At 59.5% G+C, this 53,381-nt stretch carries 62 protein-coding genes and 1 tRNA gene (1 of these 63 running past the window's edge); 31 read left to right on the forward strand and 32 right to left on the reverse strand.

Translation table 11 applies throughout. The annotated features are described in order from the left end of the window. Window positions 1–33: 33 nt before the first annotated feature. Window positions 34–195, reverse strand: coding sequence for a hypothetical protein (locus ACR0CG_RS02065; protein WP_480522647.1), 162 nt, complete (start codon window positions 193–195; stop codon window positions 34–36). A 60-nt stretch (window positions 196–255) separates the two neighbouring features. Between ACR0CG_RS02065 and ACR0CG_RS02070 the strand changes: the two genes are divergently transcribed. From ACR0CG_RS02070 to ACR0CG_RS02100, 7 genes are all read left to right on the forward strand, one after another. Continuing rightward, window positions 256–1,437: a phosphoserine transaminase gene (locus tag ACR0CG_RS02070; protein ID WP_480522649.1), complete on the forward strand. Its 1,182-nt coding sequence runs from the start codon at window positions 256–258 to the stop codon at window positions 1,435–1,437. 59 nt (window positions 1,438–1,496) lie between these two features. Continuing rightward, a complete protein-coding gene (gene serA / locus ACR0CG_RS02075; protein ID WP_480522650.1) occupies window positions 1,497–3,092 on the forward strand; it encodes a phosphoglycerate dehydrogenase in 1,596 nt (531 codons plus the stop codon). A gap of 118 nt (window positions 3,093–3,210) precedes the next feature. Next, window positions 3,211–3,948 carry a metallophosphoesterase family protein gene (locus tag ACR0CG_RS02080; protein ID WP_480522651.1) on the forward strand — a complete coding sequence of 246 codons (738 nt, stop codon included), beginning with the start codon at window positions 3,211–3,213 and terminating at the stop codon, window positions 3,946–3,948. A gap of 103 nt (window positions 3,949–4,051) precedes the next feature. Further along, a complete protein-coding gene (serB, locus tag ACR0CG_RS02085) occupies window positions 4,052–4,930 on the forward strand; it encodes a phosphoserine phosphatase SerB (RefSeq protein ID WP_480522652.1) in 879 nt (292 codons plus the stop codon). 43 nt (window positions 4,931–4,973) lie between these two features. Continuing rightward, on the forward strand, window positions 4,974–5,303 hold the full coding sequence (locus tag ACR0CG_RS02090) for an ArsR/SmtB family transcription factor (RefSeq protein ID WP_480522653.1): 330 nt from the start codon (window positions 4,974–4,976) through the stop codon (window positions 5,301–5,303). Further along, the gene (locus ACR0CG_RS02095; RefSeq protein WP_480522655.1) at window positions 5,291–5,719 is read left to right on the forward strand and encodes an SRPBCC family protein; all 429 of its coding nucleotides are present in this window, start codon (window positions 5,291–5,293) and stop codon (window positions 5,717–5,719) included. The genes ACR0CG_RS02090 and ACR0CG_RS02095 overlap by 13 nt, the downstream gene beginning before the upstream one ends. Window positions 5,720–5,742: 23 nt before the next feature. Continuing rightward, the gene (locus ACR0CG_RS02100; RefSeq protein ID WP_480522657.1) at window positions 5,743–6,063 is read left to right on the forward strand and encodes a YciI family protein; all 321 of its coding nucleotides are present in this window, start codon (window positions 5,743–5,745) and stop codon (window positions 6,061–6,063) included. Window positions 6,064–6,068: 5 nt separating this feature from the next. On the opposite strand, the gene ACR0CG_RS02105 is transcribed toward ACR0CG_RS02100, so the two are convergent. Further along, complete coding sequence (locus ACR0CG_RS02105; RefSeq protein WP_480522659.1) at window positions 6,069–7,067, reverse strand: asparaginase; 999 nt, start codon at window positions 7,065–7,067, stop codon at window positions 6,069–6,071. A 180-nt stretch (window positions 7,068–7,247) separates the two neighbouring features. Here ACR0CG_RS02105 and ACR0CG_RS02110 point away from each other — a divergent pair, with 180 nt between their 5' ends. The 5 genes from ACR0CG_RS02110 to ACR0CG_RS02130 all read left to right on the forward strand — a co-directional run bounded on the left by ACR0CG_RS02110 (window position 7,248) and on the right by ACR0CG_RS02130 (window position 10,770). Beyond that, window positions 7,248–7,781, forward strand: coding sequence for an invasion associated locus B family protein (locus tag ACR0CG_RS02110; protein WP_170614143.1), 534 nt, complete (start codon window positions 7,248–7,250; stop codon window positions 7,779–7,781). Between the two features lie 171 nt (window positions 7,782–7,952). Then, the gene (locus ACR0CG_RS02115) at window positions 7,953–8,117 is read left to right on the forward strand and encodes a hypothetical protein (protein WP_170679265.1); all 165 of its coding nucleotides are present in this window, start codon (window positions 7,953–7,955) and stop codon (window positions 8,115–8,117) included. A gap of 143 nt (window positions 8,118–8,260) precedes the next feature. Next, window positions 8,261–8,641: a lysozyme inhibitor LprI family protein gene (locus tag ACR0CG_RS02120; protein ID WP_480522660.1), complete on the forward strand. Its 381-nt coding sequence runs from the start codon at window positions 8,261–8,263 to the stop codon at window positions 8,639–8,641. 79 nt (window positions 8,642–8,720) lie between these two features. Beyond that, a complete protein-coding gene (gene rlmN, locus ACR0CG_RS02125) occupies window positions 8,721–9,908 on the forward strand; it encodes a dual-specificity RNA methyltransferase RlmN (protein ID WP_480522661.1) in 1,188 nt (395 codons plus the stop codon). Window positions 9,909–10,143: 235 nt separating this feature from the next. Next, on the forward strand, window positions 10,144–10,770 hold the full coding sequence (locus ACR0CG_RS02130; RefSeq protein WP_480522663.1) for a cytochrome P460 family protein: 627 nt from the start codon (window positions 10,144–10,146) through the stop codon (window positions 10,768–10,770). A gap of 7 nt (window positions 10,771–10,777) precedes the next feature. On the opposite strand, the gene ACR0CG_RS02135 is transcribed toward ACR0CG_RS02130, so the two are convergent. Continuing rightward, window positions 10,778–11,122, reverse strand: a complete 345-nt coding sequence (locus ACR0CG_RS02135; protein ID WP_480522664.1) for a hypothetical protein — start codon at window positions 11,120–11,122, stop codon at window positions 10,778–10,780. Then, window positions 11,119–12,045, reverse strand: coding sequence for a DnaJ C-terminal domain-containing protein (locus ACR0CG_RS02140; protein WP_480522666.1), 927 nt, complete (start codon window positions 12,043–12,045; stop codon window positions 11,119–11,121). Before ACR0CG_RS02140 ends, ACR0CG_RS02135 begins: the two co-directional genes overlap by 4 nt. 151 nt (window positions 12,046–12,196) lie before the next feature. Here ACR0CG_RS02140 and ACR0CG_RS02145 point away from each other — a divergent pair, with 151 nt between their 5' ends. Next, the gene (locus ACR0CG_RS02145; RefSeq protein WP_170679273.1) at window positions 12,197–12,580 is read left to right on the forward strand and encodes a hypothetical protein; all 384 of its coding nucleotides are present in this window, start codon (window positions 12,197–12,199) and stop codon (window positions 12,578–12,580) included. On the opposite strand, the gene ACR0CG_RS02150 is transcribed toward ACR0CG_RS02145, so the two are convergent. Together ACR0CG_RS02150 and ACR0CG_RS02155 are read right to left on the reverse strand one after the other, a co-directional pair. Continuing rightward, window positions 12,581–13,681: a cystathionine gamma-lyase gene (locus ACR0CG_RS02150; RefSeq protein WP_480522668.1), complete on the reverse strand. Its 1,101-nt coding sequence runs from the start codon at window positions 13,679–13,681 to the stop codon at window positions 12,581–12,583. A gap of 3 nt (window positions 13,682–13,684) precedes the next feature. Next, the gene (locus ACR0CG_RS02155) at window positions 13,685–14,527 is read right to left on the reverse strand and encodes an LOG family protein (protein ID WP_170614151.1); all 843 of its coding nucleotides are present in this window, start codon (window positions 14,525–14,527) and stop codon (window positions 13,685–13,687) included. A gap of 79 nt (window positions 14,528–14,606) precedes the next feature. On the opposite strand from ACR0CG_RS02155, the gene ACR0CG_RS02160 reads away from it, so the two are divergent. From ACR0CG_RS02160 to dapD, 3 genes are all read left to right on the forward strand, one after another. Further along, window positions 14,607–15,518, forward strand: coding sequence for a threonine/serine dehydratase (locus tag ACR0CG_RS02160; protein WP_480522669.1), 912 nt, complete (start codon window positions 14,607–14,609; stop codon window positions 15,516–15,518). 44 nt (window positions 15,519–15,562) lie between these two features. Continuing rightward, complete coding sequence (locus ACR0CG_RS02165) at window positions 15,563–16,162, forward strand: GntR family transcriptional regulator (protein ID WP_480522670.1); 600 nt, start codon at window positions 15,563–15,565, stop codon at window positions 16,160–16,162. Between the two features lie 151 nt (window positions 16,163–16,313). Then, window positions 16,314–17,141: a 2,3,4,5-tetrahydropyridine-2,6-dicarboxylate N-succinyltransferase gene (dapD, locus tag ACR0CG_RS02170; protein WP_480522671.1), complete on the forward strand. Its 828-nt coding sequence runs from the start codon at window positions 16,314–16,316 to the stop codon at window positions 17,139–17,141. 134 nt (window positions 17,142–17,275) lie between these two features. Here dapD and ACR0CG_RS02175 read toward each other — a convergent pair whose 3' ends face one another. After that, a complete protein-coding gene (locus ACR0CG_RS02175) occupies window positions 17,276–17,545 on the reverse strand; it encodes a hypothetical protein (RefSeq protein WP_480522672.1) in 270 nt (89 codons plus the stop codon). Window positions 17,546–18,041: 496 nt separating this feature from the next. Further along, window positions 18,042–18,974 carry an MBL fold metallo-hydrolase gene (locus ACR0CG_RS02180; protein ID WP_480522673.1) on the reverse strand — a complete coding sequence of 311 codons (933 nt, stop codon included), beginning with the start codon at window positions 18,972–18,974 and terminating at the stop codon, window positions 18,042–18,044. A gap of 116 nt (window positions 18,975–19,090) precedes the next feature. On the opposite strand from ACR0CG_RS02180, the gene ACR0CG_RS02185 reads away from it, so the two are divergent. Beyond that, the gene (locus tag ACR0CG_RS02185; protein ID WP_480522675.1) at window positions 19,091–19,525 is read left to right on the forward strand and encodes a DUF1801 domain-containing protein; all 435 of its coding nucleotides are present in this window, start codon (window positions 19,091–19,093) and stop codon (window positions 19,523–19,525) included. A gap of 95 nt (window positions 19,526–19,620) precedes the next feature. After that, window positions 19,621–20,946: a glutamate--tRNA ligase gene (gene gltX / locus ACR0CG_RS02190; RefSeq protein WP_480522676.1), complete on the forward strand. Its 1,326-nt coding sequence runs from the start codon at window positions 19,621–19,623 to the stop codon at window positions 20,944–20,946. An 81-nt stretch (window positions 20,947–21,027) separates the two neighbouring features. Here gltX and ACR0CG_RS02195 read toward each other — a convergent pair whose 3' ends face one another. Beyond that, a complete protein-coding gene (locus tag ACR0CG_RS02195; RefSeq protein WP_480522678.1) occupies window positions 21,028–21,597 on the reverse strand; it encodes a gamma-glutamylcyclotransferase family protein in 570 nt (189 codons plus the stop codon). 95 nt (window positions 21,598–21,692) lie between these two features. Here ACR0CG_RS02195 and ACR0CG_RS02200 point away from each other — a divergent pair, with 95 nt between their 5' ends. Beyond that, entirely contained in the window at window positions 21,693–22,139 is a 447-nt protein-coding gene (locus ACR0CG_RS02200; protein ID WP_170614159.1) for an RrF2 family transcriptional regulator, read from the forward strand. 3 nt (window positions 22,140–22,142) lie between these two features. Here the strand turns inward: ACR0CG_RS02200 and ACR0CG_RS02205 are convergent, their stop codons facing one another. Continuing rightward, entirely contained in the window at window positions 22,143–24,671 is a 2,529-nt protein-coding gene (locus tag ACR0CG_RS02205; protein WP_480522679.1) for an ABC transporter permease, read from the reverse strand. Beyond that, window positions 24,668–25,363, reverse strand: coding sequence for an ABC transporter ATP-binding protein (locus ACR0CG_RS02210; protein ID WP_170619298.1), 696 nt, complete (start codon window positions 25,361–25,363; stop codon window positions 24,668–24,670). The genes ACR0CG_RS02205 and ACR0CG_RS02210 overlap by 4 nt, the downstream gene beginning before the upstream one ends. Between ACR0CG_RS02210 and ACR0CG_RS02215 the strand changes: the two genes are divergently transcribed. After that, window positions 25,357–26,049: an arylesterase gene (locus ACR0CG_RS02215; RefSeq protein WP_480522680.1), complete on the forward strand. Its 693-nt coding sequence runs from the start codon at window positions 25,357–25,359 to the stop codon at window positions 26,047–26,049. The two genes, ACR0CG_RS02210 and ACR0CG_RS02215, sit on opposite strands and share 7 nt — an antisense overlap. A 9-nt stretch (window positions 26,050–26,058) precedes the next feature. Further along, a complete protein-coding gene (locus ACR0CG_RS02220; RefSeq protein WP_480522682.1) occupies window positions 26,059–26,673 on the forward strand; it encodes an SOS response-associated peptidase in 615 nt (204 codons plus the stop codon). Window positions 26,674–26,678: 5 nt separating this feature from the next. Here the strand turns inward: ACR0CG_RS02220 and ACR0CG_RS02225 are convergent, their stop codons facing one another. Next, entirely contained in the window at window positions 26,679–27,239 is a 561-nt protein-coding gene (locus ACR0CG_RS02225) for a L,D-transpeptidase (RefSeq protein ID WP_170679301.1), read from the reverse strand. A gap of 167 nt (window positions 27,240–27,406) precedes the next feature. Next, window positions 27,407–27,613 (reverse strand): cold-shock protein, encoded by a 207-nt coding sequence (locus ACR0CG_RS02230; protein ID WP_170378838.1) that lies wholly within the window; start codon window positions 27,611–27,613, stop codon window positions 27,407–27,409. A 484-nt stretch (window positions 27,614–28,097) separates the two neighbouring features. Between ACR0CG_RS02230 and ACR0CG_RS02235 the strand changes: the two genes are divergently transcribed. Continuing rightward, window positions 28,098–28,544: a hypothetical protein gene (locus ACR0CG_RS02235; RefSeq protein ID WP_480522683.1), complete on the forward strand. Its 447-nt coding sequence runs from the start codon at window positions 28,098–28,100 to the stop codon at window positions 28,542–28,544. A gap of 190 nt (window positions 28,545–28,734) precedes the next feature. Next, window positions 28,735–29,202: an REP-associated tyrosine transposase gene (locus tag ACR0CG_RS02240; protein ID WP_480522684.1), complete on the forward strand. Its 468-nt coding sequence runs from the start codon at window positions 28,735–28,737 to the stop codon at window positions 29,200–29,202. Between the two features lie 413 nt (window positions 29,203–29,615). On the opposite strand, the gene ACR0CG_RS02245 is transcribed toward ACR0CG_RS02240, so the two are convergent. Then, window positions 29,616–30,272: a hypothetical protein gene (locus tag ACR0CG_RS02245; RefSeq protein WP_480522685.1), complete on the reverse strand. Its 657-nt coding sequence runs from the start codon at window positions 30,270–30,272 to the stop codon at window positions 29,616–29,618. Between the two features lie 92 nt (window positions 30,273–30,364). After that, window positions 30,365–32,032, reverse strand: a complete 1,668-nt coding sequence (gene ettA / locus ACR0CG_RS02250; protein WP_480486725.1) for an energy-dependent translational throttle protein EttA — start codon at window positions 32,030–32,032, stop codon at window positions 30,365–30,367. A gap of 116 nt (window positions 32,033–32,148) precedes the next feature. Between ettA and ACR0CG_RS02255 the strand changes: the two genes are divergently transcribed. From ACR0CG_RS02255 to dacB, 3 genes are all read left to right on the forward strand, one after another. Continuing rightward, a complete protein-coding gene (locus ACR0CG_RS02255; RefSeq protein ID WP_480522686.1) occupies window positions 32,149–32,577 on the forward strand; it encodes an MOSC domain-containing protein in 429 nt (142 codons plus the stop codon). A 95-nt stretch (window positions 32,578–32,672) separates the two neighbouring features. Further along, the gene (locus ACR0CG_RS02260; protein ID WP_480522687.1) at window positions 32,673–33,293 is read left to right on the forward strand and encodes a nicotinate-nucleotide adenylyltransferase; all 621 of its coding nucleotides are present in this window, start codon (window positions 32,673–32,675) and stop codon (window positions 33,291–33,293) included. Window positions 33,294–33,360: 67 nt separating this feature from the next. After that, window positions 33,361–34,839 (forward strand): D-alanyl-D-alanine carboxypeptidase/D-alanyl-D-alanine endopeptidase, encoded by a 1,479-nt coding sequence (gene dacB, locus ACR0CG_RS02265; protein ID WP_480522688.1) that lies wholly within the window; start codon window positions 33,361–33,363, stop codon window positions 34,837–34,839. A gap of 2 nt (window positions 34,840–34,841) precedes the next feature. Here dacB and ACR0CG_RS02270 read toward each other — a convergent pair whose 3' ends face one another. The 4 genes from ACR0CG_RS02270 to modA form a co-directional block, all read right to left on the reverse strand. Beyond that, a complete protein-coding gene (locus ACR0CG_RS02270) occupies window positions 34,842–35,264 on the reverse strand; it encodes a tellurite resistance TerB family protein (protein ID WP_170614169.1) in 423 nt (140 codons plus the stop codon). Between the two features lie 129 nt (window positions 35,265–35,393). Continuing rightward, the gene (modC, locus tag ACR0CG_RS02275; RefSeq protein WP_321249719.1) at window positions 35,394–36,491 is read right to left on the reverse strand and encodes a molybdenum ABC transporter ATP-binding protein; all 1,098 of its coding nucleotides are present in this window, start codon (window positions 36,489–36,491) and stop codon (window positions 35,394–35,396) included. Then, a complete protein-coding gene (gene modB / locus ACR0CG_RS02280) occupies window positions 36,488–37,180 on the reverse strand; it encodes a molybdate ABC transporter permease subunit (RefSeq protein ID WP_480522689.1) in 693 nt (230 codons plus the stop codon). Before modB ends, modC begins: the two co-directional genes overlap by 4 nt. A gap of 5 nt (window positions 37,181–37,185) precedes the next feature. Continuing rightward, complete coding sequence (modA, locus tag ACR0CG_RS02285; RefSeq protein WP_480522690.1) at window positions 37,186–37,965, reverse strand: molybdate ABC transporter substrate-binding protein; 780 nt, start codon at window positions 37,963–37,965, stop codon at window positions 37,186–37,188. A gap of 204 nt (window positions 37,966–38,169) precedes the next feature. Here modA and ACR0CG_RS02290 point away from each other — a divergent pair. Further along, window positions 38,170–38,245 (forward strand) — tRNA-Val (locus ACR0CG_RS02290). A gap of 85 nt (window positions 38,246–38,330) precedes the next feature. Here ACR0CG_RS02290 and ACR0CG_RS02295 read toward each other — a convergent pair. Genes ACR0CG_RS02295 through ACR0CG_RS02310 form a run of 4 tightly spaced genes read right to left on the reverse strand, consistent with a single transcriptional unit; the run spans window position 38,331 to window position 43,000 of the window. Then, the gene (locus ACR0CG_RS02295; RefSeq protein ID WP_480522691.1) at window positions 38,331–39,572 is read right to left on the reverse strand and encodes a dipeptidase; all 1,242 of its coding nucleotides are present in this window, start codon (window positions 39,570–39,572) and stop codon (window positions 38,331–38,333) included. 46 nt (window positions 39,573–39,618) lie between these two features. Continuing rightward, window positions 39,619–40,800 (reverse strand): carbohydrate porin, encoded by a 1,182-nt coding sequence (locus ACR0CG_RS02300; RefSeq protein ID WP_480522692.1) that lies wholly within the window; start codon window positions 40,798–40,800, stop codon window positions 39,619–39,621. Beyond that, window positions 40,797–41,561: a DUF3299 domain-containing protein gene (locus tag ACR0CG_RS02305; protein ID WP_480522693.1), complete on the reverse strand. Its 765-nt coding sequence runs from the start codon at window positions 41,559–41,561 to the stop codon at window positions 40,797–40,799. The genes ACR0CG_RS02300 and ACR0CG_RS02305 overlap by 4 nt, the downstream gene beginning before the upstream one ends. Window positions 41,562–41,587: 26 nt before the next feature. Next, a complete protein-coding gene (locus tag ACR0CG_RS02310) occupies window positions 41,588–43,000 on the reverse strand; it encodes an amidohydrolase family protein (protein ID WP_480522694.1) in 1,413 nt (470 codons plus the stop codon). Between the two features lie 127 nt (window positions 43,001–43,127). Between ACR0CG_RS02310 and ACR0CG_RS02315 the strand changes: the two genes are divergently transcribed. Further along, window positions 43,128–44,135: a helix-turn-helix domain-containing protein gene (locus tag ACR0CG_RS02315; RefSeq protein ID WP_480522695.1), complete on the forward strand. Its 1,008-nt coding sequence runs from the start codon at window positions 43,128–43,130 to the stop codon at window positions 44,133–44,135. A gap of 123 nt (window positions 44,136–44,258) precedes the next feature. On the opposite strand, the gene ACR0CG_RS02320 is transcribed toward ACR0CG_RS02315, so the two are convergent. From ACR0CG_RS02320 to ACR0CG_RS02345, 6 genes are all read right to left on the reverse strand, one after another. Next, window positions 44,259–45,056, reverse strand: a complete 798-nt coding sequence (locus ACR0CG_RS02320) for a DUF1217 domain-containing protein (RefSeq protein WP_480522696.1) — start codon at window positions 45,054–45,056, stop codon at window positions 44,259–44,261. Then, complete coding sequence (gene flbT, locus ACR0CG_RS02325) at window positions 45,056–45,454, reverse strand: flagellar biosynthesis repressor FlbT (RefSeq protein ID WP_480522697.1); 399 nt, start codon at window positions 45,452–45,454, stop codon at window positions 45,056–45,058. Before flbT ends, ACR0CG_RS02320 begins: the two co-directional genes overlap by 1 nt. Beyond that, the gene (gene flaF / locus ACR0CG_RS02330; protein WP_480522698.1) at window positions 45,451–45,828 is read right to left on the reverse strand and encodes a flagellar biosynthesis regulator FlaF; all 378 of its coding nucleotides are present in this window, start codon (window positions 45,826–45,828) and stop codon (window positions 45,451–45,453) included. Before flaF ends, flbT begins: the two co-directional genes overlap by 4 nt. Window positions 45,829–45,905: 77 nt before the next feature. Next, the gene (locus tag ACR0CG_RS02335; RefSeq protein ID WP_480522699.1) at window positions 45,906–47,117 is read right to left on the reverse strand and encodes a flagellin N-terminal helical domain-containing protein; all 1,212 of its coding nucleotides are present in this window, start codon (window positions 47,115–47,117) and stop codon (window positions 45,906–45,908) included. A 210-nt stretch (window positions 47,118–47,327) separates the two neighbouring features. Further along, the gene (locus tag ACR0CG_RS02340; protein ID WP_480522700.1) at window positions 47,328–47,687 is read right to left on the reverse strand and encodes a flagellar biosynthesis protein FlgN; all 360 of its coding nucleotides are present in this window, start codon (window positions 47,685–47,687) and stop codon (window positions 47,328–47,330) included. Next, on the reverse strand, window positions 47,665–47,952 hold the full coding sequence (locus ACR0CG_RS02345) for a rod-binding protein (RefSeq protein ID WP_480522701.1): 288 nt from the start codon (window positions 47,950–47,952) through the stop codon (window positions 47,665–47,667). Before ACR0CG_RS02345 ends, ACR0CG_RS02340 begins: the two co-directional genes overlap by 23 nt. 112 nt (window positions 47,953–48,064) lie before the next feature. Between ACR0CG_RS02345 and ACR0CG_RS02350 the strand changes: the two genes are divergently transcribed. From ACR0CG_RS02350 to ACR0CG_RS02360, 3 genes are read left to right on the forward strand one after another with little or no spacing between them, the layout of a single operon-like run. Beyond that, window positions 48,065–49,288 (forward strand): flagellar hook-length control protein FliK, encoded by a 1,224-nt coding sequence (locus ACR0CG_RS02350; RefSeq protein ID WP_480522702.1) that lies wholly within the window; start codon window positions 48,065–48,067, stop codon window positions 49,286–49,288. A 3-nt stretch (window positions 49,289–49,291) separates the two neighbouring features. Beyond that, complete coding sequence (locus ACR0CG_RS02355) at window positions 49,292–49,957, forward strand: flagellar hook capping FlgD N-terminal domain-containing protein (RefSeq protein ID WP_480522703.1); 666 nt, start codon at window positions 49,292–49,294, stop codon at window positions 49,955–49,957. Next, window positions 49,929–50,879, forward strand: coding sequence for a phosphotransferase family protein (locus ACR0CG_RS02360; protein WP_480522704.1), 951 nt, complete (start codon window positions 49,929–49,931; stop codon window positions 50,877–50,879). The genes ACR0CG_RS02355 and ACR0CG_RS02360 overlap by 29 nt, the downstream gene beginning before the upstream one ends. A gap of 7 nt (window positions 50,880–50,886) precedes the next feature. Here the strand turns inward: ACR0CG_RS02360 and ACR0CG_RS02365 are convergent, their stop codons facing one another. The 3 genes in view from ACR0CG_RS02365 to ACR0CG_RS02375 are tightly spaced (each overlapping or abutting the next) and all read right to left on the reverse strand, a layout consistent with a single transcriptional unit that may run on beyond the window. Continuing rightward, entirely contained in the window at window positions 50,887–52,188 is a 1,302-nt protein-coding gene (locus ACR0CG_RS02365) for an NAD(P)/FAD-dependent oxidoreductase (RefSeq protein WP_480522705.1), read from the reverse strand. Then, entirely contained in the window at window positions 52,185–53,003 is an 819-nt protein-coding gene (locus ACR0CG_RS02370) for an ABC transporter permease (protein ID WP_170614186.1), read from the reverse strand. Before ACR0CG_RS02370 ends, ACR0CG_RS02365 begins: the two co-directional genes overlap by 4 nt. Next, on the reverse strand, window positions 53,000–53,381 hold the 3' portion of the coding sequence (locus ACR0CG_RS02375) for an ABC transporter permease subunit (RefSeq protein WP_480522706.1). It continues 509 nt past the right edge of the window; the window shows 382 of its 891 coding nt (coding positions 510–891); its start codon lies beyond the right edge, outside the window — the gene reads right to left on this strand; the stop codon is at window positions 53,000–53,002. Before ACR0CG_RS02375 ends, ACR0CG_RS02370 begins: the two co-directional genes overlap by 4 nt.

Here is a 53,381-nt window from a genome sequence, read left to right on the forward strand (position 1 = left end):
GACAGAAACCTCATCTGCACATGCCCTCCAATGTCAGAATACGAAGAAGCCGCTGAGTGAAAGATAAAACCCCGCCAGCAAAATGGCGGGGTTTTTCGCCAATCGGAAACCTGCGTTCCAAATTGTGCCATTTTCAGATGTCGTTTTCACCCAACGAAGCGTCTTTTCTGCTTGCTGCGGGTGCAAACTGACCATACCTCTGTCCGTGGGACACCCCTCCCCAACGAGGGGCGTGTATCTGGAAGGGTAATACAGATGACTATCGAACAACCGGCGCCGCAAGACGCCGTGCGCAAACCCGAACTGCGGCCGGCGAACCCGCGTTTTTCTTCGGGCCCCTGCGCCAAACCCCCTACATTCCAACTGAACAAGCTGGCCGACGCCGCACTCGGTCGGTCGCACCGGGCCGCTGTCGGCAAGGACAAGCTCAAGGCGGCCATTGAGGGCACGCGCGAAATTCTGGGTATTCCCGCCGATTACAAGATCGGCATCGTTCCCGCTTCGGACACCGGCGCGGTTGAGATGGCGCTCTGGTCGCTGCTGGGCGAACGCAAGGTCGAGATGCTGGCATGGGAGAGCTTTGGCGCGGGTTGGGTGACAGATGTGGTCAAGCAGCTGAAGATCGCCGCCGAGGTCAAGACTGCGGAATATGGTCAGATTGTTGATCTGGCGACGGTCGATTTTGCCAATGATGTGGTGTTCACTTGGAACGGCACGACTTCGGGTGTGCGGGTTCCGAATGGCGACTGGATTGCTGATGACCGTCAGGGCCTGACGATCTGCGACGCGACCTCGGCAGCTTTCGCGATGGACCTGCCGTGGGACAAGCTGGATGTGACCACCTTCAGCTGGCAGAAAGTGCTGGGCGGTGAGGCGGCGCACGGCATGCTGATCCTGAGCCCTCGCGCTGTGGAGCGGCTAGAAAACTACACACCGGCTTGGCCTCTGCCCAAGATTTTCCGCCTGACCAAAGGTGGCAAGTTGATCGAGGGCATCTTTACCGGTGCCACGATCAACACGCCGTCCATGCTGGCGGTCGAGGATTACCTGTTCGCGCTGGACTGGGCGCGCTCGGTCGGCGGGTTGCAGGGGCTGATGGCCCGTGCGGATGCCAATGCCGGTGCGGTGCACGCGTTCTGCAAACAGAATGACTGGATTGCCAATCTGGCCGAGGACGCGGCGACGCAGTCGAATACTTCGGTCTGTCTAAAATTCACCGACGCGCGCATTCAGGACGGAGCGGGTTTCGCTAAGGCTGTGGCCAAGCGGCTCGAGGCCGAGAATATGGCGCTGGACATCGGGGCCTATCGCGACGCGCCTGCGGGCCTGCGCATCTGGTGCGGCGGCACGGTTGAAACCTCGGATATCGAGGCGATGCTGCCTTGGCTGGCATGGGCCTTCGAGGCTGAAATCGCGGCGCAATCTGAGGCCGCCTGATCTTATTCACCGGGCCACATCCGGCCCGGACATCCCATACAATTCAAGGACCAGAGAATATGGCTCCCAAAGTACTCGTCTCTGACAAACTCAGCGAAACCGCCGTGCAGATCTTCCGTGATCGCGGCATCGACGTGGATTTCATGCCTGACCTGGGCAAGGACAAAGACAAACTGGCCGAGGTGATTGGCCAATATGACGGTCTTGCCATCCGGTCGGCCACCAAGGTCACACCGACAATTCTGGAGAAGGCGGACAAGCTGAAAGTCATCGGCCGCGCCGGGATCGGGACCGACAATATCGACAAGGAAGCGGCCTCGAAAATGGGCGTGATCGTGATGAACACGCCTTTCGGCAACATGATCACCACCGCAGAACATGCGATTGCGATGATGTTCGCCGTGGCACGGCAAATTCCCGAGGCCAGCACCTCGACCCATGCGGGCAAGTGGGAAAAGTCCAAGTTCATGGGGATCGAGCTGACCAACAAGACCCTGGGCGTAATCGGTGCGGGCAATATCGGCGGCATCGTCTGCGAGCGCGCGCATGGGTTGAAAATGAAGGTCATCGCTTATGACCCCTATCTGAGCGAGGAAAAAGCCGACGCGATAGGAGTCGAAAAGGTCGACCTGGATCAGCTGCTGGCCCGCGCGGATTTCATTACTCTGCACGTGCCGCTGACCGACCAGACACGCAATATCCTGAGCCGCGAGAATCTGGCCAAGACCAAGAAGGGGGTACGCATCATCAACTGTGCCCGAGGTGGTCTGGTCGACGAAGAGGCGCTGGCCGAAATGCTGCAGTCGGGTCACGTCGCCGGGGCCGCGTTCGATGTGTTCAGTGCCGAGCCTGCGAAAGACAATCCATTGTTCAACCTGCCCAACGTGGTCTGCACACCGCACCTTGGGGCGGCGACGACAGAGGCTCAGGAAAACGTCGCGCTTCAGGTGGCCGAGCAGATCTCGAACTACCTGCTGACAGGTGCGGTCGAGAACGCGCTGAACATGCCCAGCGTCACCGCCGAAGAGGCCAAGATCATGGGACCGTGGATCAAGCTGGCGGGTCATTTGGGCAGCTTCATTGGCCAGATGACGGATGAACCGATCAAAGCGATCAACATCCTTTACGATGGTGTCGCGGCGGAAATGAACCTGGCGGCGCTGAACTGTTCGGTGATCGCTGGGATCATGAAGAAGTTCAACCCTGAGGTGAACATGGTGTCGGCACCTGTGGTTGCCAAAGAGCGTGGTATCAAGATCTCGACCACCAATCAGGACAAATCGGGTGCTTTTGACGGGTATATCAAGGTGACTGTCGTCACGGAAAAGCGCGAACGCTCGATCGGCGGAACCGTGTTCAGCGACGGCAAGCCGCGATTCATCCAGATCAAGGGCATCAACATCGATGCCGAGATCGGGTCGCACATGCTCTATACCACCAACGAGGACGTTCCGGGCATCATCGGTACGCTGGGACAGACCATGGGAGAGCATGGTGTGAACATCGCGAACTTTACGCTCGGCCGGTCCGAAGCTGGCGGCGAGGCGATCGCCTTGCTCTATGTGGACGAACCCGTTCCGGCCGAGGCGCGGGCCAAACTGGCGGAGACCGGATTGTTCACGCAGATCAAGCCGCTGGAATTTGATGTGGCCTGACACCTGTTGAGAATCTGAGACGCTCGGATACCCGCAGGTGCATCCTTGCGGGTATCGGCTTTATGAAAGTCGTCAATTGCGCCAGAACGTTCCCTGAGGTCGTCACCGGAGGATACCAATGACAATGCCAGTTTACGCAGTCGGCGATCTGCACGGGCAAGCGGCCGAGTTTGAACGGGCGATGCAACTGGTCGAGCGAGATGGCGGGCCGGATGCGCGCATCGTGTTTCTGGGGGACTATGTCGATCGCGGCCCGGACAGCCGGGGTGTGATCGAAAGGCTCATTGCGGGCCGCGGTGAAGGCCGGGACTGGATCACGCTGCTGGGCAATCACGATCGCATGTTTGCCTGGTTCATGGAGGATGTTCCCCGCCACGACCCCCATCTGCTGGTCGGGTACCACTGGCTGCACGAGCGCCTTGGCGGCATCGAGACCTTGCGCAGCTACGGAGTGGAGTTCGAGGATCGCATCCGGCTTGAAGACCTGCACGCAATGGCCCGTGCGGCTGTTCCGAAGTCGCATGTGAATTTCCTGCGTGATCTTCTTGCCATGTACCAGACCCAACAGGTTGCTTTCGTGCATGCCGGCGTCCGCCCCGGCGTGTCGCTGAGCGATCAGAACGAAAATGATCTGGTTTGGATCAGGCAGGCCTTTCACGTGCACAAGAAGCCGTATTCAAAGCTGATTGTGCATGGCCACACACCGGTGGACAAGGCGACCCATTACGGAAACCGGGTCAATCTGGACAGCGGCGCGGGCTATGGAAAAAGTGTGAGTGTTGCGGTGTTCGAAGGACGAAGATGCTGGTTGCTGACGGATCAGGGACGCGTGGAACTTAAGGCACCTGTCGGGTGACGGGTGGGCACGACCTGACCCAGCGGGGCGTGTTTTCGCAACAGCCTCTGGCCGAAATACTGTACCCGCGATTCTTCGCAGGTGAGCTTGCAGGAGATCGAATATGTACATTGCCACTCTGCTGACCAGCCCCGAGACACGGACGCTGGACCTGGCTTTGGTCGAGTCGTTGCGAAATGCGTGGGGCGGTGGCGATATTCTGTGGTTCAGCCCGGATGAGGCGGCGGAATTCCCGCTGTCAGAGATGCCCGGACATCGCTGGGACGTCTGGGCGGATTTGCAGCAGGTGGGGGTTGATCTGATCGTCCAGCCGGCGGAAGGACGGCGCAAAAGGATGCTGCTGGCGGACATGGACAGCACCATGATCCAGCAGGAGTGCATTGACGAGCTGGCCGATGAGGCGGGTGTCGGCGAACGGGTCAAGGATATCACGGCTCGGGCCATGAACGGCGAACTGGATTTCGAAGGCGCGTTGACGGAGCGGGTCGGCCTGCTGAAAGGTCTTGATGTCGGCGTCATAGATAAAGTTCTGGATGAGCGCATTACGCTGATGCCCGGTGGTAAGACCTTGTTGAGCACGATGCGGACAAATGGCGGTTATGCAGCGCTGGTCTCTGGCGGGTTCACCGCCTTCACCGCACGGGTCGCTGAAGTGTTGGGCTTTGACGAAAACCGGGCCAATACGCTGCTGTTCGAAAACGGCAAGCTGACCGGAAAAGTCCAGCACCCCATCCTGGGGCGTCAGGCCAAGATTGAAGCCCTGGAGCAGGTCACCAGCCGCCTGGGCCTGGCCGAGGCCGATGTTATTGCGGTGGGCGACGGGGCCAACGATCTGGGCATGCTGAGCCGCGCCGGAACCGGCGTCGCGCTGCACGCCAAACCGTCGGTCGCTGAGCAGTGCGAGGTTCGCGTCAACCATGGTGATCTGACGGCGCTGCTTTACCTGCAGGGCTATACTCGCGCGGAATTCGTCTCGATCTGATCGAGGCTTCCCTTTATTTAACTCATGTGTTAATTATGGGGCCATGACCACGCTTCTGACCGCTTTTTCTGCCCTGTCCGACGCCACCCGCTTTTCGATTGTTGAACAACTGATGGAGAAGGGTGAGCTGCCCGCCGGTGATTTGATTGAAGGCCGGGGCATGTCCGGTGCCGCGATCTCTCGTCATCTCAAGGTTCTGCGGGAAGCTGGACTAGTGCGGCAACGGGTGAACGGCACTCAACGGATTTACTCAATCCAGCCCGATGGCCTGCGCGCGATTGCGGAATGGACCATTTCCAAGCGGCAGTTCTGGGAGGCCAGCCTCGACCGTTTGGGCGACATTCTTGAACAGGAGAATTCATGGCCGACCTGAAACTCGAACGGGAATTTCCCGTCAGCCCCGAAACCCTGTTTGCCTGGATCAGCGACGGCGCAAAGCTGTTGCGATGGTGGGGGCCGGAAGGCGTACACGCGCCCGAGCATGATCTGGACTTTTCACGAACCGGACCATGGTTCTCGGTCATGCAGAACGATGAGGGCAAACAGTTCAAGGTGTCCGGTCACGTGACCCATGTTGATCCGCCGAAGTCAGTTGGCTTCACCTGGGCCTGGCATGACGATCAAGACAAGCGCGGTGCGGAAAGCCACGTGACCTTTTCCGTTGCAGCGACGCAAACCGGGGCGCGACTGACCGTGGATCACCGCGAACTCGCGGATGCCGAGGCCGCGGCCAATCACGAGATGGGCTGGACTTCGTCCCTGCGCAAATTGCAGGCCCAGTGCACGTAGGTTTTCAAAAAGGGAGGAGCGATATGCCCCAATATTTGTTTGTCTATCACGGGGGAACAACCCCAACCGACCCCGCCGAGATCGAGGCGACCATGGCCGCATGGGGTGCCTGGTTTCAGGGCATTGGCGATTCGCTCGATATCCCCGGCAACCCGGTGGGTCAGTCCTATACGGTCAGCAACAATGGCGTTACCGATAATGGCGGCGCCAACCCCGCCTCGGGGTTCACTGTGGTTCGGGCCGACAGCATCGATGCCGCGACCGAAATGGCCAAAGGCTGTCCAATGGTCGTCAATGGCTCGGGCTCGGTCGAAGTGGCCGAGGTGCATGAAATCGAGATGTAGCGGGCTTAGCCGGGAAACCCCGGTGCTGGTCTGATCACGCCGCATTCCAGCCCACGGCGGCTGTATTGAATGGCGTTCATGAACTTGCGGGTGGCCGGGTGATCGGCCTCCAGCACACCGAGGCTGACCAGAATAGCAGCGATGGCGCACTCGCTGGCGCGGGTTGTGCCATCAGTGATTTTCAGCGCAACGCCCATTCGTTTCTCGGGGATGATGGCGACAAAAACCGCCTCGGCCCCGGTTTTGATTGCAGCGCGACCATTCATGGCGCGCATCAGTTCGGTACAGGCCCGGGTTTCGCCGGCAACCAGTTCAGGATGCGCGAGCATGGCCTCGGTCAGTTGGCGCGCGGCATCGCTGGCCCGGTCAGATCGGTCCGCCGCCGAGGCGAACCAGGCCATCGACCGCGCCAGACCCGAAAGTGTTGTTGCGAAATTCGGGGCGGAACACCCGTCAATTCCATAGGTCGGGCTGGTTTCACCCGTGGTTTCTTCGAAGGCCGCCAAGCAGGCCTGCTGAACCGGGTGATCGATTTCAAGGTATTCCGGCCCGGCGCCCATATGCTGCGCCACCGAAAGGAACCCGCAATGTTTGCCCGAGCAGTTGTTGTGGATCTGGCAGGGCGTATCATCGGCCAGGATCAACCCATCCCGCGCGGCCATGTCCTGCGGCTCTTGCGGGCCGCAGCGCAGGTCAGGCTCGGCCAGACCCAGATGATCCAGCCACGCCGACACACGTTCAGTGTGAATCGCGGCACCGCTATGTGACGCGCAGGCCAACGCCAGATGTTCGCTGTTCAACCCATATCTGGCTGAAGCACCCGAGGTGAGCAGCGGCAGAGCCTGGATCATCTTGGCAGACGACCGCGGATAGATAACCGCCTGCGGATCGCCCCAGCTTTTTACGATCTGGCCACTGTCGTCACAGATCACTGCATGGCCCAGATGCAGGCTTTCCAGCAGCGAGCCGCGCCACAGTTCTGTCATTGCCACGGGCTGCGTCATGTTATCCTCCGAAATTATGCGCAAATTTCTGCCAATCGCCCTTTCGCCTGTGGCGAAACCTGCGTTAGTGTGTGTATGTCGGCAATTATCGGAATGCGCAACATACGAGAGACGGACCATAAGGGTTCGCGGGCGCGTCCGATCGGTTTGGGGTATGGGTCGGGCTAGGAGGCTGGACAAATGGGATCAAGACTAGTCCGCGCAGTTGCGGGCTTGTGCATGGCCGGGATGGCAACAACCGCAACGGCCCAACAGGCAAGCAGCACCAACAGGGTTGCGGCAAAAACCGACTGGAGCGTTTTTGTCGAAAGCGATCCGACGGAATGCTGGAGCGTTTCTGCGCCAAGGGAAACGGTCAACACACGTGGCGGCCGAGTGGTTTCGGTGCGCCGCAGCGATATTCTGCTGTTTGTGTTCTTCCGCCCCAATGCCGAGGTTAAAGGGCAGGTCACGTTTACCGGCGGCTATCCCTTTGCGCCTGGATCGACGGTCAATCTGAACGTCGACGGGACCGAGTTTGAACTGATCACCGAGGGCGAATGGGCCTGGCCAGCAACTGAAGGCGAAGACCTTAAGGTGGTTGCAGCCATGAAGCGCGGCACCGAGGCGGTTCTGACAGCCCGCTCGGAACGCGGAACTCAGACCAAAGACACGTTCTCGCTGCTGGGGTTCACCGCAGCGATCGAAGACGCCGAGAAGCGCTGCACCAACTAAGCGCTCACTTCACGTTCATGCGGCCCCGTCATCCGGCGGGGCTTTTTCGTGAAAAGGTGCAATGCAGTCTTTTCCTTGACGCAACGTTCGATCCTGAACTTGATCCGCATCAAGGCAGGCTACCCGCTTTTTCTGAACTAATCGGTTCAGGAATTGAGAAGGAACCTGCCAATGCTGAACAAATCACTTGCCGCGCTGATGATGGCCGCGATGTTGCTGAGCGCGTGTGAAAAGACCGCCGAAACATACCCTGTGACCGGTGAACAATGTGGCCCGGAAGATCCCGTACAAACCTTGGACGCTGCGGATTGCGATATCCTTCCCCCGGGCGTTTGACGTATTCGCCTGATCTGAAACCCTGAAAGCGAAATGTACTTGTTTCGGTCGCATCGACATGGTCTTTGCGACCGAACTGCGATTGGGACGCCGGGAAAACACGTGCTACTGTGCCCTGATGTAAGGGTTCACATGTGGAAACGATGATGCGTTACGTCTTGATAGCAGTGCTATTCTCATCCGCAGCGTTGGCCGACCCCAGCCTGGAATGCTCTGATGCAGGTTCGCAGGTTGAGATCGGGTCTTGCGTCGGGAAAATGGAAGAACGCGTAAACATGGCAGTGAAGGCCAGTTACGATTTTGCCATGCAGACAGCGGCAGAGTTGGATGAGGTGACAGGCCGCGTGGCCGCGCAACCCGCACTTGAGGCCGCACAAAAAGCTTGGACCACGTATCGCGATATGCAGTGTGACGCCGTAGGTGCGTCGTATGGCGGGGGGTCTGGAACCGGGATTGCCATCGCGTCCTGCCGCATTGATCTGGGTCGGGCGCGCGTGGACGAATTGCTGCGCATGGCAAATTAAGTCGCACGATTCCTTTTGATCTTTGCGCGCAATCCTATATAGAGGCGCATCCCAAGCCAGAATTCTTCGAGATAGCCACATGTCGCCCAAAGCGCCGATCACTCAGGATGTCATGACCATCCCCCGCAAATTGCCCGAAGGGAAGGTAAACCTTGTTGGTCTGACCCGTGACCGCTTGCGCGAGGTTCTGATCGAACACGGTACACCGGAAAAGCAGGCCAAGATGCGCACCGGCCAGATCTGGCAGTGGATCTATCAATGGGGCGTGCGCGACTTTGCCGAGATGACAAATCTCGCCAAAGCCTATCGCGCGCAACTGGCCGAGCATTTCGTCATCGAGGTTCCCGAGGTTGTGACCCGTCAGGTGTCCGAAGACGGCACCCGCAAGTACTTGTGTCGCATCGCCGGCGGGCATGAGGTCGAAGTGGTCTATATCCCCGAAGAAGACAGGGGGACGCTGTGCATCTCGTCTCAGGTCGGCTGCACTCTGACCTGTTCGTTCTGTCATACGGGCACTCAGAAACTTGTGCGCAACCTGACCGCGGCCGAGGTTGTAGGTCAGGTAATGATGGCCCGCGACGACCTTGAGGAATGGCCCGTCCCCGGCGCGCCCAAGGACGAAACCCGTCTGCTGTCGAATATCGTTCTGATGGGCATGGGTGAGCCGCTGTATAACTTCGACAACGTCCGCGATGCGATGAAGATTGCCATGGATCCCGAAGGGATTTCCCTGTCGCGCCGTCGCATCACGCTGTCCACATCCGGCGTGGTGCCGGAAATTGCACGGACTGCCGAAGAAATCGGGTGTCTGCTTGCGATCTCTTTCCACGCGACCACGGATGAAACGCGCGATGTGCTGGTGCCGATCAACAAGCGCTGGAACATCGAGGAACTGTTGGCAGCGCTGTCCAGCTATCCGAACGCGTCGAATTCCGAGCGGATCACCTTTGAATACGTCATGCTGGATGGTGTGAATGATAGTGACGAAGACGCGCACCGCCTGATCGACCACATCAAGCGCCATAACATTCCGGCAAAGATCAACCTGATCCCGTTCAACGAATGGCCCGGCGCGCCGTACAAGCGCAGCTCGAACAACCGTATCCGGGCGTTTGCGAATATCATCTATCAGGCGGGCTATGCCTCACCCATCCGCAAGACGCGGGGTGAGGACATCATGGCGGCCTGCGGGCAGCTCAAATCGGCGACCGAACGCGCGCGGAAGTCCCGCAAGCAGATCGAGGCCGAGGCCGGTCTTGGAACCTGACCCTTACCCTTGCAACCCCGCTGGTCGCGAGAATTAATGTTCCCGCGCCTGTTTTTTATATGCGCGATTTGTTATGTTTCATCTTGTCAGCGCCCGGGGGGGTTCACACGTGTGCACAAAGCGGTGAAAGCCATGGACCGGTTGTGGCAGGTTTTTTTGCGCCTGTTATGATCGAATCTGACGCAGGTGCGCTGAAACAAGGCAAGCCTTTTTCAACTCAGGTGGGTCATCCAGTATGATTGCACGTTACCAGATTCAGCTTTTGAAACCCCTCGTTTTCCTGATCATGGCAACGGCCCTGCCGTCCTTCTCTGCGGCTCAGTCCAGTGATGAAGACGCGCATCTGGCCATCGAGAACCCGGCGGATTTGTCGAAAAAGGATGCGCGCAAGTTCTATAAGTCACTGCAAAAGCGTCTGGCGCGCGGGTATGCGGCTGCGCAGATGGATTTGATCCGGAACTATCAAAGCTGGCCGCTGTTCAACGATGCGCCCTATATCTCGGCCACACACGGTCAGCGTTACGTGAACAGCTACGCCAATCGCATGGCGCATAATTACGGAACCCTGCAAGAGGGCGAAGAGTTGCCGATGGGGTCGGTTCTGGCCAAAGACAGCATGACGGTGACCGATACCGGCAATCTGCACCCGGGTGCCATGTTCGTAATGGAAAAGCTGGCCAAAGGCGCCAGCCCTGAAACCGGTGACTGGCGCTATATTATGGTTATGCCGGACGGATCGCTCTTTGGGGACACAATGGGCGCACGGTCAGAAGCTGTTTCCTATTGCCATGACTGCCACGAAGCCGTGGCGGATCGGGATTACACGTTTTTCGTGCCGGAAGACTACCTTGTGAACAACTGATCGCCGATTACCTGCGGCCAAACCGGGCGGACCCGATGACCTCGATCAGGGATTGGCGCACCGGTTCGGGTTGGGTATCGACGGCATTCAGGACCTCGCGCAGTTCGGCGCGCAGACAATGCATCTGGTCGATCAGGGAAATCATCATCGACAGCGCGTCGGGCTCCATCTCGTATTGATCATGCAGTTCGCAGGCCAGTTCCAGACGGGCGACGTCGATGCTCTGGTAGACAAGCCCTTGCTCGGTTTGCTCGGGGATCACAATTTCAGCGGCCAGATAAACGGACAGCCGGTCCGGTGTCAGGCGGGCAATAGTTGCGAGCACCTCGTCTTCTGTCAGGTGTCGGGTCATGACGGCATCCCCTCGCGTGGATCGTAGCGATGTGATTCCCGCCAGGTTTCCATAAAGGCCCTGAGGTCATCATCGACCTTGTCCGGCAGGGTCACGATCAGTTCGATCAGCTGATCCCCGCGCTCGGACGCACCCCGCTTTTTGACACCCTTGCCGCGCAGGCGCAGGGTCTTGCCGCTGCTGGTCCCCGCCGGGACGCTGACGTTCACGCCACCGTCTATGGTGGGGGCGGGAACCTTGCCGCCCAGAATCGCCTCGTCGATCGAGATCGGCAGAGTGATGTGGATGTCGTCGCCCTGCCGGTCAAAGACCGGATGCTTGGCGACCGAGATGGTGACAAGCGCATCGCCCGCAGGCCCCTGTCCATATCCGGGTGCACCCTTGCCGCGCAGCCGGATGGTCTGACCATCGGTGATGCCAGCGGGGATTTTGACCTCGATTCGATCACCATCGGGCAGGGTCAACTTCTGACTGGCCCCGAACACCGCGTCCAGAAAGCTGACCTGAAGCGAATAGTTCAGGTTGTGACCGGGCGCGTGAAATTCATGGCTGCGGCGCTGGCCGCGCCCGCCGCGTCCACGCATGAACTCGGCAAAGATGTCGGACATATCCTCGGGGTCGCCATAAGACGCACCCGAACGATAGGGATTTCCTGCCGCCTCGGCATAGTCGCGGTAATATTGCTGTTGGGGTCTCTCCTGACCCGATTCATCAATTTCTCCATTGTCATAGCGCGCCCGCGTTTCGGGGTCTTTCAGCAGATCATAGGCTGCTGCGGCAGCTTTGAACTTTGCCTCGGCTTTGGCATCACCCGGTTTCAGGTCCGGGTGGCAATCCTTGGCAATGCGCCGGTAGGCTTTCTTGATATCAGCGGCGCTGGCGTCTTTCTGGACGCCAAGGACCGAATATGGATCGTCGCTCATCTCACTCTCGCGGGTCACGTCTGATCGTTGGGCATGTTTTTTATCATGCGATTTCAATGCCCCGATTGGAAGAGGCTTTTGAAACCGCTCGCAAATTCCCGCAGGTCTGATAACATATGCATATTTCAGCTTGTTTTCTGACGGAGCCCCCATGACACGCAGAATTAAATCCGCACTGGCCCTTCTGGCGGGGAATGCCATCGGGTTGTTGATCGCCTCACTTCTGTTGTCCGGTTTCGCGATCCGGCCAATCTCTTTCATTGTCGTGGTGATCGTATTCACCCTGGTTCAGGTCGTGGCCGAACCGCTGATCCTGAAGCTGGGAGAGAAGAAAGCGCCCGCGCTGAAAGGCGGGATTGCGCTGATCGTGACCTTTGTAGGCCTTTTGGTAACTGATCTGGTGACGACGGGCCTGACCGTCGGCGGCATCTCCAATCTGCTGGCTGCAACTTTGCTGGTCTGGTTGGGGGCTTTGATCGCCAGCGTGGTGCTGCCGATCTACGTGTTCACAGAACTGCGTGAGCCCAAGAAGTAATCACAGCGCATTCAGGCTTGCCTCGATGGCCTGCCACAGTTCCTCCACCGGCTCGCATCCGACCGACAAGCGGATGAAGGCAGGATCGACGGCGTCGCCCCACCGTGCGCGACGCTCGGCCGAACTGTGGATGCCTCCGAACGAGGTGGCCGGGCGCAGCAATGGGCAGGCATTGATGAAGGATTCGGCGTTGGCCTCGCTGTCCAGTGTCAGAGACAGCAGAAAGCCGAACCGCGCTGTTTGGGCCTGTGCCAATGCGTGTGACGGGTCATTGGACAGACCGGGGTAACGGACTTTTTTCACGGCCGGGTGCGCCGCCAGCCGTTCTGCCAGAACCTGTGCCGACGCGCACATGCGGTCGAACCGGACGTCCAGCGTTTCCAGCCCGCGGTGCAACAGCCATGCCTCATGAGGTCCTGGGATCGAACCGGAGATCTTCCGCCATTCCTCGACCCGCTCCATGATCTTGGCGTCGCGGCTGGCCACATGGCCCATCAGCATGTCGGAATGCCCACCCATCGCCTTGGTGTCCGAAGACACGACGACATCGATGCCCAGATCCAGTGGGCGCTGGCCCAATGGTGTCAGGGTCGTATTGTCGGCAATGGTCAGCCCACCGGCGGCGCGCACTTGCCCCGCCACGGCTGCCAGATCGATTATGTCCAGCCCGGGGTTCGAAGGGCTTTCGACAAAGACCACGTCGAACCCGTCAAAGCCGCCCTCGGCAAAGGCGGTGGTGGGACGTTCCTCGATCTTCACGCCAAGGCGTGAGAGGAACCTGTCCGCCAGCAGGCGCGTGACGTAATATCCGTCCGAAGGGATCAGCAGTCGCGATCCGGCTTGCACGGATGCAAACAACGCTGCCGAAATCGCCGCCATGCCCGACGGGAAGCTGAGGCAGGGCGCGTCTTCAAGATGTGATAGCACGTGCTCAAGATGCACCCATGTTGGATTGTCGACGCGTCCGTAGGTCGCGTGACCATCAGGCGGGCCCGGCAAGTGGAACATGCTGCTTTGCGTCAGCGGCAGCGCCACCGGGTCGCCCATTTTCAGGGCATTCCCGCGCAGGTGAAGCATTTCCCCGGTCTTTGGCGCCGTCATCCGTCAGCGCCCCGGAATTTCGTCGCGGGGCGGGGCGGGTTCCCAGTTCTCGATAATCCCGACCGCCTCTTGTGCCGTGTCAACAAAGCGGAAAAGGTCCAGGTCTTCGTCCGAAATGGTGCCAGCGTCCGCCAAAGCTTCCCAGTTGATGACCTTTTCCCAGAATGCGCGGCCAAACAGCAGGAAGGGGACGCGCTCCATACGACCGGTCTGGATCAGGGTCAGCGACTCGAACAGTTCATCCATCGTGCCGAAGCCGCCCGGGAAGATGGTGATGGCGCGGGCGCGCATCAGGAAATGCATCTTGCGGATCGCGAAATAGTGGAAATTGAAGCTCAGGTCCGGTGTCACGTAAAGGTTTGGCGCCTGTTCGTGCGGCAGCACGATGTTCAGGCCGATCGAGTAACCTTCGGCATCCTGTGCGCCGCGGTTTCCGGCCTCCATCACGCCGGGACCGCCGCCGGTGACGATCACGTTTTCGCGGCAGCCGGTTTCCTTCGACTTCAGGGTCATCAGCCGGGCAAATTCCCGCGCTTCGTCGTAATACTGCGACAGACCGGCTAGCGTTTCGGTCCGGGCGGTGTGCTTTTGTGACGGTTCGGGAATGCGGGCCCCTCCGAACATCACGATGGTCGAGGTGATCTCGCGCTCGGTCATGATCATCTCGGGTTTCAGCAATTCCAGTTGCAGGCGCACCGGTCGCAGTTCTTCCCGGCACATGAAGTCCTCGTCGGCAAAGGCCAGACGATAGGCGGGCGACCGTGTCTGTGGCGTGTCCGGCACCTCGCTTGCGGTCGACCGGTCGGTCTGCGCGTCGCGGAAGGGGCTGAGTCGGTCTTCTCTCATGGGTGAACGATCCCTGCTTGCGTGTTTTTCAAACAGCTATAGGGTTCGCGGACAGAGTGCCAGCCACGGAAAGACAAGAATGAACTGGAAGAGTGAAATATCGGCGGCGCGGGATCGCATTGCCGGCTATGCGCAGGTCACGCCGGTGATGGAAAGCCGCATTCCGGGGTTTCCGGTTGAAATGAAGCTGGAGCATTTGCAGCACACCGGCAGTTTCAAGGCACGCGGGGCATTCAACACGCTGCTCAGCCTGGATGTGCCCGAGGCGGGCGTTGTTGCGGCATCAGGCGGCAACCACGGTGCGGCGGCGGCCTATGCGGCGCAGTCGCTGGGCCACCCGGCCAAGATTTTTGTGCCGGAACTGGCGGGGCCGTCCAAAATTGCGCTGATCGAGCAGACCGGCGCCGACCTGAGCGTTGTTTCCGGCGAATACGCCAATGCGCTGACCCAGGCCCGTTCTCATGAAGAAGAAACCGGGGCGATGCAGATCCATGCTTACGACGCACCGGCCACGGTGGCCGGGCAGGGTACCTGTTTCGCCGAGTGGGAGGCGCAGGGCCTTCAGGCGGATACCGTTCTGGTCGCGGTGGGTGGCGGTGGTCTGATCGCCGGGGCTTTGGCCTGGTTTCAGGGTGCGCGAAAGGTTGTGGCGGTCGAACCGGAAACCTCCTGCGCGCTGCACGCCGCGTTGCAGGCCGGGGAACCGGTGGACGTGTCCGTATCAGGGGTTGCGGCAAACGCATTGGGCGCGCGGCGGATCGGATCGATCTGTTTCGATCTGGCGCGCGGCATGTCATCGGTTCTGGTCCCGGATGCGGCCATCACCAAGGCGCAGCGCGCATTGTGGCAGGCCCATAGGCTTCTGGTAGAACCGGCAGGGGCAACGGCTTTGGCGGCCTTGATGTCGGGTGCCTATCAGCCGGAACCGGGCGAGAAAGTGGCCGTTCTGATTTGCGGCGGCAATATTGCCCCGGACCCGTTCGCGGGCTGAATTATCTGCTTGTGGAAGGCGGGCTTCATTTTTATCTACAATCTATGACCGCGACCATTGCCGATACGATCTATCAGAAACTCAGCCAGCAAATCGTCACCGGCGACCTGATCGCCGGCGAAAAACTGCGTCAGGACCATATCGCCCGCGCATTCGAGACCAGCCATGTTCCGGTGCGCGAAGCGCTGCTGAGGCTGGAGGCGCATGGGCTGGCCAAAAGCGAGCCGCGGCGCGGGATGCGGGTCACCGCGCTGGACCCTTCCGAAGTGCGCGAGGTCATCGAAATGCGCGTAGCGCTGGAATCGCTGGCGATGCAGCACGCGGTTCAGAACCTGACGCCAGCCGCCTTGCGGAAAATTGATGAAGCCCGCCTGACCTGCGACGCCGCCCGGACCATGCCGGAGTGGGAGGCGGGAAACCGTGCTTTTCACAGGGCCATCCTGACGCCCTGCGGGTTGCCGCGCCTGCTTCACACGATTGACGATCTGCATATCGCCAGCGCGCGCCATCTGTTTGCCTATTGGCGTCCCCGGTGGAAGCAACGCGCAGACACTGATCACGCCGCCATCGTGCGCGCGATGAAAGGCAGGGACGCAGCCGCCGCTGTCTCGATACTGGTTCGGCACATACGCCGGGCCAGCTGACAAAAGCCGCGAAAGGCTACGGATAATCACCCGGGCGATGGTCTTTGTCCCACCAGTGACGCAAAACCGCCCGCCTACGCCGCATTGCGCCCTGTGTGTGGCTTGCTTATAGGCAAAAACAACGTGAACAGATTCAGCAGGGAGTGATCTCATGTCCAATGCGCAACTGGAAGCCGCAATCGAAGCCGCCTGGGAGGTTCGCGACACGATCTCGCCCGCCAGCACCGGCGAGCAGAGAGAGGCGATTGAGGAAACACTGAACGCGCTGGACAGCGGATCGCTGCGGGTTGCCGAGAAGCTGGAAAACGGCGATTGGCATGTGAACCAGTGGGCCAAAAAGGCAGTTCTGCTGGGCTTTCGCATCAAAGATATGGAAATCCACGCTGGCGGACCACAGGCCGGCGGCTGGTGGGACAAGGTCGACAGCAAGTTTGCCGGTTGGGGTGAGAGCCAGTGGCGCGCTGCCGGCTTCCGCGCCGTGCCCAACTGTGTTGTCCGCAAATCAGCCTATATCGCACCGGGTGCGGTTCTGATGCCGTCCTTTGTGAACCTTGGCGCCTATGTTGACGAAGGTACCATGGTCGACACCTGGGCCACCGTCGGATCCTGCGCGCAGATCGGCAAGAATGTGCACCTGTCAGGTGGCGTCGGAATCGGCGGCGTGCTTGAACCCATGCAGGCCGGTCCGACCATCATCGAAGACAACTGCTTTATTGGTGCCCGCTCGGAAGTGGTCGAAGGCTGCATCGTCCGCGAAGGTTCGGTTCTGGGGATGGGGGTATTCATCGGTAAATCCACAAAGATCGTGGATCGCGAAACCGGCGAGGTCATGTATGGCGAGGTTCCGCCCTATTCGGTGGTTGTTGCGGGTTCGATGCCGTCGAAGAACAATATCAGCCTCTATTGCGCTGTAATCGTGAAGCGTGTGGACGAAAGAACCCGTTCGAAAACCAGCATCAACGAGCTGCTGCGCGACTGAAGATATCGATCAGAGTTGAAAGGCCGGTGCGGGACAGCACCGGCCTTTTTTATTGAACTTTCCCAAAGGATTTTGATCCTGAGCTTTGAAAGCTCTGATCATTCGGCATTTCCGGTAATACCAACCATGTTTGGTTAGCGATCTTCGCCCGGCCGTTCTACGTCATTCTCGGTGGACCCTTCGTCATCTCCCGAATTGCCTTCGGTGTCACCATCGTCTTCGGTCTCACCACCGCCTTCGGTCTCGCCACCACCTTCAGTTTCACCACCACCCTCAGTCTCGCCTTCGCCTTCCTGGGCATAAGAAGAGGTTGCGACAAAGCCGGTCAGAACAGCCGCCGCTGGGGTCATTGATAATATAAGAACACTTGCAGTGGTCGACAGCAGTTTGGACAAAATGCTCATTTGTTTTCACTTTTGATGAAATTAAGTATGCAGTGACGTCATTCTATTGATAGGGTTGACGGCTTCGAAACGGCTTGACCCTGTCTCATTCTGATAAGCGGTTATCCGCGTGACTCTGCGCGGATGGTTGCAGCTTGATTTGACGCCAGATACAATCGAGTAGCGATTCACCATCGAGCACGACACTTTTCAGGTGTGGATACGATTCGCCCAGCCGGTGAACTGCCGCGGAGTTCCAGGGACGGTTTCAAACTTTCTGACTGGCCGGGCAATGTCGCACAGACAGAACTAGTGACGCTCGATGAGGTGTAGCGCTATGGCTCGTTGGCCTGCGATGCCCAGTCGAACAGGCCTCCGGTCTTGTTGGGTATTGCACGATCTGAACTTTTGCTGGCAAGGCCGCCGTAGGTTGCGACAGGTGGAAATACACGCGCAAAAAAACCCGCCCTAGTTCAAGGGCGGGCCGGGTCCGCTATAAAATCCTGTGTCTTTGGGGTCAGCCCATCATCTGATAACTGACGGGGACAAACCGGAACCCTTCACCTCGTGTTTCGACATATCCCGCTGCGGGAAATGGCATGTGATAACCGATCATCGGCACCTTGTCGGCGGCCAGAAGCCCAAGCACATTGCGCCGTGCTGCGGTGGCTACAGCCTTGTCCATGTCAAACCGGACTTCCCATTCCGGATGGGCGAATGACCAGACATAGTGGTTCGCCAGATCTGCCGTCAGGATCAGACGCCGGCCGTTGCTTTCCAGGTGATAGACAGTATGGCCGGGCGTGTGGCCAAAGGCAGACATGGCCGTGATGCCGGACGCAACATCACCGCCGTCTTCGATAAAGGTCATCTTGTCGGCCAGTGGTGTCACCTTGGCCGCGACCAGATCGCCGACTCGGTTACCGGACTCCTGCGCGGCCCAGAAATCGTATTCGTTCGAGGCGGTCACATAGCGTGCATTCGGAAAGGTCGGTGCGTCATTGGTTGTCATACCGCCGATGTGATCGGGGTGCATGTGGGTTATGACCACCACGTCGATCTGATCAGGTGTCACACCAGCATCGGCCAGTGCCGCCTGAATACCACCTTTTCCGAGGCCTGTGTCGAACAGCACCATTTCGGACCCGGTATTGACCAGCGTTGGCGTGAAGAAGAACTGGGCCATGTCGTCTGGAATAAAGTTCTCGGCGGAAACCCTCGCGAATTCCTCGTCCGATGCACCGCCGCCGAAAATTTCCTTGGCGCCGTCGCGCGGCAGACTGCCATCCAGCAATGTTGTAACAGTGAAATCACCAAGCGCGAACGATCTGGCGGTTGTCGGGTTTGCGCCGGTTTCAGCATCATTGGCCAGAACCGGAGTTGCAGCTGATGCAAATGGCAATGCTGCGGCAGCGCCGAGCGCTGCTCTTCTCGTCAAATTGATGGTCATTATGTTTCTCCCTGTCAGGACACCAGCCCGGGAACTAGCCCGCTGTGGGTCGTTTGCCATATTTTACCCGCCTGACATGGGCTGCATGGATAAACATTACGTGTTAATTTTTGCTCGTGTCCCGATCCGAAAACAAAACACAGCCGACAGGGCAGGCCGTTAACGGGTTTTTGTCATCCGTCCTGCCACCGCGAAAGGCAGACGAGGCCCGGGTGCTGGATGCGCTGTTTCGCGAAGCAACCGGATTTGAACCGGTGATGTGGGGGCCTTCGATCATCGGGTATGGCCACTATCATTATCGCTACAAATCCGGGCGCGAAGGAGACTTTCTGGCAACCGGGTTTTCCCCGCGCAAGGCGGCGCATTCCATCTACATCATGCCCGGCTATGCGGATTTCGGTGACATCCTGTCCCGGCTGGGAAAACACAAACTTGGGAAATCCTGTCTTTACGTGAACAAGCTGGCGGATATCGATCCTTCGGTTTTGTCCGAGCTGATCGTCGCGGGTCTTGAAGATCTGGGCCGGCATTGGCAAGTCGAGCCGACTTGAGCATTACTGGCACGCTCAATCCTGTCCGGTGCCTCATTCGCTTGCTGGACAAAACGCCCTTCATGTGACAAGAGCCGCGCCAACAGGAGATATCCATGACCACCACCCGCTTCGCCCCGTCGCCCACCGGTTACATCCACGTGGGCAACCTGCGCACTGCCCTGATGAACTATCTGATTGCCCGCAAAAACGGCGGTACGTTCATCCTGCGCATCGACGACACCGATCCTGAGCGGTCGAAGGAAGAATATGTCGATGCCATCAAGCAGGACCTTGAATGGCTGGGCCTGCACTGGGATCGGGTCGAACGTCAATCCGAGCGTCTGGACCGTTATGCCGAGGCCGCCGACAAGCTGCGCGAGATGGGACGGTTCTACGAGGCTTTCGAGACGCCGACCGAACTGGACCTGAAGCGTAAGAAGCAACTGAACATGGGCAAACCGCCGGTCTATGACCGCGCCGCGCTGAACCTCAGCGAGGCCGAGAAAGACGCGCTGCGCGCCGAACGTGGCAACGGGGTCTGGCGCTTCAAGCTGGATCACGAGCGGATCGAGTGGACCGACGGTATTCTGGGCGACATCTCGATCGACGCAGCCTCGGTTTCCGATCCGGTGCTGATCCGTGGTGACGGTCAGGTTCTTTATACGATCGCTTCCGTTGTGGATGACACTGAGATGGGCGTGACCGACGTGGTACGCGGCTCGGACCATGTAACCAACACGGCGACTCAGATTCAGATCATCAAGGCACTCGGCGGCACCTGCCCGCGCTTTGCCCACCATTCTTTGCTGACCGGTCCGCAGGGCGAGGCGCTGTCAAAACGTCTGGGCACGTTGGCGCTGCGGGATCTGCGTGAACAGGGCGTGCAGCCGATGGCCTTGCTGAGCCTGATGGCACGTCTGGGATCGTCCGACCCGGTCGAACTGCGCGCGGATATGGCCGAATTGATTGACGGGTTCGACGTAAGCCGCTTTGGTGCCGCGCCCACCAAGTTTGACGTGCAGGACCTGTTCCCGCTGACCGCGAAGTATTTGCAATCACTGCCGCTTGCCGATGTGGCTGATGCTGTTGCCGATGCCGGTGTTCCGGCAGATCTGGCCGAGCCGTTCTGGGCCATGGCGCGCGAGAACATCACCACGCTGGGCGATTTGAAAGCCTGGTGGGAGCTGTGCCGCGTAGGCGCGGAACCACTGATCGCCGATGAGGATCGCGCGTTCATCGTTGAGGCGATGGCGCTGCTGCCGGAGGGCCCGTTTGACGGCGAAACCTGGGGTAAATGGACCAGCGCCGTGAAAGAAGCGACCGGCCGCAAGGGCAAAGGTCTGTTCATGCCGTTGCGCAAGGCGCTGACGGGGATGGAACGCGGGCCCGAGATGGCGGCCCTGTTGCCCCTGTTGCAGGTGATCCGCGCGCGGGGGTGATGAAACGCGCCTTGCGGCGCGTGCCTTCGGCGAGAGTATTTTGAAAAAGATGAAGAGGGCTGGTTGAATCCGGCCCCTTTTTTATGCGTTTTGAACGATGTTTGCCGAGATACTGCGCAGGCGGTCGTCGACGAAGTCTGTTTCGTCGGGGCGGAGCTGTTGATGGCGCGGATAGCGGGGTTCGGAGCGGTCATTCAGGATCGGGGCGTCCCACCCGTCCGTGGTGGCGAAGAAACGATCTGCTCCGTCCAGACCGAAAGCGCGCAGATAACCCTGTACCACCACGTCGATATAGCTGAGCAGCAGCGGATGTTTGTTGCTTGGCGCATTGTGCCGATCCTGCGGAACGGCATAGACGGCGATTTCAACCTCATGCGCCAGGGGGTGGGTCACTGATTGCGTCGCAGTCACGCGATCGTAGGCCCATTCGCGCTGATCCAGCGCTGCCCAGTCGTTCTTTGGAACATGCGCGATCATGCCTTCGATTTCGGCATCGGGGTCAGGTACGGCTGTCAGAAACGCCACTTCGCGCAGGTCGGTATGTCGCCATGCGCGCCGCCAGCCCTTCAGCCGGGCCAGATGCGGATCGGGAAAGTCATGGGTGGCCAGATTGACCAGGCTGCCATAACCGAAGAAATACGGGTCTTTCATACGCTGTGCCGTCCTGGATCTCGATTGATGTATGTCAAACCGCTTTTTTGCGGAACATGCAATAAGACTGCATCTTGATATTTGGGAGGCCTGTGATGCGGATTACCAAACGGACGAATATTGCAGTGCGCCTGCTGATGTATTGCGCGGCGCATCAGGATCGGCTGGTGACAAAGGCCGAGATTGCCGAAGTGTGCAACATCTCGGAAAACCATCTGGCGCAGGTGATCAACCAGCTCAGCCAGCTGAACTATCTGAACACGCAACGCGGGCGCAACGGCGGCATGATGCTGGCCCGTCCGGCGGAACAGATCCGGATCGGGTCGGTGTTTCGCCATGTGGAAGGCAACCTGCCGATTACCGAGTGCTTTGCCGATGCGGACAACACGTGCCCGCTGACCGATGCCTGTCGATTGCGGTTGGCCCTGCGCGATGCAGCCGAAGTGTTTTATGCGTCGCTGGATGAAATCACACTGGACGCGCTGGTCTGTGATAATGATCGCTTGTTGCAGATTTTGCAGCCGGTGGCCTGTGTTCGCTGAGACCTAACCGGCGGCGCGCAGGATGCGCGCCGGTCTGACAGCCAGAGGGCGCATGGCAAAGACCAGGCCGGCTCCTGTGGTCACCGCGATTCCGGCCAGAACGATGGCAAGGGCGGATGGCCAGATGATCGTGAAGCCGGTGTCAAAAATGAACGTTGCCACGGCCCAACCGCTGGTGATGCCGGCCAACAGGGCCACGCCTCCGGCTGCCGTGCCAAGAAGTACGGCGCGCAATGCAAAGCTGAGAAGAATGCGGCGGCGGCCAGCCCCGAGCGTTTTCAGGATCGCGGCCTCGTAGCGGCGCGCGGGCTCTCCGGCGGCGGCCGCGCCGATCAGCACGAGAAACCCGGTCAGCAAAGATACCCCGGCCCCGTAAGACGTGGCCGATGCCAACCCGGCAAGCAGGCCGGAAACCCGGTCGATCGCGTCCCGCACACGGATCGCGGTGATGTTGGGAAATTGCCCTGCCAGATCGCGTAGTATGGCGGCCTCGGCCTGTTCTTCGGCATAGACCGTTGCGATGAAACTGTGAGGTGCCCCGGCCAGCGCGCCGGGGTTCATGGACATGACAAACCCCATTCCGGCGGTTGAGAAATTGACCTCACGCAGAGAGGTCAGCCGGGCCGTGATGTCCCGGCCGAGAATGTTAACCGTCAACTCATCGCCCAGCTTGAGACCCATCTCAGCAGCTTCTTCCGCGGCAAAACTGACCTGCGGCGCGCCGGAATAGTCATCTGACCACCATTCCCCTTTGGTGATGCGCGCGTTCTTTGGGGGACGTTCGGAATAGGTGATCCCCCGGTCTCCGTCCAGCACCCAGTGATCGCCAGCCACCTCGCGTGCAGGCTGTCCGTTGATCCCGGTTATGATTCCGCGCAGCATTGGCGCACTTTCGATGCGGCTGACCGCCGGGTCGGTTTCCAGCCGTTCCATGAACCCGGGCATCTGGTCTTTCTGGATGTCGACAAAGAAGTATGACGGCGCCACGTCCGGCAGATTGCCCGAGATTGCGTTGCGCAATGTTCCGTCAATTTGCCCGACGGCCGCCAGCACCGAGAGGCCCAGCCCAAGCGACAGCACGACGGGACCAGCACCTTCGCGCGGGTCAGAGATGGCCGACAGGGCCCAGCGCAAGGCGGGCCGCCCGCGTGTTGCCGAGGCGCCGGCTCGGGCAACCCGTCTTATGATCCACGCGGTTGCGGCCAGCAAAGCCATCGCTCCGGCCAAACCGCCGCTGGTCCACAGGGTCAGGCGGGCGGAGCCGCTGAACCATGCGGCGGCTGAGATCAGGAGAGCAAGGCCCACTGCGGTGGCGATCACGTAAGCAGGACGGGGAAAGAACCGCGCCGATGTCAGGGCGTCGCGAAACAAGGTTGCGGCGCGGACCTCTTCGGTTCTGGCCAGCGGCCAGAGAGTGAACAGGAACGCCGTCAGAACGCCGTAGAGGGCAGCCTCGGCCAATGGCTGGGGATAGATCGAGAATACAGCGGGAACCGGCAACCGGTTTTCGATCAGCGGTGACAGCATCAGGGGGGCCGCGCCGCCCAGGGCTAGGCCCAGCGCGATGCCGATGACAGACAAAATGCCGATCTGGATCATGTATGTCTGAAAAATCGTGGCACGGTCGGCACCAAGGGTGCGCAATGTGGCAACCGTTTCCGTCTTTTGCGACAGGTACGCCCGCACCGCTGCCGAGATGCCGATGCCGCCTACGGCCAGACCCGACAAACCTACAAGCACCAGAAAGGCGCTGAGCCTTGCGACGAACTCAGCGATGCCAGGGGCACCGTTGCGAGCATCTGTCCAGCGCATGCCGGTGCCGTCAAAGGCTTCTTTTGCTTCAGTCGACAGGGTGGCAAGATCTGTGGCGGGCGGCAGGTCCAGCCGGTATTTCGTGGAGAACAGCGTGCCGGGTTCCAGCAAACCCGATTTGCTCAGGTCTTGAGTGCGCACCAAGGTACGCGGCCCCAATCCGAATCCGTCAGCGGCCCCGTCCGGCTCGAACACCAGCGCGGCCATTACGACAAACTCCTGCGTCCCGAGCGTGACGGTGTCCCCTGCCTCCAGGTTCAGCCGATCCATCAGGGCGGGGTCCATCACCGCTCCGGGCAGATCATCCTGACCGTTCAACGCAACTGGCAGGGGCATCGCGGGCTCCAGCGTGACAGAGCCAAGCAATGGGTACGCGTCATCGACCGCCTTCACCTGTGTCAATGCGCGATCCGGACCGTCATCGTGTTGCGTGACAGCCATGGACCGGAAGTCGACGATTTCGGATACCTGCCGGGCTGACGCGTTCATCCAGCTGCGTTCTTCGTCGCTGGCATAGCGGTAGGTGAATTCCAGCTGCGCGTCCCCGCCCAAAAGGGCGGCGCCCTCTTGGGCCAAGCCAGCCTGAATCGCGTGCCGGACTGAACCCACTGCGGCGATCGCGGCGACACCCAGCGCAAGGCAGGCCAGAAACACGCGAAATCCCTGCAATCCGCCGCGCAGTTCACGGCGCGCCAACCGTCCGGCCAGCCGCAGGCTCATTCAGCGGCCTCCTGTTGGGCATCCCCGGCAATGCGGCCATCCCGCAAGCGCACGACTCGGTCGCATTTCCGGGCCAGTGCGTGGCTGTGCGTTACCAGAACAAGGGTGGCACCGTGTTTGTCCCGCAACCCAAACAACAGCTCGACAATGGCGGCGCCATTGCTTTCGTCCAGATTGCCGGTCGGTTCATCCGCCAGCAGGATCTGCGGCCGGGGGGCCGATGCGCGGGCAAGGGCAACGCGCTGCTGTTCCCCGCCCGACAACTGCGCCGGGTAGTGATTGCGCCGGTGCGACAGTCCAACGGCTTCAAGCTCGGCCTCGGCGCGGGTGAACGCATCCTTGTGACCAGCCAGTTCCAGTGGCGTGGCGACGTTTTCAAGCGCGGTCATTGTCGGGATCAGGTGAAAGTTCTGAAACACAACACCCATGTAGTCGCGCCTGAAACGCGCCAAAGTGTCTTCGTCCAGCCCTGTCAGATCGCGCCCAAGCGCCGAGACGGTCCCACGGGTCGCCTGTTCAAGCCCACCCATCAGCATCAGAAGTGAGGATTTGCCTGACCCGGACGGTCCGACCAGGCCTATCGTTTCACCCTGCCGCACAGTCAGGTTGATACCATGCAGGATATTCACCCGACCGGCATTGCCATCCAGCGACAATGAGGCATCTTGGAGCGTGAGAACTGGTGATGTCATCAGTCTTTCCGAAAAGGAGCGGTCATTTGGGATATGGAGCGGTTGGGACCTTGCGCAAGACCTTGATGTCGGGCCTGTTTGTCTTTTGCGGCTTTGCGGCCACAGCCGAACCGGTGGTCATCGCGGCGGTAGGGGATTCTCTGACGCATGGCTATGGCTTGCCCGAACAGGAGGGATTTGTCCCTCAGCTCGGCCGCTGGCTTGAAGATCGCGGCGCCGAGGTGACGCTGATCAACGCAGGTGTGTCGGGGGACACAACAGCCGGTGGCGCGGCGCGTATCGAATGGACGCTGACACCGGAAGTCGATGGCGTAATCGTTGCCCTCGGGGCCAATGATCTGTTGCGCGGTGTTGATCCTGCGGTGTCGCGTGAGAACCTCGATACCATCCTGCAGACCGCCAAAGCGGCCGATGTCGAGGTCTTGCTGATCGGGATGGAAGCGCCGGGAAACTTTGGCCCTGACTACAGACAGGCCTTTGACGCCATCTATCCTGAATTGGCGCAGAAACACGGAACGCTTTATGCAGAAAGCTTTTTCGCCGGTCTTGATGCTGGTGGCGATCCGACTGCCGCGCTTGGGTTCATGCAGGCTGACGGCATTCATCCCAATGCACAGGGCGTGGCCCTGATTGTCGAGGCGCTTGGGCCAGATGTTCTGAAGCTGGTCGGGAACGCAAACCGATAGGAGCGCATCATGCCGGGGCGGTTTTTTCTGACGCGGTCCATTTCCGAGATTGCCCGGTTTCTGGGTGTTCCCGCTGAGGTGGCCGCTCAGCTGCCGCGTCATAACATTCAGCCAGGGCAGGAGGTGATGACCCTGACAAGCGCGGGGCTGGCGCCGATGCGCTGGGGCATGATCCCGGTGGGGCGGGTCAACGCGCGGGGCCGCCCGGTTATGGAGACTATCATCAACGCAAGATCCGAAACGGTGTTTGACAAGACGGCGTTTCAGGGTGTGGGCAGGGCTGTTATTCCTGTCGACGGCTGGTACGAATGGACCGGAGAGAAACGGCGCAAGACAGCGTGGCGCATTTCCTCGGTTGACGGCGCGCCGCTGATATTTGCGGCGATTACGGACACCTGGCAGGCCCCCGGCGGACTATGCGTCAATCAGGTTGCCGCAGTGACCTGCGAACCGAACGCGGATGTCCGGCCGATCCATCATCGCATGGGGGTTTTGCTGAACCTGTCCGATGTGCAGGGATGGCTGACCGGAACCGATGCCGAAGCGCAAAGCCTTGCACGCCCGTGGCCAGAAGGGCGGTTAAGGATCGAGCAGGCTATTGATGTGGATTGGTCAGCGCCGTGATCGGATTAAACCACACTGACCACCGTGCCCAATGGTACGCGCTGGTAAAGGTCGATCACATGCTCGTTCAGCATTCGGATGCAGCCGTTTGACACCGCCCGCCCAATGGTCTGCGGCTGTGTTGTACCATGAATGCGGAAATAGGTGTCGACGCCGTTTTGGAACAGATAGAGCGCCCGGGCCCCCAGTGGATTGTCTCCTCCGCCGGGCTGGACATAATCGTTGTCCTTGAATTTGGCGTAAGTCACCGGTTCCCGCTCGATCATTTCGTCCGTTGGCCGCCACGTCGGCCATTCCTTCTTCACGTCGATTGTCGCGGTGCCGGTGAATTCCAACCCGGCTTTGCCGACCCCGCAGCCATAGCGGATCGCCTTGCGCGGCTCGGTCACGAAATACAGATAGAACGAGCGTGGCACGACCAGCAACTGACCAGGCTGAAACTGTTTCTTGATCCGGACCACCTGCGGCGTGGGGTCGTATTCGACGGCTTTCTTCTTGGCCAGGCTCATTCCCGGTGTGAGGCTGGCTGCTGCTGTCGATGCAAGAAATACACGGCGCGTGAACATGGTGGGCTCACCTATCCTTCATGAAAAACATGAATTCAGTCTCGGAAGGATACACGATCCGGTCAATCGCTGCGCACTGATAAAGGGATTGTGATGTATTTTGCGCGCCACAGTTCAAGGGCGCGGCAAGAAAAAGGGCGGAGAGATTCTCCGCCCTTTTTAACTGGTCAGGCCAGTTCGATATTGTCCGCGCTTTCGCGGCCGTCACGACCCGAGCGCAGCTCGTACGTGACTTTCTGGTTGTCGGCCAGACCGGTCAAGCCGGAACGTTCCACGGCCGAGATGTGTACGAAGATGTCTTTGCCGCCATCTTCGGGTGCGATAAAGCCGTAGCCTTTGGTGGTGTTGAACCATTTTACGGTGCCTGCTGGCATGTCCGTTGTCTCCTGTTTTGATGCTGCCCACGGGGTTGCGGCAGCCTGGCGTCGTCGGTCTGGATCGATAGACTGAGCGCCGGAAACGGAGACAGTAGGTCGAAATAGAAAAACGTAAGCAACCGGGATATGGCACCGCGCAGGGCGTGTGACAAGGGAGTTTGTGTGCTTTGTACAACGGTTTAAGGGCCTGCAGCGCGTTTTGAACGGTTTCCCGCCGAAGGGTTCGGCCCGAATCCCGCGCATGTCGAACCTGATACGGGGACCGCGATTTCAACAACCTGAGCAGAATTGACAGAAGCGCCTACCACCATGGACCGTGCCCGGGCAATCGTCAGTTGTGTCCCGAGTCGCAGAGCACCCGAAAAACTATAGGGTAGAGAAGCAGGGTTGCCCACAACCCTCAGATTTTATTCAGATATTACGATGTTTTGAAAAGCAGGCTTTTGGTGCTATGGTGACGCACACAACCGTGGGGGCGGATATGAGACTTGTTTGTACATTTGCGGTCCTTTGCTGGGCTGGAACATCAGATGCTCTGACTATAAAAATTGATTGGCAAAACCAGTTGTCGAATGGTGTGGAAAGACAAACCAGCCGGTTGTCAGCTTATTCGAACAAAAAATCTCGCGAGGGTATGGAATGGGCAATGTTCCAGATCATCGAGTCGGCGAAAATTTCTAATCGTTACCTTGAAGAGCTTCGACATCTTCAAGATCGGGAGCAGGATCCAATCGAACAGGATGAGGAACTGACGGAAGTTACAGAGCCCGACTTCTGTGAATTGTGGTGCGAAGAGCCCGGGTCGGAAGGTACCGTGACAGAAGTGAATGTCTCTGCCGTCCCAATTCCGGCCACTGGGTTGTTGCTGATCGGTGCTTTGGCGGGACTGTTCGGGTTCAGACGGATGGGTGGCAGCCGGTCCGGGTAGGCGCGGCAACGAACGACCCCTTGGTATTTCGAAAGTGAATTATGTAATCCGATGGCGCGGTGCTTTGGCGTCTCGCCATCGCGTATGCAACCAGTCGCTGGATGGGTGGAACCGCCCGTCCTTCCGGTCCCTTACCGTTTCAGTCCACCCCTTTACGAGTTGGTAGTCATAGCTGCCGTAAACTGGATGCATGTCCAACTATCGGCGTGTCCGCATTCCCGGCGCCAGTTATTTCTTCACCGTTTCTTTGGCCGATCGATCGTCGGACCTGTTGACGCGCGAAGTGGCGCATCTGCGGGCGGCCTTTGCGATGACGCAGAGGGAGCGGCCATTCTGGTGCGATGCGTTTGTTGTGTTGCCGGATCATTTGCATGCAGTATGGACCCTGCCACCTGGGGATGCGGATTATTCGACGCGGTGGGGCGCGATCAAGGCACGGTTTACCATGCGTGTGAATAAGGCAAGTTGTAGGCCGGGCTTCAGCCCGGCACTCGTGCCCAGGGAATTACCCGTCGTGACATCCGGCAGGTATGCCGGGCTGAAGCCCGGCCTACGAGCCGATAAACGCGAAGCGCCTGTATGGCAACGCCGGTTTTGGGAACATTGCATCCGGGACGAACGGGATTACCGCAATCATATGGCGTATTGTTGGGGGTGAGTGCCGATCCACCGCAGGTGGCGAAACGTCCAGTGGACGTTTCGAGGCGCGAACGGGCGGAGCCCCGATCAAACATGGGTTGGTGGAGCGCCCGACCGATTGGCCGTATTCGTCAATCCATCGCGACATTCGGGCGGGTCGAGTTGGTCCGGAATGGAGTGGTGGCATCACCCAAGAGGCGTTTGGGGAACCGTAGGATGGGTGATTTCATCCATCATTTGATGAGGTAGATGGGGATTGAGTAGCGATGGGTGCAATCACCCATCCTACGCTTGCTGTTCGCTTTGCGCCGAGGTGTATTTTCGGAGGCTTGAGAAACCCGGAATGGATTGGCACCCAAATGGATGGAAAGACTGGGACGCGGGAGGAAGTATGTTCGCACCAATCCCACAGCTCCTAAGTTAGTCCACCAACTAAGCTGCTAAGCAGCCATGAGTTCCGATGTCGGAACCAAAATTGTTTTGCAGATTGACCAGCATGGCTCCGTCCTCACCTGTTGTTCCGAAATCTCTCAATAATTCAGCAAGAATATCTGCTGCCTTGTATGTTTCCTGAGAATAAGGCCCATACACAAGGGATTGTTGTTCATACAACAATTTGCTGTATTTTATTGCTTTTTCTGTTTGCCCCGAATCGACAAGGCTAGAAAGGTTAAATCCTGCAGGTTTAAATCCAGCAGGTGCTTTTCCAAGAGCGTTTTTAACTTTGGGTGGCGTGAAGCCTGCTGCCCTAGGGTCAATTGGGAAATTACAACTGGCGACTGGTGGGAATAAAATCTTTTCCATAAGCTTATCAAGTTCTTCGTTCTTTTCCTTGTCGGAAAAATCGGAATCATCAAGCAACTCGCACTTAAAATAAATAATCTTTTCCCAAAGGTATAGTTTAGCACCTTCTGGGTAACCGGAAAGCGTATCTCCTTTCACTATCTCTTTGTATACACCATCTACTTCCGCGCTCGCCCCACCCAGTTTGGAAAGTAGGCCTGTGACCTCGCCGTCGATCTTTCCTTGAACGTCTTTTGAGATTGTTTTATCGGCCACAGGATTCAAAGGGGTGCAGTCAAGTGCCATTCTTGCTGTCGGCAAACAAATTGCCAATGCGAAAACAATGCGCCTATCAAATCTCCATCAAAACGATAAAGATAATATACACGAAAGGCCTCTCATCGGACAAACTTCTTATGCTTCAATCGCTTGGGCTCCAGCGCGTCCGGTCCCAGACGGCGCTTTTTGTCCTCTTCGTAATCCTCGAAGTTGCCCTCGAACCACTCCACGTGGGCATCGCCTTCGAACGCTAGGATATGCGTGCAAATCCGGTCGAGGAAGAAGCGGTCGTGTGAGATGACAACGGCGCAGCCGGCGAAATCGACCAGCGCGTCTTCCAGTGCGCGCAGGGTTTCGACGTCAAGGTCGTTTGTGGGTTCGTCGAGCAGCAGGACGTTGCCGCCCTCTTTCAGCAGGCGGGCCATGTGGACGCGATTGCGCTCACCCCCTGACAGCAGCGAGACCTTCTTCTGCTGGTCACCACCCTTGAAGTTGAAAGACGAGCAATAGGCGCGGGAATTGACCTGCGCGTCGCCCAACTGAATGATCTCGGCACCGCCGGTGATCGCTTCCCATACAGTGTCGTTATCTTTCAGGTCATCGCGGGACTGGTCGACATAAGACAGCTCGACCGTGTCGCCCAGCGTGATGGTACCACTGTCGGGCTGTTCCTGACCGGTGAGCATCTTGAACAGCGTCGACTTACCGGCACCGTTGGGGCCGATGACGCCGACAATGCCGCCGGGTGGCAGGGCAAAGTCCAGCCCTTCGATCAGTTGCTTGTCACCCATGTGTTTCGACAGGCCCTCAACCTCGATCACCTTGCCGCCAAGGCGCTGGCCGTTGGGGATGACAATCTGGGCGCGGGTCAGCTTTTCGCGTTCGGACTGCTCGGCCAGCTCGTTATAGGCGTTGATCCGAGCCTTGGATTTGGCCTGACGCGCCTTCTGACCCTGACGCATCCACTCCAGTTCGCGCTGCAGGGTTTTCTGCTTGGACTTGTCCTCGCGCGCTTCCTGCTCCAGTCGCTTGGCCTTTTGTTCCAGCCATGCGGAGTAGTTGCCCTCGTACGGAATGCCACGGCCGCGGTCGAGCTCCAGAATCCAGCCAGTAATGTCATCCAGGAAATACCGGTCGTGGGTGACGATCAGGATGGTGCCTTTGTAGTCGATCAGGTGCTGTTGCAGCCAGGCGATCGTCTCGGCGTCCAGGTGGTTGGTCGGTTCGTCCAAGAGCAGCATGTCGGGCGCTTCCAGCAGCAGCTTGCACAGCGCCACACGGCGTTTCTCACCACCCGAGAGGTTGGCGATGTTGGCATCGTCCGGCGGGCAGCGCAGCGCCTCCATCGAGACGTCGATCTGGCTGTCGAGGTCCCACAGGTTTTCCGCGTCGATGGCGTCCTGCAGGGTGGTCATTTCCTCCATCAGCTCGTCCGAATAGTTCTCGGCGATCTCCATGGCGATCTCGTTGAAGCGGTCGACCTTGGCCTTTTTCGCGGCCACGCCCAGCATGACGTTTTCGCGGACAGTCAGGGATTCGTCCAGCTGCGGTTCCTGCGGCAGATAGCCGACCTTGGCACCTTCGGCGGCCCAGGCCTCACCGGTGAAGTCGGTGTCGAGACCGGCCATGATCTTCATCAGCGTCGATTTACCTGCGCCGTTGACGCCGACGACACCGATTTTCACGCCGGGCAGAAAACTCAGGTGGATGTTTTCAAAGCACTTCTTGCCACCGGGATAGGTCTTGGAGACACCCTGCATGTGGTAGACATATTGATAGGCGGCCATGTCGCGTCCTCTGGGTCGGGAAATTGGGTTGGAACGCTAGATATCCAAGCGGGACGGGCGGGGCAAGCTGGTGGTTTCGTGAATTTCGTTCACGGATCGCGACGGGTATTGTGGCCATGATCGAATGGGAGAGTGTTTTGTCGGAACTGGCAGGTTTGATAGCTGGATGGGCGCAGCCCGGGCATGTTGATTGGATCGGCTTGCGCCCTGACCGGCGGGCCGCGATGATCCCTGTTAAACAGGTTCTGGTATCCGAGGCCGGACCCGAGGGCGATCGGAGCCGCGCAGGTAAACGCGCGGTGTCGCTGATCCAGCAGGAGCATCTGGCGGCGATTGGTGCGTATCTGAGGCAGGGGCCTGTTTCGCCGGACATTCTGCGGCGCAACCTGGTGGTGTCGGGGATCAATTTGGCCGCGCTCAAGGGGCGCGAAGTGCAGGTGGGTGAGGCCATTTTGCGGTTCACCGTGATTTGTGCGCCCTGCAGCCGAATGGAGGAGGCGCTGGGCAAAGGTGGCTACTCAGCCGTGCGCGGACATGGCGGCTAGTGTGCCGAAGTGGTGCGATCCGGGCAGGTCCGCCTGGGCGACGCGGTGCAACCAGTTGATTGACAAGCCCGACCGAATTTGAACATCAGCAAAGAATGAAGCGGCATTCGATCCCTTTTGCGCGGCCCGGGCAGGTCGTGGGGCTGTTCGGTGGATCCTTTGATCCGCCGCATCGCGGTCATGTGCATGTGACGCTTGAGGCGATGAAGGCGTTCGGGTTGGATCGTGTGTGGTGGCTGGTTTCGCCGGGCAATCCGCTGAAAGAGCGCGGCCCCGCGCCGCTGGAACGGCGGGTTCGGGCGGCAAGGGCAGTCATGCGGCACCCAAGGGTCGAAGTCACGGGTATCGAGGCGCAGACGGGAACGCGGGCGACGGCCGATACTCTGGCGGCGTTGCAGAGGCTCTATCCGCAGGTCAGGTTTGTCTGGCTGATGGGTGCGGATAATCTGGCGCAGTTTCACCGCTGGAAAGACTGGCGGAAGATCATGGACAGTGTACCTGTGGGTGTGGTCGCGCGGCCCGGCGACCGGATTTCGGCGCGGATGTCTCCGGCAGCGCGGGCTTACGCAAGCTATCGGATTGACGGGCAGGCGCGGCATTTGCTGGGGCGGGCCAGCGCCCCCGCTTGGTGTTTCGTGAATGTGCCGATGGTCGATGTCAGCTCGACCGAAATACGCGGGCGCGGTGAATGGGCAAATCAGGTGTTGCCGGAATAGCCCCCATGGCCACATAATCCAGTGCGGGCGGTTGTTTGGGCGAAAACTCTGGGATTTTAATTGACCTATGGTTGATCGTTATTCGCGTCGATTCATTCTTGGCGGGCTTGGGGCCGCGCTGATCCCCGCTACCGGACTGGCTGGGGCGCCGCTGGTGTCACTGCGCCCGCAGATGCGCGGGCCGGAGCTGAACGGTGTCGAGCGGGTTGTCCGCGCAGCCGGACTGCAGGGTGAGGTCGTCTTTGCCGTCGCCGATGCGGAATCCGGGGCGCAGCTGGAAGGATATGGCGCGCAGGACGGATTGCCGCCAGCCAGCGTGGCCAAGGCGCTGACGGCATTGTATGCGCTGGATGTGCTGGGGCCAGAGCATCGGTTTGAAACCAGATTGATGGCGGACGGACCGGTTGAGAACGGTATTCTGAAGGGCGACCTGATCCTTGTAGGTGGCGGCGATCCGCTGCTGGATACGGATGCACTTGCCAGCATGGCGGCCAATCTGCGCGAGGCCGGGATCACCGAGGTGCGCGGCGCGTTCAAAGTGTATGATGGCGCGCTGCCCTACGTGAACAGCATCGACCCGGGCCAGCCGGATCATCTGGGCTACAGCCCGGCGATAAGTGGCATATCGCTGAATTTCAACCGGGTTCATTTCGAATGGAAGCGCGACGGCAAGGGCTATAATGTGGCCATGGATGCGCGCAGTGCACGGTATAACCCGGCCGTCGACATGGCGACGATGCAGGTCGAAGCCCGCAGTTTGCCGATTTACACCTACCAGCCCAGTGCGCGGCAGGACCGGTGGACTGTTGCCAAGGCGGCGTTGGGCAATGGCGGCGCGCGGTGGCTGCCCGTTCGAAAGCCGGCGCTATATGCGGGCGATGTGTTCCGCACGCTGGCGCGGGTCAACGGCATCGTTCTGGGCCGGGTTCAGGTCACACGGCAGGCGCCTGAGGGCACGATTCTGGTGGTGCACCAGAGTGACTCGCTGGAGAGCATCCTGCGGGGAATGCTGAAATATTCGACCAACCTGACGGCCGAGATGGTCGGGTTGGCGGCCTCACGGGCGCGGGGCGCGCGACCGCAGACCCTGGCCGAGTCCGCGTCCGAGATGAACCGATGGGCGGCTGAAACCTATGGTGTCGAGCGGATCGCCATGGTGGATCATTCGGGTCTGGGCGATGCCTCGCGCATGGCGCCCGGCGATCTGGTCAAAGCGCTGGTTGCGGCACGCAAGACAAATGTGCTGCGCCCGTTGTTGAAGCCCTTCACCCTGACCGACAGCAAAGGACGCGCCGTGCGGGATCACCCCGTCAAGGTAGCCGCCAAAACCGGAACGCTGAATTTCGTTTCCGGCCTGGGCGGGTTTTTGACCACGGTTGACGGAACCGATCTGGCCTTTGCCATCTTTACCGCCGACGTGGACCGGCGCGCCACAATTCCACGTGCGCTGCGCGAACGCCCCGAGGGTGCGCGCAACTGGAACAGGCGCTCGCGCAAGCTGCAGCGCACGCTGATCGAGCGCTGGGGGTCACTTTACGGCAGTTGAACTCAGACGGTGTGGCGGGCGCGGGCGCCGCGCTCGATCGCGGCGGCGTGCAGGCGGTCTACGTCCAGTTCGTACCGGATTTCCTCGAGCAGGCGCAGTTCGGTTTCCGCGAGGGTGCCATCGGCGGCTGCAACGTCGCAGGCCAGCGCGTAGGCGGTTTCGTTCAGCCGCTCGGGCAGGTTTTCCCGGATCAGGCCAAACAGGGCGTCCAGACCGTCTTCCTGTTCGAACAGGTCAAACACGATCTGTGACACCCGGCGGGTACGGTCGATGTCGTAATCGGCAAAAACCGGCAGCATGTTGACGGCTGTTTCTATCTTGACCAGTTCGGCGGTGCGAATGTTTTCGTCCGAGGCCGAGACCGCAACCATGATCGCCACGAGGCAATCCTGCGGGGACATCGGATGTGCAATTTGGTCGGTCATGGCCTGTTCCTGACTGGTTTTTCTGAGTGGGCACGATAGGAGGGCGCGCAGGCAGGTTCAACACCTTGTTTTCTGTGACTTGGTCGGGGAATGCCCGCGGTTTGTATCCGGAATGCCGCTCCGGACGGATCAGCTTGTGTTCACCCGGCCGCCGACATCCTGAGGTGCCAGAGCCACGGTTTTGATTACGGCGTAACAGGTGCGTCCCGGGGCCAGGCCCAGGGCCGACACCGACCGGCGAGTGACGCGGGCCAGAACCGGGCCCGCGGGGGTTTGCACCGATACGATTGCCCCCGGACCGTCACCGGCGCGGATCGTATCGACCGTGCCTTCCAGGACGTTCAGGGCCGACAGACCTTCGGGTTTTCGGTCTGACAGGATGACTTCCTGCGCCGGGATGCGAATGCGCAGGTTTTCTCCGACCCGGTGCGGGATGCGCGGCAGGAACAGGCGTGCACCGCCCGCGTCCAGCTCGCTCAGCCCGTCGGCGTGGTGATCGTGGACCCGAACCCGCAGCACCGCGCCGACCGCGCGCACACCGGCAGGTGCAACGGAAGGGTCTGCCAGCACGTCCGGGGCGGGACCGTGCCGCACGACCTTGCCGTCCTGCAAGGCCACAACCGAGGTCGCAAGCCGGGCCACCTCGGCGGCGGAGTGTGTGACATAGAGGATAGGCACCGATACCTCGTCCCGCAGCCGCTCGAAGTAGGGCAGGATTTCCGCCTTACGGGCGTCATCCAGCGCGGCGAGCGGTTCGTCGGCCAGTATCAGGCGGGGGCTGGCCAACAGGGCTCTGCCGATGGCAACACGCTGCTTTTCGCCACCCGACAGGCCCGAGGGGCGGCGATCCAGCAGATGACCGACGCCCAGCATTTCGATTACTTTGCCGGGATCTTCACGGTGCGCCCTGCGGGGCGCAAACCAGCGGCCGTAAGCCAAATTCTGGCGGACGGTCAGATGCGGAAACAGTCGGCCTTCCTGAAAGATATAGCCAAGACGTCGCCGGTGAGGTGGCAGCCACAGTCCCTGATCCGTGTCGAACAGAACCCAGTCATCCACGGCCACCCGCCCCGCTCGGGGACGCAGCAGACCGGCCACCGCATTCACAACGGTGGTCTTGCCGGAACCCGATCGCCCGAACAGGACGGTCACACCGGGCGGTGCGTCAAAGCTGAGGTCCAGATCGATCCCCGGCAGTTCCTGTTGCAAGCGGACAGAAAGGCTCATGACCCGGCCACCCGTTCCGCCGCGCGGCGGCCGACATATTCGGACAGAAGCAGCGCGCCCATGGCAATGATGATGGACACGATGACCAGCCGGGTTGCGGCGGCCTCACCGCCGGGAACCTGCAGAAACGCATAGACTGCGGATGGCAGGGTCTGTGTCTGGCCGGGGATGTTGGACACGAATGTTATGGTGGCCCCAAACTCGCCCATTGCCTTGGCAAAGGCCAGAATGGCACCGGCGATGACGCCCGGAAGGATCATCGGCAAGGTAACGGTGGCAAAAACCATGGGCCGTGAGGCCCCCAAGGTCGCACCTGCCTGTTCCAGTTTCGGGTCCACCGCCTCAATCGACAGTCGGATGGCGCGAACCATCAGGGGAAAGGCCATGATACCGGCGGCCAGCGCCGCGCCGGTCCAGCGAAAGGCAAACACCATGCCGAACTCGGCCAGGAAGCTGCCCAGCGGCCCCTGAATGCCGAAGGTCAGCAACAACAGATATCCGGTCACGACAGGTGGCAGGATCAGGGGCAGATGCACCAGCCCGTTCAGCACCTGCCGCCCCGGAAAGCGCCAGCGCGCCAAGGCGTAGGCCACAAAAATGCCAAACGGCAGCGTGGCCAGTGTGGCCCAGAACGACACCCGCAGGGACAGTTTCAGCGCCTCAAGCTCTTCTGGTCCCAACCAGCCCATCGGCATTACCCGTCCGGCAGGGAAAAACCCTGCGCGGCAAAAACGCCCTGAGATGGCGTAGATTGCAAGTGTTCGAGAAAGGCCCGACCTGCCGGATTGGCGGTTGCGGTCAGGGCGGCGGGATAAACGATTGGGGGGTGCAGGTCACCCGGTATCGCAGCGACCACGCTGACCCGGGTTTCGGCCTGCGCATCCGATCGGTAGACAATGCCCAACGGGGCAGCGCCGCTTGCAACCAGCGCAAGTGCGGCGCGCACATTGTCGGTCTGTGCAACCTGTTCCTGCACATCGTCCCACAAGCCCAGGCTTTGTAACGCGGCCTTGGCATAGACGCCCGCAGGGACGGCATCGACCAGCGCCGTGGCCAGATACCCGCCGGCTAGCGCGGTCACCAGATCGAATTCAGCGGATAGGTCCTGCAAGGGTGCCTGACGGGAAGGGCCTATCAGCACAAGACCGTTGCCCAGAAGATCGATACGGGAATCGGGCGCAATCAGCCCCATGTCCTGCAACTGATCCATCCAGTCCTGATTGGCCGAGATGAAAAGATCCGCCGGTGCGCCCTGCTGAATTTGCCGCGCCAGAACTGAGGATGCGGCATAAGACACCGTCACCTGATGCCCGGTCCGGTCTTCAAAAACAGGGACGATTTCATCCAGTGCCGTCTTGAGGCTGGCGGCCGCAAAGACGAGAACACCCTCGGCCGTGGCCCGGACCGGAGCCAGCGTCAGGGTGCCAAGGACCAGGGCCGCAATGAGAAAACGGCAGGCGCGGGTCAGGATCATGCGCATTCCTGTGGTTTCAGTCCTTTCGGGAATATCGGAGGCAGCAGGGAACACGCAAGCGCCTTTCCCTGCGGCGAAGGAATTTGTGGGCCAGTGGTCTGACGAAATCGCTGATCTGATCCGGCCCGTTCCTGTCCCTTGGCGCAAGAATTTGTTCCAGACCCTCTTGCGCCCGCGCGCAGGCTTGGCTACATGCACCGTCACGGGTGATTAGCTCAGTTGGTAGAGCGCTTCGTTTACACCGAAGATGTCGGGAGTTCGAGTCTCTCATCACCCACCATTCTTCAGCCCTGATGTTCTGGCGTCATTTCAAATAAAGACGCGACAACGCCACTTTGCGTTCATCGCGGGTGTTTGTTGTTGGTCTAACGTGAATAGAACCCGTCACGAAGCTCTTGTCGCAAGCGCAGACGCTCGGGGTATTCTTTCAGAAACTGTTCGGGCGGCTTGCCTTCCCAGACCTGCGCGTAGACCCTCATCTTGTTGCCGCCATAGATCTTTTCGAGATCCTCGTTGGAATAGCCGCGCGCCCAAAGATCATCCGTGATGGCCGCCAGGATCTTGGCGAGTTCACCGTTGCCGGTGGCTCCTTTGTTGAAGGCGTCGATCATGTATCCGCCGTCATCGTACATGCTTGCGTTTGCAGTTGCGAACTGCACGACAAGTTCGGTCGAGAACATGTCATCCGTTGCGATCCCGACATGGTCGACACCCACAAGCTGGACGTAATAATCGATCATATCTGCGGCCTGTTTGGGCGAGATATCCTCGGGCCAGATGCCGTCCATCATCCATTCCGTAAACGTGGGCGAGATATAGCCGCCTGACTTGGCGGCCCGCAGCGCCTCGTCGTCGGGAATGGCGCGATAACATCCGCGCGCGGTTGCGTTGGGTTCGTTCTTGTAAAGCCCCGCAGGCACAGAATGTGTGTAGACATAAGGCACGCTGGGGTAATTCTCGTCCATATAGTTCATGGCGTCGTTGGCGGTCTTGGAACCAGTATGGCTGAGGTCCAGCAGGATGCCGAACCGCACCATTTCATCGATGACGGATTTGCCCCAAGGCGTAAGGCCGATGTCACGTCCGTTGTAGGCTGCTAATTGTCCCGAACCCGTTCGGAAAATATCGTTGTAGGCCAGGATCATGCTCTTGATGCCCATGTCCTTGAGCAATGCCATCTTCCTAAGGTCACCATTCAGGATTGTGGCGGTCTGGCTGTTCCAAATGACGGCGGTTTTGCCTTGTAGGTGGGCGGCTTCGATATCCCGGGTTTCATTCACGACAAGGTAGTTCTCGGGCTGCTGCGTCATGGCGGCGCGGAAGTGATAATGCTGTTCCAGAAGGGTTTCGAAGGACATGTCCGCTGCGGCCAGTGTCATCTCATGACCTGTGATGCCATTGTCCCGAGCACGTTCAAAGTAGGTGTGCAACTGGTCGTACTCGGTCCAGCCGGTGCCGTAGGGGCTGGCCAGCATACCCAGAACGATTGTGTCCTTCACGAACTGCCTGGCTTCATCTGACGCGTCCCATGTCTTGCTTTCTTCACTGGCAAGCAACGCGCCACCAAAGATTATTGCCAGGGCGCTTGCGGCCAACAGGGTCTTCATTACGGAAACTCCCTTGTTTTTTGTTGTTCAGGACGTTGGGCGAGCCTCAGAAAACGATCCGGGTTCGCAGACTGAACAGCGTGATATTATCCTGATTTGGGTTCAGCAGTGGATTGGAAATGAACTGCACCGATGGCGTGATTTGCAGGCCGGGCGAAATCGAAAAGCGATAAAACGCCTCGACTGTGAACTGGTCTCCGTCGATGCCGCGGGCTTCGGCCCAATTGAGGCCCAACCCGGCCAGATCGGTGTTTCGGCCGTAATATCCCATGCCAGCCGAGACCGACCGCTTGTACAGCGCGGCCGTCCCTTTCGCGGCCCCGGCACGCAGGAACGGCATCCATTTGTTGTCCACAAACCAAGCGGCAGAGAACGCACCGCCATAGTCTTCGGGGCGGCTGCCGTCGTCGGCGGCATCCGCGTGCCAGAGGGTAAGATGGACATTGTCAAAATAGATGCGGTCGAAGCCGGATGTGTAACCAAGTTCGAGCGATTTGAAGAGATTGCCATCGCTGAAAACATCAAAATCCGGGTCGGACGGGTCGGCATTGGCATCGGCGACACTGGCGACCAAATAAAGGTTGCTGTTGAGCTTGAGGCCCCCGGCGATGCCCAATCCGGGATTTGGGGCATTGATGGTTGGATTGGTGTTGAACGCCAGGTTCTGAAAACCGCTATAGGGGCTGACCAGACCGTAGATATCAACAAAGTCGGTCACATCGATCTGACCAAACTGTAAGGTCCACGCCCCGTCGTCGGCCCTTTGCGTCCAGAACAGATTGGTCAGCAGCAGCCCGGTGTCGTTGAAAGCCGTCCCGGTGATCGATAGGGCGCCGCCGTCCAGTCCAAGAAACTGCGGCGCAACATCCGTATAGCTGTGCCGGTGCTCGATCTTGAATGTCAGAGAGCCACGCTCGGTCGCTTGCCAGTTTCCGTAAAAGCGCGCGATGCCGCTGGCTGCTTCTCCGGTTCCCAAGTCTGCATTCGTGGTTTGGCCCAACGCCAGATAATCCAGGTTGAACCGAACCCCGTTTTCGGCCAGCCGATCTTTCCAATTGAACCAACCCGGCGCGATGTTGCGCGGAAAATCCGAACGGTATTGCGGGTCGGTCAGCCCGTCCCCGGGTTCAAGATCGGCCTCAACAGATGAAGGTCCTGACAGCCCCTGCGCATTGGCTACAGCAGCGGTCGCGATGACAAAAACGGCGGCAATCAGGTGCCTGATCATTCGGAAATCCTTGCCCCTCCGGTCTTGCGGTCACCCGCCGCGCGGAGACGATCTGCTGCCTGCTTTTTCCACTCCAGCCTGTCTGCCTCTGTTTCCAAAGTTTCGACGCTGTCCGTCTGCAACTGGAAGGTTGCGCGCATGGGCACAAGTCCATCTACGACCATCAGTTCCTGATCCGAAGGGTCAATTGTCAGCTTTCCAGTCAGTCGCACAGGTTCATGAACATAGCTGGGCGTCCAATCGCCGTTCAGCCGCACCCGGATCATCTGGTTCGGCACGGGTGGGGGCATGTGGCTGCACATCCCGCGTTCCGGCACCAAATAGGCCACGGGCTGGCCGTCCGGGTCGCTGGGTGCAGGAATTGCAAAACCCGCCAGTGTAATTGTCTGACCGTCGAATTGCGGGTTTCCGGCAGTCCCCGCCTTTCTTCGGCGTTCAGTCACGACTTCCCGCTGATCCAGCAGCCAGTCGACATCCACACCACCGGCCAGCAAGGCATCCTCGGTCTCGGTCAGAAGCTCTTGCCAGTTCTGCCGTTCTTCGGCGCTGCCTTTGTCCTGCTGCAGCCTACCGCGCAACCGCACAACAAACAGAACGTCGTCGAATTGTTCGGGGCTGAGGTCCCGGTACGGGTCCTCGAATTCCTGCACGGACGGGTCGGGCAAATCAGCCCAGTCCAGCGCTGTGCCTGACATCGCCACCGCAGATTGAGCGCACCAGGACATGGCTACGACGACAGCGAGGAAAAACCAGTGACGCATTAAGAACCTCCGGGTGATTTCTGCGGTCAATCCAGCGTGTTTTTGTAAATTACACCGTCTTTCATGATCACGCGAATGGTTTCCGGGCTATCGGGTCTGGGATCAGCACCGAACCATTGATCCCCGGTACCAACCACCGAGAAATCCTCGAGCGGGTTGCCATCGATCAGCAGAATGTCGGCATAGGCGCCTTCTTCGATCACACCCAGCTTGCCGGCGGTATACGGGTTCATGAAATCGCCCGACAGCGCTACTACCTCGCCGCCGGTCGAGGTCAGCGTCACCATCGACGTGTAAGGGCCAAAGAATTCGTTATTGAGGTGCTTCTCGTAGGCGATCTGGATGTTGCACGCTTCGACCGAGCCGACGCAATCTGTCTGGAACCCGCGCTTGACCGGGCATTCTTTCATGTTGTCGATGTAGCCAGCGAAAGTGGCCGAGGCCGATTTCGCCTTGGCGAGGCTGGAGGGCACATTGGCAACCGCCGGAATATCCAGCAGGCCGGGGTCGAAGGCTGTCAGGTTCGTGGTGATGTAGGCCCCTTTCTGGTTCATGACCTGGGCAATTTCGCAGTCAAACGAGAAGCCATGTTCTATCGACATCACACCTGCGTCGAGCGCACCCAGGATCGCTTCCTTGCGATAGGAATGCGCCATGACGTAGCTGCCGTACTCATTTGCCACCTGCACTGCGGCTTTGATCTCTTCAGGGGACCCCGCCAGCAATTGCCAGGGGTCGAATGCCGAAACCACACCACCGGACTGCATGAACTTAAGTTGCGTTGCACCCATGCGAAAATTGTTGCGCGCGAATTTGTAAACATCGTCAACTCCGCTGACCTCCTGCGCCAGGTTCAGGCGGCTCATATTGGTTTCCGATCCCGGCGGCGCGGTGAAATTGGCAAAGTCGGCGTGGCCACCCCGGGTTCCGATGAACGCACCGGACGGATAGTAACGCGGGCCCTCGATTTGACCTGAGTCGATTGCCCTGCGAAGTCCCCCATTGGCCCCGCCCGCATCCCTGACAGTGGTGAAGCCCTGCATCAGGTACATCTCGGCCATCCGGGCGCCGTGAATGGCGAAGTCTTCCCACGTCGTGTTGGCCTCCATCGCCGGAAGCGTTGGGCCCATCAGCATGAGATGCGCATGCAGCTCGATAAAGCCGGGGGTTAGAGTTCGTCCTCCGCCATCGATCACGGTGGCATCCGGTGCCTCGATCGCATCGGTCGAAACGGATTTAATGAGGTTTCCCTCGACCAGAACGTTGGCATTCTCGACGCGCTGCTCATTCACACCATCGAAGACATGGACATTGGTAAACAGCGTCTGGGGCGCTTTTTCGTCTTGCGCCTGTGCGGCCAGAGAAGAGGAAAACGTTACCGTGACAACGGCCGCTGAAAGAAGGAAGTTTTGTAAGCCGGACATGAGAAACCTCGTCATATTCAGATCCTTTTAGACTAGCCCGAAAGGGCTTGGATCGGTTGCCACTTTTTCAGTAGGATGTTCGAATGTGGTAGGAAAAGTGGCTACTCGCCCAAACTTGCTGCTTGAGCCGAAGGGGACGATCGTGCCTGTCAATTCTACCGCCGGGGACCATAGCGAGGGCTTTATTCGGCTGGCATTGGCCGCGCCGTTTCTACGGTACCTCACCGACCGCAGGATCGACCCGCGGCCGGCCCTGGATCAGGTGGGCCTCAAGGCCGAATTGTTGTCCGATCCATCCGTATATGTGCATTCCGAGCTGGTTTTCGGACTTCTGAATGCGTTTTCGGAATTGGCGGGCGATCGGTATCTCGGGCTTCATGTTGGCGAAACCTTCGATCTGCAAGGCTGGCCGCCTTTTGCGCAGGCGCAGCAATCCTCAAAGACGCTTTTCGAGTTTTTCGCCCATTTCGTGCGGCTCGTGCCGCAGGAATCCAGCTCGGTTCGGCACAGGCTGATCGTGGATGCGGACAAAGCGACCTATCGGGTCGAGCGGCAACAAGAGCCCGCGGTTCCACCGATCCAAGTCACCGGTTTCGGCGCCGCAATCTATGTGAGGCTTCTGCAAACCGTTGTTGGTAACTCGTGGGATCCAACTGTCGTGCGATGGGAAAGCCGATACATCAATGGCTTGCCGATCGCCTACAAGGGGATCGAGGTTGGTCTTGGGGCCGACCCCGGAATGCAGCTGAGTTTTCCCGTCGATTGGTTGTTTTTGCACCATGTTTCAGGGGGTTCTGTCGCCCCTAAAGTCTCGGCGCGACAAGACGAAGAAGTGACCGTGGTTGCCGCTTTGCGATCCGTCTTGCGCGACAAACTGGATGAAACGGATTTGGGACCAGAGGTGGTGGCCGGGTTGCTGGGCATACAGCCGGATCGGTTTCTGAAGGCACTTCAGCAACAACGCACAACGCTGCCGCGCGAAATCAAACGGCTGCGTATCGATGTAGCAAAGGAGCACCTGAAGGACGACAAAAAGACAATCGCAGAGATTGGTCTCTTGCTGGGTTACTCGGACAAGTCCCATTTCACGCGGTTTTTTCGAGGCCAGACTGGAGCGACACCAACCAAATACCGGCTTGGATCTGGCTGAAGCGAAAATTTCTGAATTGGCCTTTCGCTGGCAAGTCTGACAAAAGCCGAAAGAAATTCGGAAGGCGCTCTTTGGGAACGCATCTTGGGATTGTTGGGCTATCGCGCCCTGCCCGCAATCCCGTCAGAAACCACCGCCCAACAGGACCAAAGCTGTTTGCGCCGGAGAAATTGTACTTTGTATCTGTGCGACTTGACTGCGGGCCAGATACCTGTCGGTCAAAAGGCTCACGACATCCGAATCTGAGAACTGAGACAGATTGTCGGAACCGGTCAGGCGGGACAACTTGTCTTTGAAAACCTCAAGCTGTTTGTCGATATCAAGCTGTGCGAAACTTGGTGGCAGGCCCAGCGCCGTTTCCATCATCTTGCGCAAGGGCGGCAGGCTCATCAGATCAAACCACATTGTGTCCGCGCTCCCGCCGCTTGCCGCCAGATCGGCCAGCGCGTGCTGCGCATAAAGCGAGATTCGCAACGTCTCGTCGCTTTCGCCCACCGCAATCTCGAACCGGGAAACCACGTTGTTGCGTGCTATTTCTTCCATGTTCGCGATTAGGCCGGTTTTTCTGATTTCTCCTGGCCCCAGGCCAAAGGCTTCGGAGAACGCGCGATACCTTTTGTCGGACAAGCGATTGGACAGCGCATCATCGGCCTGGGTGCCGTCTGACAGGATCTTCTGAATGAAAAACCGATTGTTCAGGTCGTTCTCCAGCCCAAACGCCCCCAGCGCAACCTGTAACAGGCGGCGGTCAGACACCAGATCTTCTGCCGCTTTCACTTTGCCGATGTTGTCCAGAAAATATCGGGCCTCTCGGTCATTGACGTTGGACGTGCCGAAGCTTTGCAACTGCGCGTCATAGGTACGCTGCAGGAAGCGCCAACCGACCAGTCCGCCCGATGGTATGACCGGCTGAAAGCTCATCACTGATACGCCATCAGCCGCGCTTCCCGCGGCAGCAGGGATCTGAGCGCTTTCAGGCATTTATAGTGCTGTCCGGCGACAAGGGCCTGCGTTGCCTCGGCCAGAACCCGTCGGCTGTCGGCGTCGGTGAACACCTGGCTCAACTCCTCGACCCGGCGCAGCAATTGTTGGCGGGCCTGATCCGGATCCATTTCTCCGGACAAAACAAGCTGAGCCGCGTAGCACACCCGTCGGACAGGTGTATTGACCTCGTCCGGATGAATGGCGTCCCGCAACCGCAATACATTTGCCTCCGGCGTCATGATCGAGAACCGGCTGCGCCGGTCTCCGTTTTCGATCACCACCCCGTTGATCAGCACCCGTTCCTTTGGGGCAAGCTTCAGAACCAGCCCGCTCATCTTGGGTCTCCGTTTTGGCGAAGACCGCGCAGGACGGCCATGTTGATCTCAAGCAGAGGGTCCACCATTGCGTCGCTGCTTAGCACTTTGCTGCTGTGCTGTTCCGTGAACTCGGCCAGATAGAATATCCGGGCACGCAGTTCGTTGGGTAATGCGTTTTCGGAATCTGAAACACCGCTGGCAAGCACCGACCACAACCGCCGGTTTTCGTGCAGCGCACGAACAAACCCGCCATAATCCGCATTTCGGCGTGCGGATGCGGCCTTCAGCCTGTGAGTGATCTTGGAAATCGCCTCGTATTCCGTGTCGCGCGGCGTCCGTGTCGGCGCAGCGGTTTGAGCATAAGCGCGTTGGGCTAGAGTGAGAGGGGTCAAATGAAATCCTTCCAGCAGGTCGTCTTCAGGCTGTCATCGCCGGGGCGGATCGCGCCCGCCCCGACAAGATTTGGATATTACCGGAACAGCGACAGGATCGACTGCGGTGCCTGGTTGGCGATCGAAAGCGACTGGGTGGCCAACTGCTGCTGTACCTGTAGCGCCTGCAGGCGCGCCGAGGTCTCTTCCATGTCGGCGTCGACCAGCGAGCCGATCCCCGATTTGAACGAGTCCGCAAGGTTCGAAATGAACGCTTTTTGGGTTTCGATTCGACCCTGCGATGAGCCAAATGCCGCAGATGCGTCAATCGAGGTGTCGATCAGCGATTCGACCGCTGCCAGAGCCGCGGTCGCTCCTGCTCCGGTGGAGACATCGATCTCCGCCAGCGCGCCCAGGCCGCCGGATCCGGCGTTCACGTACTGGGCCGAGAACGAGATATCCTCGCCGGTGCCATTGGTCACGGACAGTGTCCCCGCCGTGCCTGAATCGTAATCGACGGTCAGGCCGGTAATGCCCAATTCCTCAATCTTTGCTTTCAGACCTACGGCGACCAGATCGCCGGTAGTGGTCGCAGCGGCATCCGCTGCCGACACCGTGTAGGATACAATCTGATCGTCAATCGCGACGACAACCTTGTCACCGGCGGCGAAGGCGCCGCTGGATTCATCCGTCACCAAGGCGGTGGCGGACGTGGCGCCATTGTCAATTGTGGCCCCCACGCGGTCGTTGCCGGTCGACGCGCCGGTCGAGCCATCGAACACCTGCGCCGCCACATAGCCGCCCGTCGAAAGGTTCTGGCCTGCAACCGTGATGGACGACGCCGTTACCGCACCGGTATTGTCGCGATCCAGAGAGGCCAGGATTGACGCCGACCCGGCAGAGCCGTCCACCAGATTCAGGCCGTTGAACTGGGCCGCGCTGACCACGGACGCGATCTGGTCCTTCAATGCGGTCACGTCGTCATTGATCTTGCTGCGATCAACGTTGTCTTCCTGCGCCGCAACGATCTTGGCCTTCATTTGGGTCAGCAGATCCGTCACCGTCTCGGACGCATTGCGCGCCACGGCGACCGTCGATTCACCCAGTGCGAGGCTGTCCTTGATGGCGTTGAACCCCTTGACGTCCGACTCCATCACCTTGGAAATTGCCCAGACGGCAGAGTTGTCCTTGGCAGTCGCAACGTCTTTGCCTGTCGAGATCGCGTTCTGGATCTGCGCCAGGTTCTTGTTGACCGACTTCAGGGTTTGCAGCGCCACCATTGCGCCGTTGTTTGTCAGAATACTGGACATGTCATTCATCCTTCTCCGTTCGGGCATTTCGGGCCCATGCTGTCCCGCCAAATAGGACGGGCTTTGATGTCTTTCTGACGGATGCGATGCGCCGTTTGGTCGTTCGCGCCACCTGCTGTTTCCAGATGCAGGCTCACTATTGGTGCCGATCCCCTAACGGAGTGCTAAAGTGAAATGCCGCTAAAATTCCGATTTGAATCAAACCTGCGGCTATGCCCGTTTTTCCAGCTTTGCACTGCGCCGAACGGAAAAGCCGCTGCGTTGCCCGTCTGCCCCATAGGTGCTGAACTCCTGCTGAACACGGCGCAGCTCGGCGATGCGGTCAGCCACCGAGCGGATACCTTCGGCCGCGCTTTTCAGCAGATCCTGATTCCGCGAAACGTTGCCTTGAACCCGCATCAGTTCATCTCGGCGAAAAACCTGCAGGTCATTGATCGCGTTAATCAGTTTTTCCTGCTCGGGCTCCAGATAAGCCACACGATCCAGATCACCTTCGGTGAGCGCGATGCGCTCAAGCTCCAGGATGCTTTCCAGTGACTTCAGCAGGTCAGCGTTTCGTTCCGTCGGCATCGGTGTTCTCCATCATGGCTTTCAACAGGATCTCGGACAGGCCCACACCGCCCGACAGGGCCAGTTGCTTCGCCTGATGCTGGACCAGAAAGGTCGAAAACTGATCTTCCCCCGCTCCGCCACCAAAGGCCTTGCGTGTTTCGCCGAACCCGGCGGATTTCAGCATCTCGGACAGAAACGTGGCCTCGAGCTCGATCGCGGCGGCCTGCAACCTGGTCAGAGGCGAAGGCGGCTGAGGTGAGGCGGAAGGGGCGGCTATCTTCATGGCTTTCTCCGAAAATTGGATCGAACTTTCCTGATCAAAGGGGAAAGCGGTTAAAATAAGCGTAACTTCCGCAAGGCATGTTTCCGGCTACGCAAACGGAGCCCTGAGCAAAATGCCCAACCCGATTCTGATGTCCGCCTCGTCAAAACCTGTGCTCGCCAAAGCGGACGCGAACCCGCACCCGCGTGGTGACGTCAAAAAGGAGGCGACCTTCCAGGACATTCTGGCAGGGGAGATCGACACAACCGAGACCGGGGTTGATCCCGAAGCCCCTGAGGTGACGGACGCGGTGCCAGAGCTCGAAAATCAATTGCCGATGGAGCAGGCCGAACTGCCTGCGGCGCCCGAACAGTCCGCACGCCCGGTACCTTCAGATATGTTGGCGGCCGACGCTCCAGTAGTTGGTGGGCGAGCGGATGACGGGCCGGGGGCATCCGTGCCGCCGGTCGAGGAGGCATATTTCAGCGCAACTGTTGAACCTCGGGCGGAAACCGCTCAGGCTTTGAGTCACCCCGTGCAGAGGGTGGAAATGGCTGATCAGGTCGGGCGCAAACCGTCATACTCTCCCATGGCCGCAAACCCTGAAGCTGCGCCGATCCAAGCGGCTATGTCTTCCCTGATAGACAAGCACGTGGTGGTGACTGCCACTACCGGGTCTGAACCGAAACAGCAGGGGGTCAGTGCCAACCTTGCGGAGATACCTCAGGGGGATAGTTCGGTCGCTTCAGAATTCAGGCCCGCACCCGCCCGTACCACCGGTGTGGCAGCTGCACCGGGCTTTGCTCAGATGCAATTGCTCGCGTCAGCCAAATCGGATTTCAAGACCGAGCAGTCAGCGGTTCAGGAACTCGACATTTCACAATCACCGGGTGACACCCGTTCGCCTGTCGCGTCGCGCGAAGCATCACTTATGAGCAGTCCGCCGCCCACGCCCCGCGCAGATATCGCACATGCCATCGCAGGACAGATGGCTGCCGTCATCTCGTCAAGGCCCGGCACCGGAGCCGTTGAGGTCGCCCTGAACCCGGAAGAGTTGGGGCGGGTCTCGATCGTGTTGAACGGGCGCGAGGACGGATTGCACATGAGCATCGCTGCTGAGCGTCCGGAAACGCTGGACCTGATGCGCCGGCATATCTCGGTTCTGGAAAGCGAATTTCAGAAACTGGGTTTTGGGGGGCTGTCCTTCGAGTTCGGCACATCCCCCGATACAGGACACGGCGGGTCGGACGCCCATCGCCCTGCAAGCGCGGACACCGGTTTGGCCGAGGCCGACCAGATCCTTGACCCGTCCGTTCCAAAAACAGGCCCTTCAAGGGGCATCGACATAAGGCTTTGACGCATGATCACACCGGCCCAATCCGTCACGCAGTCTACGACTCAGCCGCCTACTGCGGCACAATCCCGGGCATCTGCCCTGATCTCGGATTTTGAAACCTTCCTTTTGATGCTGACAGCACAGGCCCGCAATCAGGATCCTTTGGAACCCCTGGATTCGTCCGAATACGCATCCCAGTTGGCGCAGTTTTCAATGGTCGAACAACAGGTCCAGACCAATGATTTGCTGACCAGCCTAGCCATGGCGATGACAGGAGCCAATCCCGAGCAGCTTGCCAACTGGATCGGAATGGACGTCCGGTCTGCTTCGGCGTTTCAGTTTGATGGCCAGCCTGTCACCCTGTTTGTCGAACCGGAGCCGGCTGCAGACCAAACCGTGCTGGTCATTCAGAATGCCGAAGGCGCTGTCCTGGAGCGGAAAACCCTGCCCGTCACCGAAACCGAACTGGACTGGGCCGGGGTGGATCCGTCCGGCAATCCTCTGCCGTCGGGCAGCTATTCCGCTACACTGGAAAGCTACAAAAGCGGCGAGTTGATATCGCACAAGCTGGCCTCGGCCTATACGTGCGTTGTCGAGGCTCAGGTCGCGGAAGGAACGGTTCTTTTGATTCTGGAAAGCGGTGCGGCGGTTCCCGCCGGCGATGTCACCGGTATCCGAACCGGCGCTTGATCTGCCGGGCCGTACAGGCCAAAGGTTGGCAAAGCCCGACTCGTTACTAATCCCGGTAAAGCCCCTGTCCCGTCCGCTTCTTCCTCCGACCGACCTTGTCGATCACCTCTGCCGTCAGAAGCTGATCGCGACCGATGCACAGTTTGAGACGCTTTATGGTGGTCGCACCAATCAGGTGTGGAAGGTGCTGGGCGAGGAGTACGACAGGGTGCTTAAGCTATATCGCACGGCACTACGAAACCCTCTGTTCCGCAACGACGCGGGTCTGGAAGCTGGTTGTCTGCAAGCGCTGGCGCATACCGGGTTCGTACCGCGCCTGCGTGGTTCGGGGCAGTACGGAACGGATCGATGGGTTTTTTATGACCACGCCCCCGGATCGCCCTGGCAATCCGGGCCGGAAGAGGTCGCATCGCTGCTGAACAGGCTGCATTGCCTCCCTCCGGCGGTCGAGGCCCCGGAAGGTTGCAACGGCAGCGCCGATCTGGCCCGTCATGGCCAGCAAATCCTTGAAGCCTGTACGTCCGCAGACCGGTCCCGGCTTGAGGGTTTGAGGCCGGTCGGGCAAGTCGCTGCTTTGCCCCATCGCTGCCTGATCCACGGGGACCCGGTTCCGGGCAATATCCTTGTTGCATCATCGGGCTTGACCCTGATCGACTGGCAATGCCCGGCTTTGGGGGATCCGTGCGAAGACCTTGCCCTGTTTCTTTCGCCCGCAATGCAGGTTCTGTATCGCGGAGCAGCTTTGACGCGGGATGAAGAAGACCGGTTCCTGTCAGCCTACCAAAACGCAGCGGTTACGGATCGGTACCGGAGCCTGCGCCGCTGGTACACGTGGCGCATGGCGGCCTATTGCCTGTGGCGCAAGGAAAATGGCGCACCGGATTACGCAAAAGGGTTCGAACTGGAACTGGCCGCGCTTTGATCCGTGCTCAGAGATCGTCCAGCGCGAGCAGCGCATAGGCGGGGGGCATCAGGGCACGCCGCCATGGCCCTAGTGGGAAACGACGCGGCACGCGGGTCATTGGTGGTGGAAGATCGTCAGGCTGTCCCAGGACAAGCCGGGCCAAGGCGCGGCCGCTATAGGTCCCCATGGCGACCCCGTTGCCATGGTAGGCAAAGCCGGCGAACATCCCGGTCTGCCCGGGAACAGCCCCGACAAATGGAACCAGATCGCGGGCCAGGCACACCATTCCGGACCATGTGTGGGTTACATCCACTCCGGCCCAGCCCGGGAACATGCGCCGGAAATCCTGTTCCACTTTCCGGCGAATGGCCGCCTCGGCCCGGGCCGAGGACAGCAACCCGCCGCGCATTCCGAACAAAAACCGCCGGTCGGGCATCAGCCGGAAATAGTGCAACAGGTTCCGGCTATCATATGACATCTGATCCGTGGTCCAGCCCTGCGCCTGCAATTCGGCTTCGGACATGGGCCGGGTGACCAGAACCGTCGACTGGGCGGGCATGTACCGGCCCGCCATCCAGGGCGGGATATTTTCACTGGAATAGCCGTTGGTGCAGATCAGCACATTATCCGCACGCAAGTTGCCGTTCGGTGTTTTGAGTTCGAAGCCGCTGCGGGTCTTTTCTATGCTTGAAACCGGACTGGACTGAAAGAACTGTGCACCGGACGATCCGGCGGTTGCTGCCAGACCGAACAGGTATTTCCGGGGATTCAGGGCAAAACCAACGGGAGTTGTGTAGCCGCCGTAAAACGGACCGCCGAACCCCAAGTGCAACAATTCTTCCCGCTCGTGCAAGACACCGGTCGCGTCCGCCTTTTTGCGCAGTGCATCCATCGCGCGTTTTGAATGGGCAAGCTGTGTCTCACCACCCGAATGGGTATCGGCCTCAATGCCGTGGGCCGAGAGCAGGTCGGCAACAAGCGCCACGGCGTCCTGTTCGGCCTGTTCATAACGCTCGGCTGCGGGTTCCCCAAAACGGCGGGCCAATCCCTTTCGGGTCAGTTTCGATCCCCCCAGACAGCAAAACCCGCCATTGCGCCCCGAGGCGCCCCAACCGGGCGTTGCCGCTTCGAGCACGGCGACCGAAACGCCTTTCCGGGCCAGGTGCAAGGCGGCGGAAACACCTGTGAAGCCGCCCCCGATGATGGCGACGTCAACCTGCGACCCGCCAGGAAACGTGGGCCAGTCCGGTGCTGCGATGGTTTCGTCCCACCAGCACCCCTGCCGGGGGGCGGGGCCGTAGGTATAATCAGGAAACAGGCGCTTCATTCAGTGCGCGCCGCCGCCGTCTCGTCCTGACGTTGCCGTACCATGGCCCGCTTTGTCACCAGTGACGCGGTGATCACCCCGACCGTCACCGCCGCAATCATGAGCGTGGACAGCGCATTGATCTCAGGGCTGACGCCCAGCCTGACGGCCGAGAATATCTTGATCGGCAAGGTCGTGGCCGACGGCCCCGAGGTGAAGGATGCGATCACCAGATCGTCCAGTGACAGGGTGAAAGCCAGCAGCCAGCCGGAGATCACCGCAGGCGCGATGATCGGCAACGTGACCAGCCGGAACGCCTGCGCCGGAGAGCAGCCCAGATCAAGCGCCGCTTCTTCCAGAGACTGATCGAACGTCACCAGCCGCGAGGAGACCACGACCGAAACGAAGCACATCGAAAAGGTTGTGTGGGCCAGAACGATGGTCAGGATGCCCCGGTCCAGACCGATGCCGATGAACAGCAGCAGCAGGGACAGGCCGGTAATCACTTCGGGCATGACCAGCGGCGCGTAGATCATGCCGGAAAACAGCGTACGGCCAAAGAACCGCCCGCCGCGCACCAGCACATAAGCCGCCGCCGTGCCCAGAATGGTGGCCAGCGTTGATGAGAATACCGCAACCCGGATCGTGACCCAGGCCGCGTCCAGAAACGCTTCGTTCTGGACCAGTTCCCCATACCATTTGGTCGAGAACCCGGCCCAGACCGTGACCAGTTTGCTTTCGTTGAAGCTGAAGATGATCAGAATGATCATCGGGATGTAAAGGAAAGCGAAGCCCAGTGTCAGGGAAACCGCGTTGAACCAGCTTAGCCTGTTCATTTCTCGGCCTCCGTCTGTTTCTGCTGATTGCGCTGGAACAGCACGATCGGAATGATCAGGATCAGCAGCAGAACCACCGCCACGGCGCTTGCCACAGGCCAGTCGCGGTTCGAGAAGAACTCTTCCCACAACACCTTTCCGATCATCAGTGTCCCGGAGCCGCCCAGAAGCGACGGGATCACGAATTCACCAATCACAGGGATCATCACAAGGAAGCATCCGGCGATGATGCCTGGCCGCGACAGCGGGATTGTCACCAGCCAGAACGCCTGCAGACGCGAGCACCCCAGATCTTCGGCGGCTTCGATCAGCGATCCGTCCATCCGTTCCAGCGCCGAATAGACCGGCAGGATCATGAAGGGCAGATATGTATAGACG

The organism is Ruegeria sp. AB8 (assembly GCF_056542605.1).

What these genes read in the sequence shown, in the direction of transcription:
- ACR0CG_RS02065 (WP_480522647.1), bottom strand. Translation starts at nt 195, where the DNA reads ATGGTCAGTTTGCACCCGCAGCAAGCAGAAAAGACGCTTCGTTGGGTG.
- ACR0CG_RS02070 (WP_480522649.1), top strand. Translation starts at nt 256, where the DNA reads ATGACTATCGAACAACCGGCGCCGCAAGACGCCGTGCGCAAACCCGAA.
- serA (WP_480522650.1), top strand. Translation starts at nt 1,497, where the DNA reads ATGGCTCCCAAAGTACTCGTCTCTGACAAACTCAGCGAAACCGCCGTG.
- ACR0CG_RS02080 (WP_480522651.1), top strand. Translation starts at nt 3,211, where the DNA reads ATGACAATGCCAGTTTACGCAGTCGGCGATCTGCACGGGCAAGCGGCC.
- serB (WP_480522652.1), top strand. Translation starts at nt 4,052, where the DNA reads ATGTACATTGCCACTCTGCTGACCAGCCCCGAGACACGGACGCTGGAC.
- ACR0CG_RS02090 (WP_480522653.1), top strand. Translation starts at nt 4,974, where the DNA reads ATGACCACGCTTCTGACCGCTTTTTCTGCCCTGTCCGACGCCACCCGC.
- ACR0CG_RS02095 (WP_480522655.1), top strand. Translation starts at nt 5,291, where the DNA reads ATGGCCGACCTGAAACTCGAACGGGAATTTCCCGTCAGCCCCGAAACC.
- ACR0CG_RS02100 (WP_480522657.1), top strand. Translation starts at nt 5,743, where the DNA reads ATGCCCCAATATTTGTTTGTCTATCACGGGGGAACAACCCCAACCGAC.
- ACR0CG_RS02105 (WP_480522659.1), bottom strand. Translation starts at nt 7,067, where the DNA reads ATGACGCAGCCCGTGGCAATGACAGAACTGTGGCGCGGCTCGCTGCTG.
- ACR0CG_RS02110 (WP_170614143.1), top strand. Translation starts at nt 7,248, where the DNA reads ATGGGATCAAGACTAGTCCGCGCAGTTGCGGGCTTGTGCATGGCCGGG.
- ACR0CG_RS02115 (WP_170679265.1), top strand. Translation starts at nt 7,953, where the DNA reads ATGCTGAACAAATCACTTGCCGCGCTGATGATGGCCGCGATGTTGCTG.
- ACR0CG_RS02120 (WP_480522660.1), top strand. Translation starts at nt 8,261, where the DNA reads ATGATGCGTTACGTCTTGATAGCAGTGCTATTCTCATCCGCAGCGTTG.
- rlmN (WP_480522661.1), top strand. Translation starts at nt 8,721, where the DNA reads ATGTCGCCCAAAGCGCCGATCACTCAGGATGTCATGACCATCCCCCGC.
- ACR0CG_RS02130 (WP_480522663.1), top strand. Translation starts at nt 10,144, where the DNA reads ATGATTGCACGTTACCAGATTCAGCTTTTGAAACCCCTCGTTTTCCTG.
- ACR0CG_RS02135 (WP_480522664.1), bottom strand. Translation starts at nt 11,122, where the DNA reads ATGACCCGACACCTGACAGAAGACGAGGTGCTCGCAACTATTGCCCGC.
- ACR0CG_RS02140 (WP_480522666.1), bottom strand. Translation starts at nt 12,045, where the DNA reads ATGAGCGACGATCCATATTCGGTCCTTGGCGTCCAGAAAGACGCCAGC.
- ACR0CG_RS02145 (WP_170679273.1), top strand. Translation starts at nt 12,197, where the DNA reads ATGACACGCAGAATTAAATCCGCACTGGCCCTTCTGGCGGGGAATGCC.
- ACR0CG_RS02150 (WP_480522668.1), bottom strand. Translation starts at nt 13,681, where the DNA reads ATGACGGCGCCAAAGACCGGGGAAATGCTTCACCTGCGCGGGAATGCC.
- ACR0CG_RS02155 (WP_170614151.1), bottom strand. Translation starts at nt 14,527, where the DNA reads ATGAGAGAAGACCGACTCAGCCCCTTCCGCGACGCGCAGACCGACCGG.
- ACR0CG_RS02160 (WP_480522669.1), top strand. Translation starts at nt 14,607, where the DNA reads ATGAACTGGAAGAGTGAAATATCGGCGGCGCGGGATCGCATTGCCGGC.
- ACR0CG_RS02165 (WP_480522670.1), top strand. Translation starts at nt 15,563, where the DNA reads ATGACCGCGACCATTGCCGATACGATCTATCAGAAACTCAGCCAGCAA.
- dapD (WP_480522671.1), top strand. Translation starts at nt 16,314, where the DNA reads ATGTCCAATGCGCAACTGGAAGCCGCAATCGAAGCCGCCTGGGAGGTT.
- ACR0CG_RS02175 (WP_480522672.1), bottom strand. Translation starts at nt 17,545, where the DNA reads ATGAGCATTTTGTCCAAACTGCTGTCGACCACTGCAAGTGTTCTTATA.
- ACR0CG_RS02180 (WP_480522673.1), bottom strand. Translation starts at nt 18,974, where the DNA reads ATGACCATCAATTTGACGAGAAGAGCAGCGCTCGGCGCTGCCGCAGCA.
- gltX (WP_480522676.1), top strand. Translation starts at nt 19,621, where the DNA reads ATGACCACCACCCGCTTCGCCCCGTCGCCCACCGGTTACATCCACGTG.
- ACR0CG_RS02195 (WP_480522678.1), bottom strand. Translation starts at nt 21,597, where the DNA reads ATGAAAGACCCGTATTTCTTCGGTTATGGCAGCCTGGTCAATCTGGCC.
- ACR0CG_RS02200 (WP_170614159.1), top strand. Translation starts at nt 21,693, where the DNA reads ATGCGGATTACCAAACGGACGAATATTGCAGTGCGCCTGCTGATGTAT.
- ACR0CG_RS02205 (WP_480522679.1), bottom strand. Translation starts at nt 24,671, where the DNA reads ATGAGCCTGCGGCTGGCCGGACGGTTGGCGCGCCGTGAACTGCGCGGC.
- ACR0CG_RS02215 (WP_480522680.1), top strand. Translation starts at nt 25,357, where the DNA reads ATGTCATCAGTCTTTCCGAAAAGGAGCGGTCATTTGGGATATGGAGCG.
- ACR0CG_RS02210 (WP_170619298.1), bottom strand. Translation starts at nt 25,363, where the DNA reads ATGACATCACCAGTTCTCACGCTCCAAGATGCCTCATTGTCGCTGGAT.
- ACR0CG_RS02220 (WP_480522682.1), top strand. Translation starts at nt 26,059, where the DNA reads ATGCCGGGGCGGTTTTTTCTGACGCGGTCCATTTCCGAGATTGCCCGG.
- ACR0CG_RS02225 (WP_170679301.1), bottom strand. Translation starts at nt 27,239, where the DNA reads ATGTTCACGCGCCGTGTATTTCTTGCATCGACAGCAGCAGCCAGCCTC.
- ACR0CG_RS02230 (WP_170378838.1), bottom strand. Translation starts at nt 27,613, where the DNA reads ATGCCAGCAGGCACCGTAAAATGGTTCAACACCACCAAAGGCTACGGC.
- ACR0CG_RS02235 (WP_480522683.1), top strand. Translation starts at nt 28,098, where the DNA reads ATGAGACTTGTTTGTACATTTGCGGTCCTTTGCTGGGCTGGAACATCA.
- ACR0CG_RS02240 (WP_480522684.1), top strand. Translation starts at nt 28,735, where the DNA reads ATGTCCAACTATCGGCGTGTCCGCATTCCCGGCGCCAGTTATTTCTTC.
- ACR0CG_RS02245 (WP_480522685.1), bottom strand. Translation starts at nt 30,272, where the DNA reads ATGGCACTTGACTGCACCCCTTTGAATCCTGTGGCCGATAAAACAATC.
- ettA (WP_480486725.1), bottom strand. Translation starts at nt 32,032, where the DNA reads ATGGCCGCCTATCAATATGTCTACCACATGCAGGGTGTCTCCAAGACC.
- ACR0CG_RS02255 (WP_480522686.1), top strand. Translation starts at nt 32,149, where the DNA reads ATGATCGAATGGGAGAGTGTTTTGTCGGAACTGGCAGGTTTGATAGCT.
- ACR0CG_RS02260 (WP_480522687.1), top strand. Translation starts at nt 32,673, where the DNA reads ATGAAGCGGCATTCGATCCCTTTTGCGCGGCCCGGGCAGGTCGTGGGG.
- dacB (WP_480522688.1), top strand. Translation starts at nt 33,361, where the DNA reads ATGGTTGATCGTTATTCGCGTCGATTCATTCTTGGCGGGCTTGGGGCC.
- ACR0CG_RS02270 (WP_170614169.1), bottom strand. Translation starts at nt 35,264, where the DNA reads ATGACCGACCAAATTGCACATCCGATGTCCCCGCAGGATTGCCTCGTG.
- modC (WP_321249719.1), bottom strand. Translation starts at nt 36,491, where the DNA reads ATGAGCCTTTCTGTCCGCTTGCAACAGGAACTGCCGGGGATCGATCTG.
- modB (WP_480522689.1), bottom strand. Translation starts at nt 37,180, where the DNA reads ATGGGCTGGTTGGGACCAGAAGAGCTTGAGGCGCTGAAACTGTCCCTG.
- modA (WP_480522690.1), bottom strand. Translation starts at nt 37,965, where the DNA reads ATGATCCTGACCCGCGCCTGCCGTTTTCTCATTGCGGCCCTGGTCCTT.
- ACR0CG_RS02295 (WP_480522691.1), bottom strand. Translation starts at nt 39,572, where the DNA reads ATGAAGACCCTGTTGGCCGCAAGCGCCCTGGCAATAATCTTTGGTGGC.
- ACR0CG_RS02300 (WP_480522692.1), bottom strand. Translation starts at nt 40,800, where the DNA reads ATGATCAGGCACCTGATTGCCGCCGTTTTTGTCATCGCGACCGCTGCT.
- ACR0CG_RS02305 (WP_480522693.1), bottom strand. Translation starts at nt 41,561, where the DNA reads ATGCGTCACTGGTTTTTCCTCGCTGTCGTCGTAGCCATGTCCTGGTGC.
- ACR0CG_RS02310 (WP_480522694.1), bottom strand. Translation starts at nt 43,000, where the DNA reads ATGACGAGGTTTCTCATGTCCGGCTTACAAAACTTCCTTCTTTCAGCG.
- ACR0CG_RS02320 (WP_480522696.1), bottom strand. Translation starts at nt 45,056, where the DNA reads ATGAGCTTTCAGCCGGTCATACCATCGGGCGGACTGGTCGGTTGGCGC.
- flbT (WP_480522697.1), bottom strand. Translation starts at nt 45,454, where the DNA reads ATGAGCGGGCTGGTTCTGAAGCTTGCCCCAAAGGAACGGGTGCTGATC.
- ACR0CG_RS02335 (WP_480522699.1), bottom strand. Translation starts at nt 47,117, where the DNA reads ATGTCCAGTATTCTGACAAACAACGGCGCAATGGTGGCGCTGCAAACC.
- ACR0CG_RS02340 (WP_480522700.1), bottom strand. Translation starts at nt 47,687, where the DNA reads ATGCCGACGGAACGAAACGCTGACCTGCTGAAGTCACTGGAAAGCATC.
- ACR0CG_RS02345 (WP_480522701.1), bottom strand. Translation starts at nt 47,952, where the DNA reads ATGAAGATAGCCGCCCCTTCCGCCTCACCTCAGCCGCCTTCGCCTCTG.
- ACR0CG_RS02350 (WP_480522702.1), top strand. Translation starts at nt 48,065, where the DNA reads ATGCCCAACCCGATTCTGATGTCCGCCTCGTCAAAACCTGTGCTCGCC.
- ACR0CG_RS02355 (WP_480522703.1), top strand. Translation starts at nt 49,292, where the DNA reads ATGATCACACCGGCCCAATCCGTCACGCAGTCTACGACTCAGCCGCCT.
- ACR0CG_RS02360 (WP_480522704.1), top strand. Translation starts at nt 49,929, where the DNA reads ATGTCACCGGTATCCGAACCGGCGCTTGATCTGCCGGGCCGTACAGGC.
- ACR0CG_RS02365 (WP_480522705.1), bottom strand. Translation starts at nt 52,188, where the DNA reads ATGAAGCGCCTGTTTCCTGATTATACCTACGGCCCCGCCCCCCGGCAG.
- ACR0CG_RS02370 (WP_170614186.1), bottom strand. Translation starts at nt 53,003, where the DNA reads ATGAACAGGCTAAGCTGGTTCAACGCGGTTTCCCTGACACTGGGCTTC.